At 71.9% G+C, this 52,992-nt stretch carries 65 protein-coding genes (1 of these 65 only partly in view); 44 read left to right on the top strand and 21 right to left on the bottom strand.

The window, feature by feature from the left end; genetic code table 11:
• The 9 genes from FHG71_RS13330 to FHG71_RS13290 all read left to right on the top strand — a co-directional run.
• On the top strand, window positions 1–574 hold the 3' portion of the coding sequence (locus FHG71_RS13330; RefSeq protein WP_139082184.1) for a Gfo/Idh/MocA family protein. 344 nt of this gene lie to the left of the window's left edge; 574 of the gene's 918 nt are visible here — the last part of the coding sequence; its start codon lies off the left edge, out of view; it ends in the stop codon at window positions 572–574.
• Between the two features lie 268 nt (window positions 575–842).
• Complete coding sequence (locus FHG71_RS13325; RefSeq protein WP_139082183.1) at window positions 843–1,037, top strand: hypothetical protein; 195 nt, start codon at window positions 843–845, stop codon at window positions 1,035–1,037.
• A gap of 194 nt (window positions 1,038–1,231) precedes the next feature.
• Window positions 1,232–1,627, top strand: coding sequence for a succinate dehydrogenase, cytochrome b556 subunit (gene sdhC, locus FHG71_RS13320; RefSeq protein ID WP_139082182.1), 396 nt, complete (start codon window positions 1,232–1,234; stop codon window positions 1,625–1,627).
• Window positions 1,624–2,007, top strand: coding sequence for a succinate dehydrogenase, hydrophobic membrane anchor protein (sdhD, locus tag FHG71_RS13315; protein ID WP_139082181.1), 384 nt, complete (start codon window positions 1,624–1,626; stop codon window positions 2,005–2,007). The genes sdhC and sdhD overlap by 4 nt, the downstream gene beginning before the upstream one ends.
• Window positions 2,008–2,019: 12 nt before the next feature.
• Window positions 2,020–3,825, top strand: coding sequence for a succinate dehydrogenase flavoprotein subunit (gene sdhA, locus FHG71_RS13310; protein ID WP_139082180.1), 1,806 nt, complete (start codon window positions 2,020–2,022; stop codon window positions 3,823–3,825).
• A complete protein-coding gene (locus FHG71_RS13305; RefSeq protein WP_139082179.1) occupies window positions 3,825–4,121 on the top strand; it encodes a hypothetical protein in 297 nt (98 codons plus the stop codon). The genes sdhA and FHG71_RS13305 overlap by 1 nt, the downstream gene beginning before the upstream one ends.
• A 13-nt stretch (window positions 4,122–4,134) precedes the next feature.
• Entirely contained in the window at window positions 4,135–4,425 is a 291-nt protein-coding gene (locus FHG71_RS13300; RefSeq protein WP_139082178.1) for a hypothetical protein, read from the top strand.
• 55 nt (window positions 4,426–4,480) lie between these two features.
• Window positions 4,481–5,260 carry a succinate dehydrogenase iron-sulfur subunit gene (locus FHG71_RS13295; RefSeq protein WP_139082177.1) on the top strand — a complete coding sequence of 260 codons (780 nt, stop codon included), beginning with the start codon at window positions 4,481–4,483 and terminating at the stop codon, window positions 5,258–5,260.
• Entirely contained in the window at window positions 5,158–6,090 is a 933-nt protein-coding gene (locus tag FHG71_RS13290) for a DUF429 domain-containing protein (protein WP_139082176.1), read from the top strand. Before FHG71_RS13295 ends, FHG71_RS13290 begins: the two co-directional genes overlap by 103 nt.
• A gap of 4 nt (window positions 6,091–6,094) precedes the next feature.
• Here the strand turns inward: FHG71_RS13290 and FHG71_RS13285 are convergent, their stop codons facing one another.
• Window positions 6,095–6,451 carry a hypothetical protein gene (locus FHG71_RS13285; RefSeq protein ID WP_139082175.1) on the bottom strand — a complete coding sequence of 119 codons (357 nt, stop codon included), beginning with the start codon at window positions 6,449–6,451 and terminating at the stop codon, window positions 6,095–6,097.
• Window positions 6,452–6,528: 77 nt separating this feature from the next.
• Window positions 6,529–7,233, bottom strand: a complete 705-nt coding sequence (deoD, locus tag FHG71_RS13280; RefSeq protein WP_139082174.1) for a purine-nucleoside phosphorylase — start codon at window positions 7,231–7,233, stop codon at window positions 6,529–6,531.
• A gap of 137 nt (window positions 7,234–7,370) precedes the next feature.
• Here deoD and FHG71_RS13275 point away from each other — a divergent pair, with 137 nt between their 5' ends.
• A complete protein-coding gene (locus FHG71_RS13275; protein WP_139082173.1) occupies window positions 7,371–7,892 on the top strand; it encodes a DUF4329 domain-containing protein in 522 nt (173 codons plus the stop codon).
• A gap of 16 nt (window positions 7,893–7,908) precedes the next feature.
• Here the strand turns inward: FHG71_RS13275 and FHG71_RS13270 are convergent, their stop codons facing one another.
• Window positions 7,909–8,250 (bottom strand): H-NS histone family protein, encoded by a 342-nt coding sequence (locus FHG71_RS13270; protein ID WP_139082172.1) that lies wholly within the window; start codon window positions 8,248–8,250, stop codon window positions 7,909–7,911.
• A gap of 211 nt (window positions 8,251–8,461) precedes the next feature.
• Between FHG71_RS13270 and FHG71_RS13265 the strand changes: the two genes are divergently transcribed.
• The 5 genes from FHG71_RS13265 to FHG71_RS13245 all read left to right on the top strand — a co-directional run bounded on the left by FHG71_RS13265 (window position 8,462) and on the right by FHG71_RS13245 (window position 14,434).
• On the top strand, window positions 8,462–9,820 hold the full coding sequence (locus FHG71_RS13265; protein ID WP_139082171.1) for a 1-acyl-sn-glycerol-3-phosphate acyltransferase: 1,359 nt from the start codon (window positions 8,462–8,464) through the stop codon (window positions 9,818–9,820).
• A gap of 81 nt (window positions 9,821–9,901) precedes the next feature.
• Window positions 9,902–11,230 (top strand): NAD(P)-dependent oxidoreductase, encoded by a 1,329-nt coding sequence (locus FHG71_RS13260; protein WP_139082170.1) that lies wholly within the window; start codon window positions 9,902–9,904, stop codon window positions 11,228–11,230.
• A gap of 3 nt (window positions 11,231–11,233) precedes the next feature.
• A complete protein-coding gene (gene preA, locus FHG71_RS13255; protein WP_139082169.1) occupies window positions 11,234–12,538 on the top strand; it encodes an NAD-dependent dihydropyrimidine dehydrogenase subunit PreA in 1,305 nt (434 codons plus the stop codon).
• 280 nt (window positions 12,539–12,818) lie between these two features.
• On the top strand, window positions 12,819–13,373 hold the full coding sequence (locus FHG71_RS13250; protein ID WP_139082168.1) for a hypothetical protein: 555 nt from the start codon (window positions 12,819–12,821) through the stop codon (window positions 13,371–13,373).
• A 68-nt stretch (window positions 13,374–13,441) separates the two neighbouring features.
• A complete protein-coding gene (locus tag FHG71_RS13245; RefSeq protein ID WP_139082167.1) occupies window positions 13,442–14,434 on the top strand; it encodes an LLM class flavin-dependent oxidoreductase in 993 nt (330 codons plus the stop codon).
• Here FHG71_RS13245 and cbiB read toward each other — a convergent pair.
• From cbiB to FHG71_RS13225, 4 genes are read right to left on the bottom strand one after another with little or no spacing between them, the layout of a single operon-like run.
• Window positions 14,431–15,318: an adenosylcobinamide-phosphate synthase CbiB gene (cbiB, locus tag FHG71_RS13240; RefSeq protein WP_139082166.1), complete on the bottom strand. Its 888-nt coding sequence runs from the start codon at window positions 15,316–15,318 to the stop codon at window positions 14,431–14,433. The two genes, FHG71_RS13245 and cbiB, sit on opposite strands and share 4 nt — an antisense overlap.
• On the bottom strand, window positions 15,315–16,247 hold the full coding sequence (locus FHG71_RS13235) for a threonine-phosphate decarboxylase (protein ID WP_139082165.1): 933 nt from the start codon (window positions 16,245–16,247) through the stop codon (window positions 15,315–15,317). The genes cbiB and FHG71_RS13235 overlap by 4 nt, the downstream gene beginning before the upstream one ends.
• Window positions 16,244–16,621 carry a DUF1636 family protein gene (locus tag FHG71_RS13230; protein ID WP_139082164.1) on the bottom strand — a complete coding sequence of 126 codons (378 nt, stop codon included), beginning with the start codon at window positions 16,619–16,621 and terminating at the stop codon, window positions 16,244–16,246. Before FHG71_RS13230 ends, FHG71_RS13235 begins: the two co-directional genes overlap by 4 nt.
• Window positions 16,622–16,667: 46 nt before the next feature.
• Entirely contained in the window at window positions 16,668–17,645 is a 978-nt protein-coding gene (locus FHG71_RS13225) for a glutathione S-transferase family protein (protein WP_139082163.1), read from the bottom strand.
• Window positions 17,646–17,958: 313 nt separating this feature from the next.
• On the opposite strand from FHG71_RS13225, the gene FHG71_RS13220 reads away from it, so the two are divergent.
• The 8 genes from FHG71_RS13220 (at window position 17,959) to FHG71_RS13185 (ending at window position 25,021) form a co-directional block, all read left to right on the top strand.
• A complete protein-coding gene (locus FHG71_RS13220; protein WP_139082162.1) occupies window positions 17,959–18,171 on the top strand; it encodes a DUF6732 family protein in 213 nt (70 codons plus the stop codon).
• Window positions 18,168–19,346, top strand: coding sequence for a sirohydrochlorin chelatase (locus FHG71_RS13215; RefSeq protein WP_139082161.1), 1,179 nt, complete (start codon window positions 18,168–18,170; stop codon window positions 19,344–19,346). Before FHG71_RS13220 ends, FHG71_RS13215 begins: the two co-directional genes overlap by 4 nt.
• An 89-nt stretch (window positions 19,347–19,435) precedes the next feature.
• Complete coding sequence (locus FHG71_RS13210; protein WP_139082160.1) at window positions 19,436–20,062, top strand: precorrin-8X methylmutase; 627 nt, start codon at window positions 19,436–19,438, stop codon at window positions 20,060–20,062.
• Window positions 20,059–21,252, top strand: a complete 1,194-nt coding sequence (cbiE, locus tag FHG71_RS13205) for a precorrin-6y C5,15-methyltransferase (decarboxylating) subunit CbiE (protein WP_139082159.1) — start codon at window positions 20,059–20,061, stop codon at window positions 21,250–21,252. Before FHG71_RS13210 ends, cbiE begins: the two co-directional genes overlap by 4 nt.
• 26 nt (window positions 21,253–21,278) lie before the next feature.
• Window positions 21,279–21,995 (top strand): precorrin-2 C(20)-methyltransferase, encoded by a 717-nt coding sequence (cobI, locus tag FHG71_RS13200; RefSeq protein ID WP_246045445.1) that lies wholly within the window; start codon window positions 21,279–21,281, stop codon window positions 21,993–21,995.
• Window positions 21,986–23,776 carry a precorrin-3B C(17)-methyltransferase gene (cobJ, locus tag FHG71_RS13195; RefSeq protein ID WP_139082157.1) on the top strand — a complete coding sequence of 597 codons (1,791 nt, stop codon included), beginning with the start codon at window positions 21,986–21,988 and terminating at the stop codon, window positions 23,774–23,776. The genes cobI and cobJ overlap by 10 nt, the downstream gene beginning before the upstream one ends.
• Window positions 23,773–24,573, top strand: a complete 801-nt coding sequence (cobM, locus tag FHG71_RS13190; protein WP_139082156.1) for a precorrin-4 C(11)-methyltransferase — start codon at window positions 23,773–23,775, stop codon at window positions 24,571–24,573. Before cobJ ends, cobM begins: the two co-directional genes overlap by 4 nt.
• Window positions 24,574–24,664: 91 nt before the next feature.
• Window positions 24,665–25,021, top strand: coding sequence for a hypothetical protein (locus tag FHG71_RS13185; protein WP_139082155.1), 357 nt, complete (start codon window positions 24,665–24,667; stop codon window positions 25,019–25,021).
• A gap of 4 nt (window positions 25,022–25,025) precedes the next feature.
• Here FHG71_RS13185 and FHG71_RS13180 read toward each other — a convergent pair whose 3' ends face one another.
• Window positions 25,026–25,229, bottom strand: a complete 204-nt coding sequence (locus FHG71_RS13180; RefSeq protein WP_139082154.1) for a hypothetical protein — start codon at window positions 25,227–25,229, stop codon at window positions 25,026–25,028.
• Window positions 25,226–26,395 (bottom strand): MalY/PatB family protein, encoded by a 1,170-nt coding sequence (locus tag FHG71_RS13175; RefSeq protein WP_139082153.1) that lies wholly within the window; start codon window positions 26,393–26,395, stop codon window positions 25,226–25,228. Before FHG71_RS13175 ends, FHG71_RS13180 begins: the two co-directional genes overlap by 4 nt.
• Before the next feature lie 95 nt (window positions 26,396–26,490).
• Here FHG71_RS13175 and def (FHG71_RS13170) point away from each other — a divergent pair, with 95 nt between their 5' ends.
• The 5 genes from def (FHG71_RS13170) to rarD all read left to right on the top strand — a co-directional run bounded on the left by def (FHG71_RS13170) (window position 26,491) and on the right by rarD (window position 29,871).
• Window positions 26,491–27,048, top strand: coding sequence for a peptide deformylase (gene def, locus FHG71_RS13170; protein ID WP_139082152.1), 558 nt, complete (start codon window positions 26,491–26,493; stop codon window positions 27,046–27,048).
• Entirely contained in the window at window positions 27,045–27,515 is a 471-nt protein-coding gene (def, locus tag FHG71_RS13165; protein WP_139082151.1) for a peptide deformylase, read from the top strand. The genes def (FHG71_RS13170) and def (FHG71_RS13165) overlap by 4 nt, the downstream gene beginning before the upstream one ends.
• The gene (gene def / locus FHG71_RS13160) at window positions 27,512–28,000 is read left to right on the top strand and encodes a peptide deformylase (protein WP_139082150.1); all 489 of its coding nucleotides are present in this window, start codon (window positions 27,512–27,514) and stop codon (window positions 27,998–28,000) included. The genes def (FHG71_RS13165) and def (FHG71_RS13160) overlap by 4 nt, the downstream gene beginning before the upstream one ends.
• Complete coding sequence (gene fmt, locus FHG71_RS13155) at window positions 27,997–28,896, top strand: methionyl-tRNA formyltransferase (RefSeq protein WP_139082149.1); 900 nt, start codon at window positions 27,997–27,999, stop codon at window positions 28,894–28,896. The genes def (FHG71_RS13160) and fmt overlap by 4 nt, the downstream gene beginning before the upstream one ends.
• Window positions 28,897–28,968: 72 nt before the next feature.
• Window positions 28,969–29,871, top strand: coding sequence for an EamA family transporter RarD (gene rarD / locus FHG71_RS13150; RefSeq protein ID WP_139082148.1), 903 nt, complete (start codon window positions 28,969–28,971; stop codon window positions 29,869–29,871).
• On the opposite strand, the gene rnhA is transcribed toward rarD, so the two are convergent.
• The 6 genes from rnhA to FHG71_RS13120 form a co-directional block, all read right to left on the bottom strand.
• Window positions 29,868–30,335, bottom strand: coding sequence for a ribonuclease HI (gene rnhA / locus FHG71_RS13145; RefSeq protein ID WP_139082147.1), 468 nt, complete (start codon window positions 30,333–30,335; stop codon window positions 29,868–29,870). The genes rarD and rnhA overlap by 4 nt on opposite strands.
• A gap of 63 nt (window positions 30,336–30,398) precedes the next feature.
• Window positions 30,399–30,662 (bottom strand): hypothetical protein, encoded by a 264-nt coding sequence (locus tag FHG71_RS13140; RefSeq protein WP_139082146.1) that lies wholly within the window; start codon window positions 30,660–30,662, stop codon window positions 30,399–30,401.
• A 100-nt stretch (window positions 30,663–30,762) separates the two neighbouring features.
• Window positions 30,763–31,200 (bottom strand): DUF3429 domain-containing protein, encoded by a 438-nt coding sequence (locus FHG71_RS13135; protein ID WP_139082145.1) that lies wholly within the window; start codon window positions 31,198–31,200, stop codon window positions 30,763–30,765.
• Window positions 31,197–31,661: a YdeI/OmpD-associated family protein gene (locus tag FHG71_RS13130; protein ID WP_139082144.1), complete on the bottom strand. Its 465-nt coding sequence runs from the start codon at window positions 31,659–31,661 to the stop codon at window positions 31,197–31,199. Before FHG71_RS13130 ends, FHG71_RS13135 begins: the two co-directional genes overlap by 4 nt.
• On the bottom strand, window positions 31,658–32,608 hold the full coding sequence (ispH, locus tag FHG71_RS13125; protein ID WP_139082143.1) for a 4-hydroxy-3-methylbut-2-enyl diphosphate reductase: 951 nt from the start codon (window positions 32,606–32,608) through the stop codon (window positions 31,658–31,660). Before ispH ends, FHG71_RS13130 begins: the two co-directional genes overlap by 4 nt.
• Window positions 32,605–33,222 carry a LabA-like NYN domain-containing protein gene (locus FHG71_RS13120; RefSeq protein WP_139082142.1) on the bottom strand — a complete coding sequence of 206 codons (618 nt, stop codon included), beginning with the start codon at window positions 33,220–33,222 and terminating at the stop codon, window positions 32,605–32,607. Before FHG71_RS13120 ends, ispH begins: the two co-directional genes overlap by 4 nt.
• Before the next feature lie 104 nt (window positions 33,223–33,326).
• Between FHG71_RS13120 and folK the strand changes: the two genes are divergently transcribed.
• From folK to FHG71_RS13060, 12 genes are all read left to right on the top strand, one after another.
• Window positions 33,327–33,893, top strand: coding sequence for a 2-amino-4-hydroxy-6-hydroxymethyldihydropteridine diphosphokinase (folK, locus tag FHG71_RS13115; protein ID WP_246045444.1), 567 nt, complete (start codon window positions 33,327–33,329; stop codon window positions 33,891–33,893).
• Between the two features lie 114 nt (window positions 33,894–34,007).
• Complete coding sequence (gene rpoZ, locus FHG71_RS13110; RefSeq protein WP_139082140.1) at window positions 34,008–34,361, top strand: DNA-directed RNA polymerase subunit omega; 354 nt, start codon at window positions 34,008–34,010, stop codon at window positions 34,359–34,361.
• A 38-nt stretch (window positions 34,362–34,399) separates the two neighbouring features.
• On the top strand, window positions 34,400–36,580 hold the full coding sequence (locus tag FHG71_RS13105) for a RelA/SpoT family protein (protein WP_246045443.1): 2,181 nt from the start codon (window positions 34,400–34,402) through the stop codon (window positions 36,578–36,580).
• A gap of 1 nt (window position 36,581) precedes the next feature.
• On the top strand, window positions 36,582–37,226 hold the full coding sequence (locus FHG71_RS13100; RefSeq protein ID WP_139082138.1) for a DUF2062 domain-containing protein: 645 nt from the start codon (window positions 36,582–36,584) through the stop codon (window positions 37,224–37,226).
• A 28-nt stretch (window positions 37,227–37,254) separates the two neighbouring features.
• Window positions 37,255–38,004 (top strand): pyridoxine 5'-phosphate synthase, encoded by a 750-nt coding sequence (locus tag FHG71_RS13095; RefSeq protein WP_139082137.1) that lies wholly within the window; start codon window positions 37,255–37,257, stop codon window positions 38,002–38,004.
• Between the two features lie 60 nt (window positions 38,005–38,064).
• Window positions 38,065–38,538, top strand: a complete 474-nt coding sequence (locus tag FHG71_RS13090) for a hypothetical protein (protein ID WP_139082136.1) — start codon at window positions 38,065–38,067, stop codon at window positions 38,536–38,538.
• A gap of 172 nt (window positions 38,539–38,710) precedes the next feature.
• The gene (gene acpS, locus FHG71_RS13085) at window positions 38,711–39,118 is read left to right on the top strand and encodes a holo-ACP synthase (RefSeq protein WP_139082135.1); all 408 of its coding nucleotides are present in this window, start codon (window positions 38,711–38,713) and stop codon (window positions 39,116–39,118) included.
• Between the two features lie 85 nt (window positions 39,119–39,203).
• A complete protein-coding gene (gene lepB, locus FHG71_RS13080; protein ID WP_139082134.1) occupies window positions 39,204–40,070 on the top strand; it encodes a signal peptidase I in 867 nt (288 codons plus the stop codon).
• A 5-nt stretch (window positions 40,071–40,075) separates the two neighbouring features.
• The gene (gene lepB / locus FHG71_RS24580; RefSeq protein ID WP_139082133.1) at window positions 40,076–41,134 is read left to right on the top strand and encodes a signal peptidase I; all 1,059 of its coding nucleotides are present in this window, start codon (window positions 40,076–40,078) and stop codon (window positions 41,132–41,134) included.
• Window positions 41,131–41,805: a ribonuclease III gene (rnc, locus tag FHG71_RS13070; protein ID WP_139082132.1), complete on the top strand. Its 675-nt coding sequence runs from the start codon at window positions 41,131–41,133 to the stop codon at window positions 41,803–41,805. Before lepB (FHG71_RS24580) ends, rnc begins: the two co-directional genes overlap by 4 nt.
• Window positions 41,802–42,731, top strand: coding sequence for a GTPase Era (era, locus tag FHG71_RS13065; RefSeq protein ID WP_139082131.1), 930 nt, complete (start codon window positions 41,802–41,804; stop codon window positions 42,729–42,731). Before rnc ends, era begins: the two co-directional genes overlap by 4 nt.
• Window positions 42,721–43,059, top strand: coding sequence for a DUF1491 family protein (locus FHG71_RS13060; RefSeq protein WP_139082130.1), 339 nt, complete (start codon window positions 42,721–42,723; stop codon window positions 43,057–43,059). The genes era and FHG71_RS13060 overlap by 11 nt, the downstream gene beginning before the upstream one ends.
• A 384-nt stretch (window positions 43,060–43,443) precedes the next feature.
• Here FHG71_RS13060 and FHG71_RS13055 read toward each other — a convergent pair whose 3' ends face one another.
• The gene (locus tag FHG71_RS13055) at window positions 43,444–44,082 is read right to left on the bottom strand and encodes a Pr6Pr family membrane protein (protein WP_139082129.1); all 639 of its coding nucleotides are present in this window, start codon (window positions 44,080–44,082) and stop codon (window positions 43,444–43,446) included.
• A gap of 80 nt (window positions 44,083–44,162) precedes the next feature.
• Between FHG71_RS13055 and recO the strand changes: the two genes are divergently transcribed.
• A complete protein-coding gene (gene recO, locus FHG71_RS13050) occupies window positions 44,163–44,885 on the top strand; it encodes a DNA repair protein RecO (protein ID WP_176559417.1) in 723 nt (240 codons plus the stop codon).
• 88 nt (window positions 44,886–44,973) lie between these two features.
• Window positions 44,974–46,170, top strand: coding sequence for an MFS transporter (locus FHG71_RS13045; RefSeq protein ID WP_139082128.1), 1,197 nt, complete (start codon window positions 44,974–44,976; stop codon window positions 46,168–46,170).
• Here FHG71_RS13045 and FHG71_RS13040 read toward each other — a convergent pair.
• From FHG71_RS13040 to FHG71_RS13020, 5 genes are all read right to left on the bottom strand, one after another.
• Window positions 46,167–47,192: an NAD-dependent epimerase/dehydratase family protein gene (locus tag FHG71_RS13040; RefSeq protein ID WP_139082127.1), complete on the bottom strand. Its 1,026-nt coding sequence runs from the start codon at window positions 47,190–47,192 to the stop codon at window positions 46,167–46,169. The genes FHG71_RS13045 and FHG71_RS13040 overlap by 4 nt on opposite strands.
• A 54-nt stretch (window positions 47,193–47,246) precedes the next feature.
• Window positions 47,247–47,807, bottom strand: coding sequence for a cob(I)yrinic acid a,c-diamide adenosyltransferase (locus FHG71_RS13035; RefSeq protein ID WP_139082126.1), 561 nt, complete (start codon window positions 47,805–47,807; stop codon window positions 47,247–47,249).
• 1 nt (window position 47,808) lies between these two features.
• On the bottom strand, window positions 47,809–48,018 hold the full coding sequence (locus tag FHG71_RS13030) for a twin transmembrane helix small protein (protein WP_139082125.1): 210 nt from the start codon (window positions 48,016–48,018) through the stop codon (window positions 47,809–47,811).
• 88 nt (window positions 48,019–48,106) lie between these two features.
• Window positions 48,107–48,964, bottom strand: coding sequence for an SDR family NAD(P)-dependent oxidoreductase (locus tag FHG71_RS13025; RefSeq protein WP_139082124.1), 858 nt, complete (start codon window positions 48,962–48,964; stop codon window positions 48,107–48,109).
• A gap of 65 nt (window positions 48,965–49,029) precedes the next feature.
• Window positions 49,030–49,626 (bottom strand): SH3 domain-containing protein, encoded by a 597-nt coding sequence (locus FHG71_RS13020; RefSeq protein ID WP_139082123.1) that lies wholly within the window; start codon window positions 49,624–49,626, stop codon window positions 49,030–49,032.
• A 142-nt stretch (window positions 49,627–49,768) separates the two neighbouring features.
• Here FHG71_RS13020 and FHG71_RS13015 point away from each other — a divergent pair, with 142 nt between their 5' ends.
• A complete protein-coding gene (locus tag FHG71_RS13015; RefSeq protein ID WP_139082122.1) occupies window positions 49,769–52,117 on the top strand; it encodes a DNA topoisomerase IV subunit A in 2,349 nt (782 codons plus the stop codon).
• 141 nt (window positions 52,118–52,258) lie between these two features.
• Window positions 52,259–52,825, top strand: a complete 567-nt coding sequence (locus FHG71_RS13010) for a hypothetical protein (RefSeq protein ID WP_176559416.1) — start codon at window positions 52,259–52,261, stop codon at window positions 52,823–52,825.
• Window positions 52,826–52,992 lie beyond the last annotated feature (167 nt).

Genomic DNA, 52,992 nt, shown 5'->3' with positions numbered 1-52,992 from the left:
CACCTGGCACTCGCGCATGGGCAAGGGCGTGGCCGGGGCCAAGGCGCATCTCGCGGGCAAGGAGGTCACGGGCGGGCGCATCACCTGGAAGGAGGACGTGCGTCACTGGCATCCGGGGCAGGACTGGGTCTTCGAGCCCGGCGGGATGGGGGTCTTCGATCCGGGGATCAACGCCCTGTCGATCCTGACCGAGATCCTGCCCAAGCCGGTCCACGTGCTGCGGGCCGACCTGGACTTTCCCAACGGGCGGCAGACGCCCATCGCCGCGCGGATCGAGTTCTCGCGCGGGGTGGCGATGGAGCTCGACTGGCTCCAGACCGGGCCGCAGACCTGGGACATCGAGATCGAGACCGCCGACGGGTCCCACGTCGTGCTGCGTTCAGGCGGAAACGAGCTCTGGATCGACGGGGAGCGGAAGCCCGTCGCGGATATCGAGGAATATCCGGCGCTTTATGCTCGGATGGCCGACTTGGTGAGCGAGGGGCGGTCGGACGTGGACCTGTCGCCTCTCGTGCACGTCGCCGACGCCATGACGCTGGGCCGGCGCAACATCGTGGAGCCCTTCGCCTTCTGAGGACGTCCCGGCCCGCCGCCGCGAGTTCAAAGGCGGCGGGTCGCCCGACGTCGCGGCGCCGGTGAGGTTTCGCCCGAGAGCGCCGATCCGCCCTGCAAGGTGGTGATGCGCGCCGCAAAGGGCGGCAGGAAGGCGGATATGGATGCGGCGGCCCCAGGGACGCCGCCCGAGGCCCAGGACAAAGCTCGTGGACGACAACGGCCTCCAGCCGACGACCGTGCAGGACATCCCGCCGCAGCTCGTCGCGCTTTAGCAGACCAAGATCAACGTGCAGGAGCTGATGGTCGCGGCGCTCCTGACTGAGAACCGCGAGCACATCTACCACGCCGCCATGCTCGACTCGGATACCGGGGCGGAGCTGGACCTCGAGCAGATCTGGACGCTGGTGGACGACCTGCTGGACGCGCAGGTCGAGTTCACGCCGGACTGGGCCCGGCGCGAGGGACGGCGCCGCGCGGCGTGATCTCCCGAGTCGCCGGAGCGCGGCGAGGCGTTCAGCCGTTTTGTGATCGCAGCATCCGGGGCTGCGATCACAACTCACAAAATGTTAGCGAAACCATTCCAAGGTCGCACATTTTTCCCCGCACAGGCGCGTGACAGCCGCTGGAAAATGGGCCATGACCGCTTAGCTCCGAGCCGAAGTTACAGGGACAGGACATGCCCGATATCCCGCGCGGCAACCGGCCGCTTTCGCCGCACCTGCAGATCTACCGTCCGCAATGGACCTCGTTCACCTCGATCCTGACGCGGGTCACGGGCAACGCGCTTATCATTGCGACGCTGCTGATCGTGTGGTGGCTGATCGCCGCCGCCACGGGACCCGAGGCCTTCGCCACCGCCGACGGCGTGCTGCGGAGCTGGTTCGGCGACCTCGTGCTGCTGGGGAGCCTCTGGGCGCTGTGGTATCACACGCTCGCCGGCATCCGGCACCTCGTCTGGTCGACGGGCCGCTTCATGGAGATCCACCGCGCCGAGACCTTCGGCAAGGTCATTGTGGGTCTGAGCTTCGTTCTGACCTTCCTGACCGTCCTCATCCTGTGGGTGACCGCATGAGCCGCTCATCGAGCTACGTCACCTCCCGCAAGATGGCCGAGAACCTGGGCGCCTCGGGGGATGGCACGCACCATTTCTGGCTGATGGAGGTCACCTCCATCGCGCTCGTGATCCTGGTGCCGCTGTTCGTCTTTACCTTCGGCTCGATCCTCGGGAGGCCGTATCCCGAGGTCGTGGCAGCCCTGGCCCACCCCTTTCCGGCGCTGGTGATCGCCCTCACGCTGCTCGTGGGGCTGTTCCACTTCCGCCACGGCGTGCAGGTGGTGCTGGAGGACTACGCCCACGGCACGCCCCGCCGCATGATGATCGTCGCCGCCATCTGCGCCACCTACGCGATCCTGGCCGTGGGCCTGTTCGCCGTGGCGCGGATCGCCCTCTGAGTGGACCGTCCGATGGTTGCCTATTCTTACGAAACGCACGCCTATGACGTGGTGGTGGTCGGCGCCGGGGGCGCGGGCCTGCGCGCCACATTGGGCATGGTGGAGCGCGGGCTGAAGACCGCCTGTATCACCAAGGTCTTCCCGACCCGCAGCCACACGGTGGCCGCGCAGGGCGGCATCGCCGCGTCGCTCGGCAACATGGGCCCGGACCACTGGCAATGGCACATGTACGACACCGTGAAGGGGTCGGACTGGCTGGGCGACATGGACGCCATGGAATACCTCGCCCGCGAGGCGCCCAAGGCGGTCTACGAACTGGAGCACTACGGCGTGCCCTTCAGCCGGACGGACGAGGGCAAGATCTACCAGCGGCCCTTCGGCGGGCACACGACCGAGTTCGGCGAAGGCCCCCCGGTGCAGCGCACCTGCGCCGCCGCCGACCGCACGGGCCACGCGATCCTGCACACGCTCTACGGCCAGAGCGTGAAGCAGAAGGCCGAGTTCTACGTCGAGTACTTCGCCATCGACCTGCTGATGGGACCCGAAGGCGACTGCCGTGGCGTGGTCGCCTGGAACCTCGCCGACGGGACGTTGCATGTCTTCACCGCCAAGATGGTGGTGCTGGCGACGGGGGGCTATGGGCGGGCGTACTTCTCGGCCACCTCGGCGCACACCTGCACGGGCGACGGCAACGGCATGGTCGCGCGGCAGGGGCTGCCGCTGCAGGACATGGAGTTCGTGCAGTTCCACCCGACCGGCATCTACGGCTCGGGCTGCCTTATCACCGAGGGCGCGCGCGGGGAGGGGGGGTATCTCACCAACTCCGAGGGCGAGCGGTTCATGGAGCGTTATGCTCCGACGTACAAGGACCTCGCGTCCCGGGACGTCGTCAGCCGCTGCATGACGCTGGAGATCCGCGAGGGGCGCGGCGTCGGCAAGCGCAAGGACCATATCCACCTGCACCTGAACCATCTGCCGCCCGAGACGCTGCACGAGCGGCTGCCGGGGATCACGGAATCGGCGCGCATCTTCGCGGGCGTGGACCTGACCAAGGAGCCGGTGCCGGTCCTGCCGACGGTCCACTACAATATGGGCGGCATCCCCACGAACTACTGGGGCGAGGTGCTGAACCCGACCGAGGGCGATCCCGACCGCGTGTCGCCAGGCCTGATGGCCGTGGGCGAGGCGGGCTGCGCGAGCGTGCACGGCGCGAACCGGCTCGGGTCCAACTCGCTCATCGACCTCGTCGTCTTCGGGCGGGCGGCGGCGATCCGGGCGGCCGAGGTGGTCAAGCCCGGCACGGCCAACGCCGACATCCCCAAGGAGTCCATCGACTTCGCGCTGGGGCGCTTCGACGCGCTGAGGCACGCTAAGGGCGGCACGGGCGTGGCGGAGCTGCGCGAGGAGATGCAGCGCTCCATGCAGGAGGACGCGGCCGTTTTCCGCACGAGCGAAACCCTCGCGCAGGGCGTGCGGCGCATGACGGCGGTGGCGGCCAAGGGCGACGACCTGCGGGTCGCCGACCGGGGCCTGATCTGGAACACCGACCTCGTGGAGGCGCTGGAGCTCACGAACCTCCTGCCCAATGCGCTCGCCACCATCGTCTCGGCCGAGGCGCGCAAGGAAAGCCGCGGGGCGCATGCCCACGAGGACTTCCCCGAGCGCGACGATGTGAACTGGCGCCAGCACACGCTGTCCTATGTTGACGGGACGGCGGTGCGGCTGGCGTACCGTCCGGTTCACGTCGACCCGCTGACCCAGCCCGAGCAGGGCGGCATCGAGCCGAAGCGGGTCGCCCCCAAGGCGCGGGTGTACTGATGCGGCGACTCGTCTCCTCTCTCGGCCTCGCGGCGGTCCTTCTGGCCGGCTGCGAGACGGGGCCTGTCGATCCCGAGCGTGCCGCGCAGGTCTGCGAGCGGCGCGCCCAGGGGGCGCAGGGGCCCACGGGGGCGGTGACGCTGGGCGCGAGCTCGGACGAAGGTCCCTTCGGCGCCGTGCAGATCGGCGTCTCGGGCGACTATCTTGCGGGCCGCGACCCTCTTGCGGTCTATGAGGACTGCGTGATCCAGCGGACGGGCGCACCGCCGATCCGTCCGCCGCGCCTCCGCTCCTAGAAGGATTTACCTGATGAAGCCCATCCTGCTCCTGACGCTCGGCCTCCTGGCCTCTCCGGCCCTGGCCCAGACGGCCGAGGACGCGCAGGCCAACGCCGTCGTCCTGCCGATGATCCAGGAGATGGTTCCCGGCCGCGACGGCCAGATCGTGGCCGCCTGCATCGTGGCCACCGCCCGGCCCGAGGAGAAGGCGCAACTCGCCGCCGCGCCCGGTCCCTCGGCAGACCTTGCTCCGGTCGTGAACGCAGTGCTCGCGCGGCCGGAGCTTGCGGCCTGCGTCAGCGCCACCAAGGGGCAGCAGTAACGAACCCCGCCCGGGCGGACCGCCGCCCGGGCCCCGCCAGACCGAGGAACGACAGATGGTCCAGCTTCGCCTTCCCCGCAACAGCCGCATGAGCGTCGGCAAGACCTGGCCCAAGCCAGAGGGCGCGACGAACCTCAAGACGTTCCGCATCTATCGCTGGAACCCGGAGGACGGGGCGAACCCGCGGATCGACACCTACTTCGTCGACCTCGACACCTGCGGGCCGATGATCCTGGACGCGCTCATCAAGATCAAGAACGAGATCGACCCGACGCTGGCGTTCCGCCGCTCCTGCCGGGAAGGGATCTGTGGCTCCTGCTCGATGAACATCGACGGGGTGAATGCGCTGGCCTGCATCACCGGAATCGACGAGGTGAAGGGCGACGTGCGCATCTACCCGCTGCCGCACATGCCAGTTATCAAGGACCTCGTGCCGGACCTGAGCCACTTCTTCGGCCAGCACGCGAGCGTGCGGCCCTGGCTGGAAACCCACACCAACGCCCCCGAGAAGGAATGGAGGCAGTCCATCGACGACCGTCGCAAGCTCGACGGGCTCTACGAATGCATCCTCTGCGCCTGCTGCTCGACGGCCTGCCCCTCCTACTGGTGGAACGGCGACCGCTATCTCGGGCCGGCGGCGCTGCTGCATGCCTATCGCTGGATCGCGGACAGCCGCGACGAGGCCACGGGCGAGCGGCTGGACGACCTTGAGGACCCGTTCAAGCTTTATCGCTGCCACACGATCATGAACTGCGCCAAGGTCTGCCCGAAGGGGCTGAACCCGGCCAAGGCGATCATGGACATCCGGCGGCTGATGCTGGAGCGCGTGGTCTGACGCGCGTCTACGGCGTCGACTTCACCAGCGCGCCGTCACGACGCAAGCCGATCGCCGTGGCGGTCGGTCGGCTGGAGGGCGACCGGCTGACGTTGACGGCGCTGGAGCGGTTGCCCTCGCTGGACCTGTTCGACCGCGCTCTGCGGGTGGCGGGGCCCTGGGTTGCCGGGTTCGACCTGCCCTTCACCCAATCGCGCACCTTCCTCGACAACATCGGATGGGAGCGGGACTGGCCTGCCTTCGCCGATCGGCTGGGCCGGATGACGCGGGCGGAGTTCCGCGCGGCGCTGGAGCGCTACAAGGCCGACCGGGCTCCCGGCGACCGCGAGCATGCGCGGGGCTATGAAAAGGGCACCGGGGCGGTGAGCCCGCAGAAGCTCCATGGCGTGCCGGTGGCGCTCATGCAGTTCGAGGCGGTGCCGCGCCTGCGCCGGGCGGGGGTGCAGGTGCCGGGGCTGTGCGAGGGAGACCCGTCGCGCGTCGCGCTGGAGGCCTATCCGGGCGTCGCGGCGCGGGCGCTGATCGGGCGCGACCCCTACAAGAGCGACGAGCGCGCGAAGCAGACGCCCGATCGGGCCGAGGCGCGGCGGCGGCTGCTCGCGTGCCTGACGGGCGAGCCGGGGCGGGTCCGGTTCGGATTGCGGATCGCGGTGCCGTCCGACTGGACCGAGGACCCGAGCGGGGATGCGCTCGATGCGGCGCTCTGCGCGGTGCAGGCGGCCTGGGCCTGTCGCCTCCTGCGCGACGAGCCGGGACGGCTGCAGGGGCTCGACCTGTCCGAGGGCTGGATTGCCGACCCAGACGTTCTGCCCCGGCTGCTGTCCCGCTAGGTCGTCACTCGGCGGCGAGCGTCCGCCACGTGTCCGAGTTGGCGCAGAAGTCGGCGCTCTCGGGGAGCGATCCTTCGGCCACTGCGAGGCGGCAGCCGCCGGCCTCGGTGCAATCGACGCAGCAGAGCGCGGTGGCGATGTCGAGGGCGCGGTCCTCCTCGAGTCGGGCGGGATCGAGTCCGTTCAGTCGGGCCATCGCGTTCCTCCTGGCGATCTGGTCGGGAGACAGACGCGCCAGCCGCAGGACCTCCGACGGGCTGAGGCCGTAGTCGGCGACCTCGCCCGCAGTCAGGCCGATGGCGGTAGTCGGCTGGGCGTGGCGTCGCACGCTCCAGGGGTCACGGGCAGGGCTGAGGCGCATCGGGGGCTCCCTCGGGGATGATGGGAGTACCCTAGCGGCGGCGTGGGACCCGCCGACATGACATGGATCAAGGCGCCTCAGGTGAAGGCGGCCTCGAGCGCGATCTCGATCATCTCGCCGAAGCTCTGCTCCCGGTCCTCCGAGGGCAGGGCCTCGTGGGTCACGATGTGGTCGCTGACGGTGAGGACGGCGAGCGCCCGGACGCCATGACGGGCGGCGAGGATGTAGAGCTCGGCCGCCTCCATCTCGACGGCGAGGACGCCGTGGCGGGTGAGCTCGGCCACATGGTCGGGGCGCTCGGTGTAGAAGGTGTCCGAGGAGTGGATGTTGCCCACGTGCACCCGTGCGCTGCGGGCCGTGGCGGCGCGGTACGCGGCGGACAACAGGCCGAAGTCGGCGAGGGGCGCGAAATTCACTTCGCGGAAGATGGTGGAGGACGGCGTCGAGACCGAGGTCGCGCCTTGGGCGAGCACGATGTCCCGCAGCCGCGTGTGGGGCTGGTAGCCGCCCGCCGACCCCACGCGGATGAGCGTCCGGGCGCCGTAGTCGCGAATCAGCTCGTTCGCATAGATCGACAGCGACGGCATCCCCATGCCCGAGCCATGGATGGTGACCCGGTGGCCGCGCCAGGTGCCGGTGTAGCCCAGCATCCCCCGCACGCGGTTCACGCAGGTCGCGTCCTGGAAGAAGGTCCGTGCCGCCCATTCCGCGCGCAGCGGATCGCCCGGCATCAGCACAGTGTCCGCGATCTCGCCGGGTTGGGCTCCGATATGTATGGTCATGTGGCCTCCCGTCTGTTGCCGCGGGCGGTTCTGGACGGGCGGGCGCGGGCTGTCAAAGGGGGCGGCCGCGTTCGGCCGGGCGTTTCCGGAACGTCATTTCCGTGTTAGCCCTGTTTTAACAGATAACCGGAGGTCGGATGCGCCGGATCGTTCCCTGGGCCCTGATCGCCCTGCTATGGCCCGCCTGGGCGGCCGCGCAATCACGCGAGGAGGTCGATTTCGTCAAGAAGCTCTTCGCGGAGTTGCAGCCGCGTTCCTTTGACAAGCGGCGCGAGTATTGTGGCTTCATCGGCCGCGATGCGGCGGGCGATCTGATCGCGACCGAGCCCCAGGCCGGTAATCATGATTCCTGTGGTCTGGATTGGCCGCGCGAGATGGACGTGATCGCCAGCTATCACACCCATGGTGCCTTCGATTTCCTGTATCACAACGAGCTTCCATCCGACATGGATCTGCTGAGCGATCAGGCGCTGGGCGTGAATGGCTGGATCGCCACGCCGGGCGGGCGAATCTGGTACGTCGATTCGGCGCGGATGGTCGCCAAGCAGGTCTGCGGCGTGGGTTGCCTGCCCGTGGCGCCGAATTTCTACAAGGCCCAGGCGGGCGACGTCGCCCGGAGCTACACCTTCGATGATTTGGTGGAGCGCCTGTCCCGCTAGGCGCCCCACCTCCGGCTCAGCCGATCTCCATCTCGGACAGCGGGCGTCCGGCGGCCTCGGCCTCGTGGATCCAGCGCGGGCGGCGTCCCCGGCCCGACCAGGTCTGGTCGGGATTCTCGGGATTGCGATAGCGCGGCGCGCCGCCGGCGGTGGCGGCCTCGGTCTTGCCGCGGCGGCCGCGGACCTGGCCCATGAGCGGCACGAGCTCGGTCAGCGTAAAGCCGTGCTCGCGCGCGGCTTCTTCTGCGGCGCGCAGCGCATTGCGCTTGTCGCGGTCGCCCACGGTGGCGATCGCCTTGTCGATATTGGCGCGGAGCTGCATCAGCTCCTTGCGCGACATGTTCTCGAATTCCGTCATTCTTGTTCCCTCGTCTGAGCAGAAAACCCCGCCACTCGTACGGCACGCCCCTTCTTGGGATTGATAGCGCCTACAGCGCGCGATTCAATATCGCAATATGGGAAACGCCGTCATTGCGCGCATCCCGCCCGATCCGACGATCCCGGAATGGAGCCAAGACGCACGCGCGCGGGATTGCCGGCCGCGCGCTTCCCTGTCATGGCTCGGGATCATGACCCGCACCGTCGCCATTCCGCTTTGGCTGCTGATCCTGATCCTGCTCTTCGCAGGGGTCACGTTTGCCTCGCATTTCCTGTTCCCGTCGGTGCGCTGGTTCTTTCGCCTGCGGATGGAACGTGCGGTGGCGCGGCTCAACAGCCGGCTCCAGCGCCCCATTGAGCCGTTCAAGCTCGCGCGGAGGCACGACATGATCCAGCGGCTGATCTACGATCCGGCCGTGACCCGCGCAGTGGCCGAGGAGGCCCATGCCCAGGGCATTCCCGAAAGCGTGGCCTTCGAGCGCGCCCGCGCCTTTGCCCGCGAGATCGTGCCCGCCTTCTCGGCCACGCTTTACTTCGGCTGGGGGACGCGGCTCGCCCGGTGGCTGTCGCGCGCGCTCTACCGCATCCGGCTGTCGGAGATCGACCTGAGGGATCTCGACCGGCTGCCTGGGGACGCGGCGGTGGTCTTCGTGATGAACCATCGCTCGAACATGGACTACGTGCTGGTGACTTGGCTGGTGTCGGGCTCGGCGGCGCTGAGCTACGCGGTGGGGGAATGGGCGAGGGTCTGGCCACTGTCGGGCCTGATCCGCCTGATGGGCGCCTACTTCATCCGGCGGCGCGAGCGGGGCGCGCTCTACCGACGGGTGCTGGCGCGCTACGTCCAGATGGCGACCGCCGGGGGGGTGACGCAGGCGATCTTTCCAGAGGGACGCCTCAGCCTCGACGGACGGCCGGGGGAGCCGCGGCTGGGGCTGCTGAGCTACATCGTCGAGGGGACGCCAGAGCGCACGCGGGATGTGATCTTCGTCCCCGTGGCGCTGAACTACGACCGCGTGCTGGAGGACCGCTTCCTGATCCGCGCCCATGTGACGGGCGTGCGCCGCTTCCGCCCGCCCTTGGGCGAGGTGTTGGGGGGCGTGGGCCACCATCTGTGGCAGCGCCTGCGGGGCCGCTTCCGCGGCTTCGGCACGGCCAAGGTGGCGTTGGGGCTGCCGCTGTCGCTGCGCGCCTTCCTGGCCGAGCGGCATGGGCATCCCACGCAGGCGCTGGCGGCCGAGCTGATGGCGCGGGTGCGGCGCGCCATGCCCGTGCTGCCCGTGCCGCTGGTTGCTCGGCACCTGCAGGATGGCGCCCATCGGACACGGGCCGAGCTGGAGGTGCTCGTGCGGGACGACCTGCGCATCCTTTCCTTGCAAGGGCTGGGCCTGCCCGGACGGGGGCCGGCGAAGATCGTCGAGGACGCGCTCGGGCTGCTGGCCGAGCGGGGGGTGACGGTCGAGACGCCCGAGGGGCTGCGGGTCCGTCCCGAGGAGCTGGACCTCCTTGCCTATTATGCGGGCAGCATCGCTCATCACTTCGAGAGGTGACGGAGCCCGGAATTTTTCCGTTTGGTAAAATTCTGGCCCTGTGGCAGGCTTCGTCCCAATAAGACGAACAGGGAGCCAGCCATGAACAGCCCGCAGACCCCCGGCGTCGTCCCGCACCGCCTCGATGGCGGGCGGATCGCCGCCAACTTCGCGGACGCCCAGCAGCCCTTGGACCGGCACGAGGCAAAGGTGGCGGCGGATCGCTGCTACTTCTGCTACGACGCGCCCTGCATCCAGGCCTGCCCGACCGAGATCGACATCCCCCTCTTCATCCGGCAGATCCTCGGGGACCAGCCCGAAGTCGCGGCCAAGACGATCTGGGACTCCAACATCTTCGGCGGCGCCTGCGCCCGCGTCTGCCCGACCGAGCAGCTTTGCGAGGGGGCCTGCGTGCGCGAGGCGGCCGAGGGCAAGCCCGTGGAGATCGGACGGCTCCAGCGCTTTGCCACCGACGCCGGGATGGCGCGGAACGCCCACCCCTATGGCCGCGCGCCCTCGACGGGCTGCAGGGTCGCGGTGGTGGGCGCGGGGCCGGCGGGGCTGTCCTGCGCGCACCGGCTGGCGATGCATGGCCATGACGTCGTGGTGTTCGACAAGCGGCCCAAGGCGGGCGGGCTGAACGAATACGGGATCGCCGCCTACAAGGTGCCGCAGGACTTCGCGCAGGCCGAGGTGGACTGGATCCTGGGGATCGGCGGGATCGATCTGCGGCTGGGCGTGGAGCTGGGCCGGGACATGAGCCTTGACGACCTGCGGCGCGACTTCGACGCGGTGTTCCTCGGCGTGGGGCTGCAGGCGGTGAACGACCTGCGCGCGCCGGGCGAGGACAAGGCCGAGGTCCGCGACGCGGTGGAGTTCATCGCGGGCCTGCGGCAGGCCGGAGACAAGGGCGCGATCCCCGTGGGGCGCAGCGTCGTCGTGATCGGGGGCGGCATGACCGCCATCGACGCGGCGGTGCAGTCCAAGGCCTTGGGGGCCGAGAACGTGACCATCGTCTACCGCCGCGACCAGGGGCAGATGGGCGCCTCGGGCTACGAGCAGGACCACGCCAAGCACGTGGGCGTCCGCATCGTCCACGAGGCCGCGCCCGTCGAGGTGCGGGGCAACGGCGCCGTCCACGAGGTGCAGTTCGCCTATACCGAGACCACGCCAGAGGGGGTGCTGCGCTTGCGCGAGGACGGCTTCCGGCTGGAGGCGGACCAGGTGTTCAAGGCCATCGGCCAGAAGATCGGCGACCTGGCCGAGGGCGTGGGCGCGATCGGGGGCAAGATCGATCCGGGCAGCCTGCCGCCCGGCGTCTGGGTCGGGGGCGACTGCGCGCCCGGCGGGCAGGACCTGACGGTGACGGCGGCCGCGCAGGGGCGCGATGCCGCCGAGGCGATCCATGCGGCGCTGATGGGGAGGACCTGAGCGATGGCGAACCTTTCGACCGACTTCATCGGCATCAAGAGCCCGAACCCGTTCTGGCTCGCCTCGGCTCCGCCGACGGACAAGGAGTACAACGTCCGCCGCGCCTTCGAGGCGGGGTGGGGTGGTGTCGTGTGGAAGACGCTGGGGTCCGAGGGGCCGCCGGTCGTCAACGTCAACGGGCCGCGCTATGGCGTGGTCTACGGGGCCGACCGCCGCGTGCTGGGCATCAACAACATCGAGCTGATCACCGACCGGCCGCTGGAGGTGAACCTGCGCGAGATCAAGAGCGTGAAGCGGGACTATCCCGACCGGGCGCTGATCATCTCGCTCATGGTGCCCTGCGACGAGGACTCGTGGAAGGACATTCTCCATCGCATCGAGGACACCGGGGCGGACGGGGTGGAGCTGAACTTCGGCTGCCCGCACGGGATGGCCGAGCGGGGCATGGGCAGCGCCGTGGGGCAGGTGCCCGAATACATCGAGATGGTCACGCGCTGGGTCAAGACGCACAGCCGGATGCCCTGCATCGTGAAGCTGACGCCCAACATCAGCGACATCCGCAAGCCCGCCGAGGCGGCGAAGCGGGGCGGGGCGGACGCCGTGTCCCTCATTAACACCATCAACTCGATCACCAGCGTGAACCTCGACACGTTCAGCCCCGAGCCGATGATCGACGGCAAGGGCACGCATGGCGGCTATTGCGGGCCGGCGGTGAAGCCCATCGCGCTCAATATGGTGGCCGAGATCGCGCGAAGCCCCGAGACGCGGGGGCTGCCGATCAGCGGCATCGGCGGCGTGACGACGTGGCGCGACGCGGCGGAGTTCCTGGCGCTGGGGGCGGGCACGGTGCAGGTCTGCACGGCGGCGATGACCTATGGCTTCGGCATCATCAAGGAAATGACGGCGGGGCTGTCGGCCTACATGGACCAGAAGGGATTCACGGGCGTCGATCAACTCGTCGCCCGCGCGGTGCCGAACGTCACCGACTGGCAGTATCTGAACCTCAACTACGTCACCAAGGCGCGGATCGACCAGGACCTCTGCATCTCCTGCGGGCGCTGCTTCGCGGCCTGCGAGGACACCAGCCACCAGGCCATCGCCATGAACCCCGGCCGGGTCTTCACGGTGAAGGACGAGGAATGCGTGGCCTGCAACCTGTGCGTGGACGTCTGCCCCGTCGAGAGCTGCATCACCATGGTCGAGCTGCCGAAAGGGGCCATCGACCCGCGTACCGGCATGGTCGTGGGCGACTACGCCAATTGGACCACGCACCCCAACAACCCCACCCGCAAGATCGCGGCGGAGTGAGGGCCTGACATCGGCGCGGGGGCCGGGGCGATGCTCCGGCCCCTTGGCTTTGGGGCAAGGCGTGGGGGCCATGGTCTCTCCTGTTCGGGGCGGGTATGGGGCCCGCCAGAGCAGGATCGCAGGGAGCGGTTAACGAATCCCTGCAGCACCGAACGGTGCCCCCCGGACCCGCGCAACGGCTTGGGCGTGGCCGGGAGGCCACGCGAATCAGGCGGGGGCGCATGGCAGGACAGGACAGCGGGCGGCGCGCGACCGGCGCGGCGCGGGGGCATCGACTCCCATGAGTGGGGACATCTTGGACCTCGTGCTGCGGCTCGTCCTGACGATGCCGGGGCAGGTGGCGCTTCTGGCGGGGGCGACGCTGGCCTTCCTGCCCGCGCCCGACGTGGATCTCTGGATGCTGCGGCTGCTGCACCATCGGTCGATCCTGACGCATTCGGTGCTGCTGCCGTGCCTCGTGCTGTGGTTCCTGCCCGAGCTGGGGCCGGCGGCGGCGGCCGGGGCGGCGCTGGGCGTGGCGGTGCACATGGCGGCGGACATGCTGTCGCCCGCGCGGGGCTTTGGCCGCATCTGGCTGCCCGAGCCGTTCCAGGTGAGCCTGGGGGGCTGGAGCCACCTCTGGCTGCTCGTGAACGCGCTGGGGGCGGCCTGGATGGCGGTGGCGGTGCTGCCCTCGGGCGAGGCCTGGCGGTGGATCGCGGGCGGCGTGGGGATTTTGGCGGCGCTGGGCTATGGGCTGATGCGCGAGCGGTCGATCCTGTCGGCGCTGGTGGCGCTGGCGGTGGTCGGCGCCCCCTTCGCGGCGGACCATGGGCTGCGCGCATGGCTCCCCTGACGGGGCCGGGGTTGTCGGGGCCACGCGGAGAGGCCACCTAAAGGGGCCGATCAGCGCGAGGCCATCCCATGCAGCTTTCCGTCCTTGACCTTTGCCCCATTGTGGAAGGCGGCGACGCCGCGCAGGCGCTGCGCGAATCCGTGGCGCTCGCGCAGGAGGCCGAGCGGCTGGGCTTCCGCCGCTTCTGGCTGGCCGAGCACCACAACATGCCGGGGATCGCGTCCTCGGCGACGCCGCTGGTGATCCAGCATGTCGCGGCGGCGACGCAGGTCATCCGCGTCGGCGCGGGCGGGATCATGTTGCCCAACCATTCGCCGCTGGTGGTGGCCGAGCAGTTCGGGACGCTGGCCACGCTGTTCCCGGGGCGGATCGACCTCGGGCTCGGGCGCGCGCCGGGGACGGACGGGCTGACCATGCGGGCGCTGCGGCGGCATCTGGACACGGACGAGGACGGCTTCCCGCGCGACGTGATGGAGCTGATCGGCTATCTCGCCGAAGGCGCCGAGCATGGGCGGGTCCGGGCGGTGCCGGGGGCCGGGACCGAGGTGCCGGTGTGGATTCTCGGAAGTTCGCTCTATGGCGCGCAGCTCGCGGCCTATCTGGGGCTGCCCTACGCCTTTGCCTCGCATTTCGCGCCCACGCATCTGGAGGAGGCGCTGGAGGTCTACCGCGCGACCTTCCGGCCTTCGCAGTGGCTGGAGGCGCCCTATGCCATGGTCGCCATGGGCGTCTGCGCGGCGGCGACGGACGAGGAGGCCGAGCGGCTGCGGTCCTCGCAACTCCGGTCCTTCGCGCGGCTGCGGACGGGGGAAGCCGGAAAGCTGCCGCCGCCGGGGCCGCTGGACGACATCCCGCCCGCGGCGCTGCGCGGGGCCGAGATGGCGATGTCCTTCTCGGCGGTGGGGAGCCCCGCCACCGTGCGGCGGCGGCTGGAGGAGGTGCAGGCGCGGCTGCAACCCGACGAGATCATCGTCGCGGGGATGATCCACGACCTGGAGGCGCGGCTCGAGTCGCTGCGGATCGTGGCCGGGGCGGCCGGGGAGCTGAAGGCGGCGGCCTAGAGGGCGAGCAGCACCGCGACGGCGAGGAGGATCGCCCAGGCCTGCCAGAGGACGCGGACCGAGGCCGCGATCTCGGCCGGGCCGATGGTGCGGCGGCCCTGCGGGTGGACCCAGGGGTAGTCGCGCATTTCCCCGTGGTAGGCGCGGGGGCCGGAGAGGGCCACGTCGAGGGCACGGGCCATGGCGGCCTCGGGCCAGCCAGCGTTGGGCGAGCGGTGCAGGCGGGCCTCGGCGATGATCGGGCCCCAGGCGCTGCGCGGGTGGGTGAGCCAGATCAGGAGCGCCGACAGGCGCGCGGGCGCGAGGTTCAGGAGGTCGTCGAGGCGCGCGGCGGCCCAGCCGAACTGCTCGTGCCGGGGCGTGCGATGGCCGATCATGCTGTCGGCGGTGTTGACGACCTTGTAGATCAGGAGCCCCGGCAGGCCGCCCAGGGCGAACCAGAACGCGGGGGCCACGACGCCGTCCGAGAAGTTCTCGGCCCCCGACTCGATGGCGGCGCGGGCGATGGCGGGCGAGTCCATCGCAGCGGTGTCGCGGCCGACGATCATGGAGACGGCGTGACGCCCTTCGGGGATCGACATGCGAAGCGCGCGGGCGACGGCCTGCACATGGTCGGCGAGCGAGCGCTGGGCGAGGAGGATGGCGCCGACGATCACCTCGGCGATGGGACCCGGGAGGGCGGCGAGAAAGAGGCCCAGGAGGCCCGCGCCGGTCACGAGGATCAGCACCGCCACGACGCCCCGGAGGCGGGTGCGGTCGTTGAGGGTCCGGTCGGTCCAGGCCACGGCGCGGCCCATCAGCACCGCCGGATGCGGCCAGCGGTCCCAGAGGGCGTGCGGCTCTCCGAACAGCGCGTCGAGAAGAAGCGCAGCGACGAGGGTCACAGCGCGGCCTCCAGTTGCGCCCAGCGGTCGGGGGCGGGCAGGCCGAGGCGGAGCCAGGTGCGCGAGTAGGGGAAGACGCGGGCGAGGACATGGGCGCGCGCGAGGCGCTCGGCCCAGGCGGGGGCGTCGTCCACCTCGTAGAGACGGAAGAGCGTGGTGCCGCCCACGAGGTGCGCGCCCCGGGCCGTGAGAAGGGCGTCGAGGCGGCGGGCGTCGGCCGAGAGGCGCTGGCGCGTGGCCTCGGCCCAGACGGGGTTGCCCAGCGCCTCGGCGCCGATGGCGAGCGCGGGGCCCGAGACGGGCCAGGGGCCGAGCGCCTCGCGCATCCGGTCCGCGATGGGCCCGGGGGCCAGGATCGCGAAGCCCAGGCGCAGGCCGGCGAGGCCCCAGAACTTGCCGAAGCTTTTCAGGACCACCGTGCCGGGCCGCATGGTGCGGGCGACGTGGGTCGCCTCGGGCGTCACGTCGCAGAAGCTTTCGTCGACGATCGTCAGCGGGCGGTCGTGGTGCTCGGGGCCCCAGAGGCGGCCGTCGGGGTTGTTGGGGTGGACGAGGACGGCCGGGGCGGCGGGGTCGTCCACGAGGGGGACGCCCGCGGCCGAGAAGCTCGCGGCGTATTCGTTGTAGGTGGGGCCGGGGATGGCGATGCGGTCCACGCCGGTCGCGTGGGGCAGGCGGGCGATCAGGGCGGAGAGGCCGGGGGCGGCGATGATCTCGGCGCTGTCGGGGACGTTCCAGAACTCGCGCGCGGCGGTGATCAGCGCCTCCTGCGCCGCGCGGTCGGGCAGCGCGGTCCAGGCGTGGGCCGGGAGATGCGGCAAGGGATAGGGAACCGGGTTGATGCCGGTCGAGAGGTCGAGCCAGTCCGCGCGGGCTCCGCCGTGGGCCGCCATCGCGGCGTCGAGGCCGCCGCCGTGGTCGCGCGTCATGACTCCTCCGGGAGCGGCGGGTGGCGGGTCACGAAATGGCCCTTCACCGGCTGCGGCCAGAGCTTGTAGGGCACCTGTCCGCTCGCGCTCTCGGCGTGGAGCGCGGCCCAGGCCACGATGGCCTCGGCGGCCTCCTCCGTGGGCTCGAAGCGGCCCAGGGTGTAGCAGAGCTTGCCCCCGGCCTGCACGGCGACGTTGCAGCCGTGGTCGCAGCCCATGAGGCAGGAGGTTCGGCGGGTGCGGACGGGGGTTCCCTCCGCCGCCGCCTCGACCAGCGCGGCGAGGCGGGCGCCGGGCGGCTCGGGGGCGCCCTCGGCGGGGCCGGGCCAGTCGGCCCGCTTGCAGGTGTCGCAGATGGTGATCCAGGTGGCCATGGCCGCGGCTTGTGCCGCAGGCCCGGCCCACCGGCAAGGGGTGGGCCTAGAGGTCCTCGCGCCCGTGGGGCTCCCACAGGTCGAGGTCGGGCCCGATGGGGACGATGCGGAAAGGGTTAATCCGGTCGTGGCTGTAGTGGTAGTGCCGCGCGATGTGGTCGAGATGCACGGTCGGGGCCACGCCCGGCGTCTGGTAGAGGTCGCGCGTGAAGTCCCAGAGGTTAGGATACTCGATCAGCTTGCGCCGGTTGCACTTGAAGTGCCCGTGATAAACCGTGTCGAAGCGGATGAGCGTGGTGAAGAGCCGGATGTCGGCCTCGGTGAGGCTGTCGCCCATGAGATAGCGGCTCTCGGACAGGCGCTCCTCCAGCCAGTCCAGCGTGTCGAAGAGCGGGCGCACGGCGGCCTCGTAGGCGCCCTGCGATTCGGCGAAGCCCGACTTGTAGACGCCATTGTTGAGCGTGTCGTAGATGCGGGCGTTCACGGGCTCGATGGCGTCGCGCAGGTCCTCGGGCCAGAGGTCGAGGTCGGTGCCGGCGATCCCGTCCCAGGCCTGGGTCAGCATCCGGATGATCTCGGAGGATTCGTTGCTGACGATCTTTTCGCGCTCCTTGTCCCACAGGACGGGGACGGTGACCTTGGTCGTCGCCTCGGGGTCGCTGCGGGTGTAGATGTCGCGCAGGAAGGGCAGGCCGTGGAGCCGGTCCCCGGTGGCGCCGGGGAAGTCGGTCGCGAAGGTCCAGCCCTCCTCCAGCATGTCGGGATGGACGACCGAGACGTCGATGTGGTCCTCAAGCCCCTTGAGCGCGCGGACGATCAGGGTGCGGTGCGCCCAGGGGCAGGCGTGGCTGACATAAAGGTGGTAGCGCCCGGATTCGGCGCGGAAGCCCGCGCGGCCCGTGGGCCCGGCGCGACCGTCGTCCGTGACCCAGTTGCGGAAGGAGGAAGCGGGCCGGTCGAAGGCGCCGTCCCTGACCCGCGCCACGGGGGCCGTCACCCATCGTCCGTTCTCGAGCTGCCCCATCCCGCGTCTCCCCGTCCCATGCCTCATCGGGACCTAGCCGACCGGGCCGCCGGGGAAAGGCGCAGGGCCGGTGCGGGGGCGCACAGGGCGTGCACGGCGGCGCGGGATGTCGCAGATGGGCGGGTCCGTGCCGCTTCCCCCTTGGCGGGAGGGGGGCTTGCGCGGTAGGAGGGCCGCAGACGAAGCCCTGCGGGGCCGGACCGAAGGCGCGTGGGGGATCGACCCAGGTCGGGGATGCCCGGCGCGCGTCGTCAGCGACGGGGCGACCCCCGCGACCGGCATCCCGCTCCCAACCCCGGCCCGGGAGCCATCGATGCGCAACGCCTTCCTCCTTCTCGCCCTTCTCCTGCCGCAGGCCGCCCTGGCCCATCCTGGCCACTTGGCCGAACGCGGCGGCCATGACCACGTGATCGCGGCGGTGGCGCTTCTGGGCGCGGTGATCGGCTCGTGCTGGCTGATCTGGACCGAGCTGCGCCCGGCCAAGCCCGCGCGCCTGGCGCGCAAGGACGACGGGGCCGACGCGTGAGCCACGAGCGGATCGGCGTCCTTCTCTGTGGCCACGGCTCGCGCGATGCCGGCGCGGTGGCCGAGTTCGCCGCGCTGGCCGAGGCGCTGCCCCGGCATCTGCCGGAGGACTGGCTGGTCGAGCATGGCTACCTGGAGTTCGCCAATCCGGTGCTGCGCGACGGGCTGGAGGCGCTGAAGGCCAAGGGCGCGGACCGCATCCTGGCGGTGCCGGGGATGCTGTTCGCGGCGATGCACGCCAAGAACGACATCCCCTCGGTGCTGCAGGCCTGGTCGGCCAAGGCCGGGGTGCCCGTGGCCTACGGGCGCGAGCTGGGCGTCGATCCCAAGATGATCGCGGCGGCCGGCGCCCGCGTGCGCGAGGCCATCGCGAAGGCCGACGCCGAGAACGGGCCGGTGCCGCTGCACGAGACCTGCCTTGTGGTGATCGGGCGGGGGGCTTCGGACCCCGACGCCAACGCCAACGTGTCCAAGATCGCGCGGATGCTGTGGGAAGGGCTGGGGCTGGGCTGGTGCGAGGTCGGCTATTCCGGCGTCACCTTCCCGCTGGTGGAGCCCTGCCTGACGCACGTCGCCCGGTTGGGCTACCGGCGGGTCGTGGTCTTCCCCTACTTCCTGTTCTCGGGCGTGCTGGTGGACCGGATCTACGGCTTCACCGACCGCGTGGCCGCCGCGCAGCCGGGGATCGAGTGGGTGAAGGCCGACTATCTCGGCCTGCACCCGGAGGTCCTGCGCACCTTCGCCGAGCGCGCGACCGAGCAGGTCGACGGGGTGCCGCCGCCCAACTGCCAGCTTTGCAAGTACCGCACGCAGGTCCTGGGCTTCGAGGCCGAGGTGGGCGCGCCGCAGGAAAGCCATCACCACCATGTCGAGGGCCAGGGCGCGTCCGCGCCGGGGTCGAACGTGGCGGACTGCAAGCTGTGCGACGACTTCTGCACGGGGGTCTGCCGTCTTCAGGTCGCGGCGGTGGAGCCCCTGGGCTCGATGGCGCACATGGGGGCGGGCGGGCTGCATGACCACGGCGACGGCCAGCTCCACTGGCACGGGCCGGGCGGGCATCACCACCATGGGCACGGCCATGACCACGGGCATGGGCACCACCATCACCCGCGCTATCCTCACGAGGATCATCCGCTGGGGCCGCTGTCGGCGCTGGCCACGCTGAAGACGCGCTGAGCCCTTCCTTCGGTGCCAAGTATCCCGGGGGGAGCGAAGCGGGGGGCGGAGCCCCCCTCCGCCCTCTCCGTCCTGACGGAGACCCGACCATGCGCCCCTACCTCAAGGACCCCGCCGCCATCTACGCCGAAAGCTTCGCCACCGTGGAGCGCGAAGCGCGGTTGGGGCGCTTTCCCGAAAGCCTGCGGCCGCTGGTGACGCGGGTGATCCACGCCTGCGGCATGGTCGAGATCGCGGACCGGCTGGCCTTTTCCGATGACGCGGGCGAGGCGGGGCGCGCGGCGCTGGCGACGGGCGCCCCGGTCATCTGCGACTGCGAGATGGTCGCGGCCGGCATCACGCGGGCCAGGATGCCCGCAGCCAACGAAATTCTCGTGACGCTGAACGCGCCCGGCGTGCCGGAGCTGGCCAAGCGGCTCGGCACCACGCGCTCGGCGGCGGCGGTGGAGTTGTGGGAAGGGCGGATCGAGGGCGCGATCGTCGCCATCGGCAACGCGCCCACGGCGCTGTTCCACCTTCTCGACCGGCTGGATGCCGGCTGGCCCAAGCCTGCGCTGATCCTTGCGTTCCCGGTGGGCTTCGTCGGCGCGGCGGAGAGCAAGGCCGAGATCGCTGCGGATTCGCGGGGCGTGCCCTTCGTGGCGCTCAAGGGGCGGCGCGGCGGGTCGGCCATGGCGGCGGCGGCGGTGAACGCGCTGGGGGGCGAGCCCGCGTGACGCCTTGGCTTCATGTCGTGGGGCTTGGCGAGGAGGGGCTCGCCGGGCTGTCCCCGGCCGCGCGCGCGCTGGTGCTGGGGGCCGAGGTGCTGGTGGGGGGGGCGCGTCACCACCGGCTGACCGAGGCCGCGCCGGGCGAGAGGATTGCCTGGCCCTCGCCCTGGGACGCTCTGGAAGGGACGTTGTGGGGTCTTCGGGGCCGGCGGGTCGTCGTGCTCGTGACGGGCGATCCCCTGTGGTTCTCGGGCGGCGAGCGGATCGTGGCGGCCTTCGGGGGCGAGGTTGCTGTGCATCCGCATCCGGGGGCGTTCCAGTTGGCCGCGGCCCGCATGGGCTGGCCGATGGACGGGGTCGAATGCCTGACGGTTCATGGGCGGCCCGTAGAGCAGGTGCTGCCGCATCTGGCGCCCGGCGCGCGCTGGCTGGTGCTGGCGCATGGGCCGGAGACGGGGCGCGACATCGCGCAGCTTCTCGTGTCGCAGGGCTATGAGCCCAGCCGCATCGCCGCCCTGTCGCACATGGGTGGGCCGGAGGAGGCGCGTGTCGAGGGGCGCGCCGGGGCGTGGGACGCCGAGGTGCCGCTGCTGACCACGCTGGCCGTCGAATGCGTCGCGGGACCGGGCGCGCGGGTGCTGGGGCGCATGGGGCTACCGGACGACGCCTTCGGCTCGGACGGGACCATGACCAAGCGCGAGGTGCGCAGCGTGACGCTGGCGCGCCTCGTGCCGCTGCCGGGGCAGCTTCTGTGGGACGTGGGGCTGGGCTCGGGCTCGGTCGCCATCGAGTGGATGCGCGCGGCCAAGGGGGCGCAGGCCATCGGCGTGGAGCCGCGGCCCGACCGGCGGGCGCTGGCGGCGGCGAACGCGCTCAGCCTGGGCGTGCCGGGACTGGAGATCGTGGCGGGCGAGGCGCCGGAGGCGCTCGCGGGCCTGCCCGCGCCGGATGCGGTGTTCCTGGGGGGCGGACTGACCGAGGCGGCGTTCGCGGCAGCTTGGGAGGCGCTTCGGCCTTTGGGACGGCTCGTGGCCAATGCGGTGACGCTGGAGGCGCAGGCGGTGATGCTGGCGCTGCACCGGCGGCATGGGGGCGAGCTGGTGCGGATCGCGGTGAGCCGCGCCGAGCCGGTGGGGCGACTGACCGGATGGCGGCCGGCGATGGAGGTGATGCAGTGGAGCCTTCTCAAGCCGTGAGCCAGGTGGAACGGGAGAATGCGTATTTGGGCCAAGTTGATGAGGCGGGCCGCCTGATCGGCGTGGGCGTGGGGCCGGGGGCGCCGGACCTGCTGACGCTGCGCGCGGCGCGGGTGATCGAGGGCGCGCGGGTGCTGGCCTATCCGACTCTGGCGGGGGCGCCGTCCTTCGCGCGATCCATCGCGGCGGGGTTCATCCGCGAGGGCGTCCTGGAGATCGCCATCGACGTGCCCATGACCCCCGCCCGCGAGCCCGCGCAGGCGGCCTATGACGCGGGCGCGGCGCGGATCGCGGCGCATCTGGAGGCGGGGCGCGACGTGGTCTGCCTCTGCGAGGGGGACCCGATGTTCTACGGGTCCTTCATGTATCTTCAGGCGCGGCTTTCGCCCCGCTTCGCGACCGAGGTCGTGCCGGGCGTGACCTCGGTCTCGGCGGCGGCGGCGCGGGCGCGGCTGCCCTTGGGCGCGCGCGAGGGGCGCATCGCGGTGCTGCCCGCGACGCTGCCCGACGAGGCGCTGCGCGCAGGCCTGCTGGCGCACGAGACGGTCGCGCTGATGAAGCTGGGCCGCCACTTCCCGCGCGTGCGGGCGCTGATCGATGACCTCGGGCTCACGGCCCGCGCCACCTATGTGGAGCGCGCGACGCTGGCTGCGGAGGTCGTCCGGCCCCTGGCCGAGGCGCCCCGCGAGGCGCCCTATTTCTCTCTTCTCCTCGTGTCGAAGGACTCCGATCCATGGCTCTGACTCCGGCGGTCCTCGCCCTCACCCCGTCCCCCGTGGCGGCCCGCGTGGCCGAGGCGCTGGGCGCGGCCCTGCATGGCCGCGCGGGGCGCGTGCCGGAGGCGGAGGTCGCCTTCGATGATACGCTGGAGCACGTGCGGACCCTGTTCGCCGCCGGCGTGCCGGTGGTGGGCGTCTGCGCGGCGGGCATCCTGATCCGGGCGGTGGCGCCGCTTCTGTCCGACAAACGGGCCGAGCCGCCGGTGGTCGCGGTGGCCGAGGATGGGAGCGCGGTCGTGCCGCTCCTGGGCGGGCACCGGGGGGCGAACGCGCTCGCGCGGCGGATTGCCGAGGCGCTGGGCGTCACGGCGGCCGTGACCACGGCGGGGGACGCGGCGCTCGGGATTGCGCTGGACGAGCCGCCCGAGGGCTGGCGCCTGGCCGAGCCGGAGAAGGCGGGCGCGGTGATGGCGCGGCTGCTCGCGGGCGAGGGGGCGCAGGTCCGGGGCGAGGCGGCGGAGCGGGCCGGATGGCTGGCCGGGCTGCCCGAGGGCGAGGGTGTGCGGATCGCCTGCACCGCGGGCCCGGCGCTGGGGGCGGACCTGCGCTTCGCGCCGCAGGTCGCCGCGCTGGGCGTGGGGGCCGCGCGGGGCTGCCCGCCCGAGGAGCTGGCGCTTCTGGTGCAGGGCGTGCTGAAGGAGGCCGGAATCGCGCCCGAGGCGCTGGCAGCCATCGGGACGCTGGACCTCAAGGCCGACGAAGGGGCGGTGGTGGAGCTGGCGCGCGGCTTCGGCGTGCCGCTGCGGCTGTTCGCGGCGGCCGAGCTGGAGGCCGAGGCACCCCGGCTTGCGAACCCGTCCGAGGTCGTCTTCGCCGAGGTGGGCTGCCACGGCGTGTCCGAGGGCGCGGCGCTGGCCCTTGCCGGGACCGAGGGACGCCTTGCGGTGACCAAGCGCAAGACCAGGAACGCCACCTGCGCGCTGGCCGTGGCGCCGACGCCGATCACGCGGCTGGCGGGGCGGCCGCGGGGCAAGCTGTCGGTCGTGGGCATCGGGCCGGGACAGGCCGCCTGGCGCACGCCCGAAGTGTCGCGGCTGGTGACCGAGGCCGAGGAGCTGGTGGGCTACGGGCTTTACATCGACCTTCTGGGGCCGCTCGCCGCCGGCAAGCCGCGCGCGGATTTTCCGTTGGGAGGCGAGGAGGACCGCTGCCGCCATGCGCTGGAGCGCGCGGGCGAGGGGCGCAACGTGGCGCTGGTCTGCTCGGGCGACGCGGGCATCTACGCGATGGCGGCGCTGGTCTTCGAGCTTCTGGACCGGCGCGAGAACGGGGTGAGCGACGCCGCGCGGCGGGTCGAGGTCGAGGTGAGCCCCGGCATCTCGGCACTGCAAGCGGCGGCGGCGCGGGCGGGGGCGCCGCTCGGGCACGACTTCTGCGCGGTGTCGCTGTCGGACCTGCTGACCCCGCGCGAGGACATCCTGCGGCGGCTGCGCGCGGCGGCCGAGGGCGATTTCGTGATGGCGCTCTACAACCCCGTGTCCAGGACGCGCCGGACGCTCCTGAACGACGCGCGGGAGATCCTGCTACGTCACCGGCCCGCCGAGACGCCCGTCCTGCTGGCGTCGAACCTCGGGCGGCCGGAGGAGCGGCTCACCTACCGGCGGCTCGCGGACCTGAAGGTGGACGAGGTGGACATGCTGACGGTGGTGCTGATCGGCTCGTCCCAGAGCCGGATCGTCGAGCGGGGCGAGGGACCTCGGCTCTACACCCCGCGGGGCTATGCGAAGAAGATGGTGACGGCATGACGGTGCATTTCATCGGGGCGGGGCCGGGCGACCCGGAGCTCCTGACGCTCAAGGCGCAGCGGCTGATCGCCTCCTGCCCCGTGTGCCTTTATGCCGGGAGCCTTGTCCCGGAGGCGGTGGTCGCGGGGGCCCCGGAGGGCGCGCTCGTGCGCGACACGGCGCCGCTGACGCTGGAGGAGACCCACGCGCTGATCGTGGAGGCCCATGCCAAGGGTCAGGACGTGGCGCGGGTGCATTCGGGGGACCCGTCGCTTTATGGGGCCATCGCCGAGCAGATCCGGCTTCTGCGGCGGGACGGCATCCCCTTCGACATCACGCCGGGCGTGCCGGCCTATGCCGCCGCCGCCGCGGCGCTGGGGCAGGAGCTGACGGTGCCGCAGGTCGCGCAGAGCATCGTGCTCACGCGGATGTCGATGCAGTCGACCGCCATGCCTGCGGGCGAGACGCTGGAGAACTTCGCGGCCACCGGCGCGACCCTGGCGATCCACCTGGGCGTGCGGGCGCTGCGGGACATCGTGCGAAGGCTCAGCCCCTTCTACGGCGACGACTGCCCGGTGGTCGTGGCCATCCGCGTGGGCTGGCCGGACCAGATGATCCTGCGGGGACGGCTGTCGGACATCCACGCCAAGGTGCGCGAGGCCAAGGTCACGCGGACGGCGCTGATCCTGGTCGGGCCGGCTCTGGGCGAGTCGCAGGAGTTCCCTGACAGCGCGCTCTACGACCCCGCGCGGCCTCATGTGCTGCGCCCCAAGGCGCGGGTCGCGGACCAGGACGCCCCGGATATCGCACGCCCGTGACTCCCGGCCGCCTTTGCGGCCCGGTGTCATATAAACGCTTGATTGCGGGTGTACTTCCGTCATGCTCGGTCTCAGGGGAGGACTGACTGACATGACGGAAGACCTGCCGGAGGCCGTGCGCCAGGGCCTGGAGGCTGCGCGCACGGCGGCGCAGAGGCGATCGAACCGGCTTTGCGTGCACGAGGGCGGCAACGTCCACCGCATCCTGCGGATGTGGGAGCGGGGCTTCGCCCTGGCGGCGACGGACACGCCGCCGCTGCGGGGCTACGTGGACCTTTACGACGGGCCGCGGCACCTGTCGTCCTGCCTTATCGTGGCCTCGCCCGAGGAGGAGAACGGCGAGCGGATCTACGAGTTCAAGATCAACATGCCGGTCATGGACCGTCCGCCCGCCGACTTCGAGGAGTCCGAGATCAAGCCCTCGGCCCTGATCCCGCGGAGCTTCTAGGGCCCTAGTGGATCGTCCGGCGCTCGGCGATGACGCCAAAGGCGAGGAGCCTCCGGCATTCGTCGCGGAGCCATCCGCCGATGTGCTCGGCCAGGCCCGTGTCGTGCAGGTGCTGCCAGGCCGCGCGGATGAGGTTGCGGTCGTCGGTCTCCTCGACGCCCTCGGCGATCATCACGGCCCGGAAGTTGTCCATCCGAGGCCCGGTCATTGCACGTCCGCGAAGGCGCGGGACAGGCGCTCGACCGCCTCGGCCACCACCGCGCGGGGCGCGGCGAGGTTGACGCGGACCCAGCCCTCGCCCCCGGCGCCGAAGCTCGGGCCCGCGTTGACCGCGATGCGGGCGTCCTGCGCGATGCGGCGGGTGATCTCGTCCGGGGACATGCCGAGGCCGCGCAGGTCCACCCAGGCGAGGTAGGTGGCCTCCAGCGGCATCGAGCGCAGGCCGGGGATGGCGTTCACGCCTTCGTCGAAGAGGCGGCGGTTGCCGTCGAGGTAGAGGTTGAGGGCCTCCACCCATTCCGCGCCCTCAGGCGAGCAGGCGGCGGTGGCCATCCGCATCCCGAAGGCGTTGGGCGAGATGCCGAGCGCGGCGATCCGCTGCGCGAAGGGCGCGCGGAGCGCGGCATCGGGGATGATGACGTTGCCGATATGCGCGCCCGCGATGTTGAAGGTCTTGGTGGTGGCCGTCATCATCACCAGCTGGTCCTCGACGCCGGGGATCAGGGTCATGGGCGTGTGCCGGTGGCCCGGCATGACGAGGTCGCAGTGGATCTCGTCCGAGACCAGCACGAGGTCATGGCGGCGGGCGAAGTCGGCGACCTGCTCCAGCTCGGCGCGCGTCCAGACGCGGCCGCCGGGGTTGTGGGGCGAGCAGAGGATCACCATGCGCTCGCGACCCGTCAGGCGCGACTCGTAGGCGGCGAAGTTCATGACGTAGCGGTCGCCGTCGAGCGCGAGGGGGCATTCCGTCACCGTTCGCCCGGCCGCGCGGATCACGCGGGCGAAGGCGTGGTAGACGGGGGTGAAGAGCACGACCGCGTCGCCCGGCTTTGTCCAGGCGTCCACCGCGAGGCCCACGCCGTTCACGAGGCCATGGGTGCTGAGGATCGCCTCGGGCGCGGGGTCCCAGCCGTGGCGCGTCCGCATCCACCAGCGGATGGCGTCGAGGTAGCGGCGGTCGTCGCCGAAATAGCCGTAGACGCCGTGGGCGAGCATCGCCTCCAGCTCGCGCTGGATCGGGGGCGCGGCGCGGAACTCCATGTCCGCGACCCACATGGCAAGGCCGTCCTCGGGGGAGACGCCGTAGAACGGCTCCATCATGTCCCATTTGACGCAATGGGTGCCGCGGCGGTCGATGGGGTCGTCGAAGGTCATGGGAGCTCTCCCGGTCATGCGGGTGCAGGGGTGCCAGCCGGGAGCGCCGAGGGCAAGCGGTTGCGCGGACGCGGGCGCTGGCCTACATCCGCGTCATGAGCCTCCGTCCGATCCTCCTGCACCCCGACCCCCGCCTCAAGGCCGTGGCCAAGCCCGTGACCGTCTTCGACGACGCCCTGCGCCGCCTGGCCCACGACATGCTGGACACCATGTACGACGCGCCGGGGATCGGGCTCGCGGCGCCGCAGGTGGGCGTGCTGAGCCGGATGATCGTCATGGACTGCGTCAAGGAGGAGGGCGAGACGCCCCGGCCCATGGTGCTGGTCAATCCCGAGGTCGTCTGGACCTCGGAGGAGAAGGCGCCCTATGAGGAGGGCTGCCTATCCATCCCCGAGCACTTCGCCGAGGTGACGCGGCCCAGGGAGGTCGAGGTCGTCTGGACGGACCTGGACGGTCAGGCGCACCAGGGTCGGTTCGACGGGCTCTGGGCGGTCTGCGTGCAGCACGAGATCGACCACTTGGACGGCACCCTGTTCATCGACTACCTGGGGCCCATCAAGCGCGGGGTCATCACCCGCAAGATGGAGAAGCTGAAGCGCGACCTCGCCCGCGAGAAGCCCGCCCCCAAGGGGCGTGAGGCCGAGCGGCTGTGATCCGGCCCATCGTCCAGGTGCCCGACCCCGTCCTGCGTGAGGTCTGCGCGCCCGTGCAGGCCTTTGACGCCGCGCTGCGCGAGCTGGTCTCCGACATGCTGGCCACGATGTACGAGGCGCCGGGGCGGGGCCTCGCCGCGCCGCAGGTGGGATTGCCGGTCCGGCTCTTCGTCATGGACGTGGCCTGGAAGGACGGGACGCCCGAGCCGCATGTGTTCGTGAACCCCGAGATCGTGGAGGCCTCCGAGGAGCGGGTGACGCGCGAGGAGGGATGCCTGTCGATCCCCGGCCGGGTGTCGCGCGTGGCGCGGCCCGCCGCAGTCGCCCTGCGCTGGCGGGACCTGGACGGCGCGGCGCAGGAGGGCCGGTTCGCAGGTCTGGCGGCGACCTGCGTGCAGCACGAGATGGACCACCTCGACGGCGTGCTCTGCACGGACCGCGAGGAGCCTGAGGAGGCGGTGGCGTGACCCGCGCCGTCCTGCCCTGGCCGCATCCGGTCCTGCGCCGCCCCGCCTCTCTGGTGGAGGAGGTGACCGACGAGATCCGCGCCCTTTGGGGCGAGATGATCGAGGTCATGGAGGCGATGCCGGGCGTGGGCCTTGCCGCACCGCAGATCGGTGTGCCGCTCCGGCTGGCCGTCGTGGACGCCTCGGAGGCGCGCGGACAGGCGGTGCGGATGGCCAATCCCGAGATCCTGCACGCGAGCGTGCAGTTGCGCGAGCACGAGGAAGCTTCGCCCAACTTGCCCGGCGTCTCGGCGGTGATCGCGCGGCCCCGCGCCGTGACGGTGCGCTACCTCGACGAGCGGGGCGAGGTCGTGGAGCGGGACTTCGTGGCCCTTTGGGCGACATCCGTGCAGCACCAGATCGACCATCTGGACGGCAGGATGTACTTCGACCGGCTCTCGCGGACAAAACGCGACATGCTGATCCGCAAGGCCCGCAAGGCATGAGGCTCGCGTTCCTGGGCACGCCCGAGTTCTCGGTCCCGCCCCTGCGTGCGCTGATCGCGGCGGGGCACGAGATCGCCTGCGTCTACTGCCAGCCGCCGCGCCCCGCCGGACGCGGGCAGAAGGAGCGCCCCTCGCCCGTGCAGGCCGAGGCGGAAAAGCGGGGGCTGATGGTGCGCCACCCCCGAAGCCTGCGGACCTCCGAGGCGCAGGCGGAGTTCGCGGCGCTGGGCGTCGAGGCGGCGGTGGTCGTGGCCTATGGGCTGATCCTGCCGCAGGCCGTTCTGGACGCGCCCGCGCGAGGGTGCCTGAACATCCACGCCTCGCTGCTGCCGCGCTGGCGGGGGGCGGCGCCGATCCACCGGGCGATCATGGCCGGGGATGCCGAGACCGGCGTCTGCATCATGCGGATGGAGGCGGGGCTCGACACCGGGCCGGTGCTGCTGCGCGAGGCGCTGCCCCTCGGGCCCACGGACACGACCGGGGACCTGCACGACCGGCTGAGCGGCTTGGGCGCGCGGATGATCGTGGAGGCGCTGGCGCGGCTGGCGGACCTGACCCCCGTGCCGCAGCCCGAGGCGGGCGTAACTTACGCCCACAAGATCGACAAGGCCGAGGCACGGATCGACTGGAGCAAGCCGGCCGCCGAGGTGGACCGGCTGATCCGGGGGCTGGCTCCGTTTCCCGGCGCCTGGTGCGAGGCGCGGGGCGAGCGGATCAAGCTCCTGCGCGCGCGGCTGGTCGAGAGGCGGGGGAGCCCCGGCGAGGTGCTGGAAGGCCTGACGGTCGCCTGCGGCGAGGGCGCGGTCGAGGTGCTGGAGGTGCAGCGCGCAGGGGCCAAGGCCCTGCCTGTGGCCGAAGCCCTGCGGGGCTGGGACCCCGGCGCGCGGCTCGGCTGACCTCGCGCCGGGGGTGGCGGTCGCCGCCCGGACGCGTTAGCCCCTTCGGGCCCGATCCCGGAGGTGCCCCCGATGACCCGCAACGAGGACAGCCTCAAGGGCTTTGTCCTGGCGACGAGCGTCTATGTCCTGTGGGGCTTCCTGCCCCTCTACATGAAGGCGCTGGCCCATGTGCCGCCGGCCGAGGTCATCGTTCACCGGATCATCTGGGCCATCCCCATTGCCGGGGTGGTGGTCTGGAGCACGGGACGCACGGCCGATCTGGCCCGCGCGCTGCGGACCCCCCGGATGCTGGTCATGGCGGCGGTGACGGCGGCGCTCATCTCGGTCAACTGGGGCATCTATGTCTGGTCCATCGGCGCGGGGCACGCACTCGACGCGGCGCTGGGTTACTACATCAACCCGCTCTTCAGCGTGCTTCTGGGGGCGATCCTGCTGCGCGAGCGGCTGAGCCCGCTGCAATGGGCGGCCATCGCGCTGGCGGCCGCAGCCGTCGCGGTCCTGACCTGGGAGACGGGGCGGCTGCCGCTGGTGGCGCTGGGGCTCACGCTCACCTGGGGGGCCTACGCCTTCCTCAAGAAGGCGCTGCCCATCGGGCCGAACCAGGGTTTCCTGCTGGAAGTGCTGATCCTGCTCGCCCCGGCGCTGGGCTACCTGGGCTGGCTGAGCGCCAATGGGCAGAGCCACTTCGCGGCGGGGGACGCAGCCACGACCTGGCTCCTGCTGGGCTGCGGGCCGGTGACGGCGGTGCCGCTGATCCTCTACGCCAACGGGGCCAAGCTCCTGCGGCTGTCCACCATCGGCATCCTGCAATACATCGCGCCGACGATGATCGTGCTCGTGGCGGTGTTCCTGTTCGGCGAGGAGTTCGGTCGGGCGCGGATGATCGCCTTTCCGATGATCTGGGCGGCGTTGGCCCTCTACACCGCCTCGATGCTGCAGCAGTCGCGCCGGGCTCGCGCCGCCGACGCCTAGGAGGCGCGTCGCTTGGGCTTGAACGGGGCCATTCCGGCGCGGGCCAGCGCGTCGGCGCGCTCGTTCTCGGCGTGGCCCGCGTGGCCCTTGATCCAGCGCCAAGTGACGGTGTGGCGCGACGCGGCCTCCTCCAGCCGGCGCCAGAGGTCCTCGTTCTTGACGGGCTCGTTGGACGCCGTGCGCCAGCCGCGCCTCTTCCAGTTGACGAGCCAGCTCGTGATGCCGCCCTTCACATAGGCCGAGTCGGTGACGACGGTGAGGACGGAAGGCCGCTCCAGCACCTCCAGCGCGTGGATGGCCGCCAGAAGCTCCATGCGGTTGTTGGTGGTCATGGGCTCGCCGCCCATGAGTTCCTTTTCGCGGACGACCTGGTCGCCCTCCTTGGCCAGCAGGAGGGCGCCCCAGCCGCCCGGCCCCGGGTTCCCGGAGCAGGCGCCGTCGGTGTAGGCGAAAAGGACGGGCATGGCGGACACCTCGAATAGCGGAGCCCGTGGCCTAGCCCGCCCGCCGCGGTGGTGCAACCGGTGTCAGGCCGGGTAGTCGGCGGGCGCGATCCCGGCGGCCTCGAGCGCCTTGCGGACCTGCGCGACCTCGTCCTTGGACAGGCCGTGGTTGCCGCCGTGCAGGCTGATGTGCTGGCCCGCCAGCGTTGCCGTGAAGCGGCCGTGGCCGGAATGGCCGACCTCGGCCCCGAGATCCCGCAGGACGGCCTCCACGTCGGAGAGGTGGATGTTCGAGGGGATCGGGTGGGCAAAGAGGCTGTGCAGGACCTTGCGGTGGCTGTGGTTCATCTGGGGTCTCCCGTATTGGATGACCCCAGTCCCGCACAGGGCGGACGCCGCGACCTTGACCTGCATCAAGCGAGCCGTCGGGGCTGACCCTGTCGTGGCGTCAGGGCCAGCCGGCCAGGAGGCAGGGCACCACGAGCGCGGTCAGCAGCAGCCGGAGGCGCAGCCACCAAGCCGGCGCGAGACCCGCGCGCTGCGCATGGAGATCGAGCGCGAGCAGCGCGACGAAGCCCAGCGCCAGCGCTAGCGCCGAAAAGCCGAGGAACAGCGCCCAAAGCGAGGGCAGCGTGGAGAGAGCGTAAAGGACGGCGGCATGACGCCCTTCGGCGCGGGTGGCGAAACCCCAGATCACGCCGGACATGAAGCTGAGGATCACCATCCCGTAGAGGAGGAGGAGCGTCCGGCCCGTGAGGCGGGCGCCGAGGAGATCAAGGCTCCAGTCGCCGACGGAGGGGATCAGGATCGTGAGCGCCCCCCAGGCGAAGGGCAGGACGCCCGATAGGCCGAGGAGCAGCGGGGCGACCGGGATCCGCCGCGTCATAGCGCCTCTCCAAGGTCCGCCACCACGGAGGCGATGCGTTTGGCGCGCGTGGGCGCGGTTTTGGCCGAGTCGATGCGGTGCAGGAGGCCGCGCCGCTTTCCGGGGGTCAGCGCCTCCCAGGCCGCACCCGCCCCGGCCTGCCGGAGCGCCAGGGCCAGGTCGTCCGGCGTGTCCACCTCGTCCGACGGGGCCGGGCGCAGGCGGACCTCCAGCGGCTCGCCCGGCGTGACGCCCAGGCGGTCGAGGAGGCTGCGGCCGGTCCAGAGGAACAGGCCCTCGACCACGGGCGCGCGGGAAAGTGCGAGGTTCACGGGATGGTCGTTGATCTCGCCCTCCACGCGTCGGGCGCCCTGGGACAGCAGGGTAGCGGCCACCTCGGGGGGAAGGCGAAGGACGGTGTAGGTGGCCCGGCCCCATTCGACGGGCTCGACGCGCCCCTCGAAGCCGAGCCAGCCGCTCACGCGGGCTCCCGCAGGATGCGGGGGACCTTGAACTCCACGTTCTCCTCGGCGGTGACGACCGGCCTCACCGTGACGTCGTAACGGGCTCGGACGGCGTCGATCACCCCGTTCACCAGCGCCTCGGGGGCGGAGGCCCCGGCGGTGAGGCCGATGGAGCGCACGCCTTCCAGCGCGCGCCAGTCGATCTCGGCGGCGGTCTGGATGAGCTGGGCGTAGGGGCAGCCGGCCTTGCGCGCGACCTCCACCAAACGGCGCGAGTTCGAGGAGTTGGGCGCACCCACCACGAGGATCGCCTCGCAGGAGGGAGCCATCGCCTTGACCGCCATCTGGCGGTTGGTCGTGGCGTAGCAGATGTCCTCGCGCGCGGGGCCGTGGATGGCCGGGAAGCGGGCCTGGAGTGCGGCCACGATGTCGGCCGTGTCGTCCACCGAAAGCGTGGTCTGGGTCACGAAGGCGAGCCGGTCGGGGTCGCGGACCTCCAGCCGGTCCACGTCCTCCACCGTCTCCACCAGCAGCACCTCGCCGGGCGGGAGCTGGCCCATGGTGCCGACGGTCTCGGGGTGGCCGGCATGGCCGATCATCACGAGCTGGAGCCCATTCTCGTGGTGGCGCGCGGCCTCGATGTGGACCTTGGTCACGAGCGGGCAGGTGGCGTCCACCTGGATCATGTCGCGCGCGGCGGCCTCGGCCGGCACGGACTTGGCCACGCCATGGGCCGAGAACACGATGGGCCGGTCGGCGGGGGCCTCGTGGACCTCCTCGACGAAGACGGCGCCCTTGGCGCGCAGGGCATCTACCACCGTGCGGTTGTGGACGATCTCGTGCCGGACATAGACCGGGGCGCCCCATTTCTCGATCGCGAGCTCGACGATGCGGATGGCGCGGTCCACGCCCGCGCAGAAGCCGCGCGGCGCCGCGAGATGGAGCGTGAGGGGGGCCTTGGTCATTCCTCGGCCGCCACCGGGGCGGCGGGCTCGGTGGCGGGCACGGACTCGCGCGGCCAGCGGCGCTCGGCGCCCTCGGGGCGCGGCTCGCGCGGCGGACGGCCCACGACTTCCTTGAGGTCCTCAAGGTCGATGAAGTTGTCGGCCTGCCGGCGCAGGTCGTCCGAGATCATCGGCGGCTGCGAGCGGATGGTCGAGCAGACCGAGACGCGCACGCCCTTGCGCTGCAGCGCCTCGACGAGCGGCTTGAAGTCGCCGTCGCCCGAGAAGATCACGGCATGGTCGATATGACCGGCCAGTTCGAGCGCGTCGACGCAGAGCTCCACGTCCATGTTGCCCTTGACCTTCCGCCGGCCGAGCGAGTCGGTGTATTCCTTGGCGGGCTTCGTCCGCATGGTGAAGCCGTTGTAGTTCAGCCAGTCGACGAGCGGGCGGATGGGCGAGTATTCGTCGTTCTCCAGAAGGGCGGTGTAGTAGAAGGCGCGGACCAGCTTGCCCCGGCGCGCGAATTCGGCCCGAAGGAGCTTGTAGTCGATGTCGAAGCCCAGGGCCTTGGCGGCGGCGTAAAGGTTGGAGCCGTCGATGAAGAGCGCCAGCCGGTCGTCGCGATAGAACATGAATGGCCTTTCATTATGCCTTAAAGCGCGGCCCGAAACGGAGCGGGCCGCTTGAATGGCTCCAAGATAAGTACGCGCGCGCGGCGCGCAAGAGAGAGGGACCCGTGACATTTGGCCATGCCCTGATCGCCCTGGGATCGAACCTCGGCTCGGCGCGCGGCGGCCCGGCCGCCACGGTCGCCGCCGCGATGGACGCGCTGGCCGGGCTGGGCCCCGGCCTAACCTGCAGTCGGCTTTGGCAAAGTCCCGCCTGGCCGCCCGGCGGGCCGGACTACGTCAACGCCGCCGCCGCGCTGGTGACGGATCTCGGTCCCGAGGCGCTGCTCGACCGGCTCCACGCCATCGAGGCGACGTTCGGTCGCATGCGAGAGACGCGCTGGGGCGCGCGGACGCTGGATCTCGACCTGATCGCCTGGGGGGCGGAGGTGCGGCCCGACGCCGCGGCGCAGACGGCCTGGCGCGAGCTTTCGCCCGAGCGGCAGGCGCGGGAGGCCCCGCCGGACCTGATCCTGCCGCATCCCCGGATGCAGGAGCGCGGATTCGTGCTGGCCCCCTTGGCCGAGATCGCCCCGGACTGGTGCCACCCCTTGATCGGCCGCACGGTGCGCGAGATGCTGGCGGCGCTGCCCCCGCTGATGCGGGAGGGAGTCGAGCCGCTGGCAGCGGGGTAGGAAGGAATCGGCCCTTGTCAACGGTCAGCCGGGAGAATAGCTAGGGGTCTTCCGAGGTCGGGTGGCCGGACGATTCCGCGCGCCCGGCCCCATCGCTATTCCGGGAGTGTGCCCATGGCCCGCGTGACCGTCGAGGACTGCGTCGACAAGGTTCCCAACCGCTTCGAGCTCGTCATGCTCGCCGCCCACCGCGCGCGCGAACTGGCTTCGGGCGCGCCGCTGACGCTGACCCGCGACAACGACAAGAACCCGGTCGTGGCGCTACGCGAGATCGCGGAAGAGACCCAGCAGGCCGAGGACCTGCGGGAGCGGATGATCGCCGCGAACCAGACGCAGATCGAGGTCGACGAGCCCGAGGAGGACGCCATGGCGCTCCTCATGGGTGCCGAGATGGACCGCCCGGCCCAGGACGACATGAGCGAGGAGCGGATGCTGCGTGCCCTCATGGAGGCGCAGGGGCAGCGCTGAGGCGAGGTCCGCCTGCCGGACCGCGACGGGGGGACGACATGCAGGACCAGGCCATGGCGACGATCCCGGGCGCGGCGCTCGCCGCCACGCCCGACGACCTCGTGGCGCTCGTGCGCGGCTACAACCCCCGTTCGAACGAGGCGCTGATCCGCAAGGCCTGGGCCTTTGGCGATCGGATGCACGATGGGCAGCTCCGCAAGAGCGGGGAGCCCTACTTCACCCATCCGGTCGCCGTGGCGCGCATCCTGGCCGACCAGCGGATGGACGACGCGACCATCGTCACGGCGCTGCTGCACGACACGCTGGAGGACACCAAGGCCTCCTACGCGCAGCTCGAGCGCGAGTTCGGCCCCGAGATCGCCGAGCTGGTCGAGGGCGTCACGAACCTGACCAAGATGCAGATCCGGTCGGACGAGACCCGGCAGGCCGAGAACTTCCGCAAGCTCTTCATGGCGACCTCGCGCGACCTGCGGGTGACGCTCGTCAAGCTCGCGGACCGGCTGCACAACATGCGCACGATCCGGTCCATGAAATCCGAGAAGCAGGCCCAGAAGGCCCGCGAGACCATGGACATTTACGCCCCCCTGGCCGGACGCATGGGGATGCAGTGGATGCGCGAGGAGCTGGAGGACCTGAGCTTCAAGGTCCTGATGCCCGAGGCGCGGCAGTCGGTGATCCGCCGCTTCCTGACCCTTCAGGACGAAACCGACACCGTCATCAAGAAGATCGTGGAGGACATCCGCGAGGTCCTGCGGCGCGAGGGGATCGAGGCCGAGGTCACGGGGCGCGCCAAGAAGCCCTATTCGATCTGGCGCAAGCTCCAGACCAAGGACCAGGCCTTTTCGCGGCTGTCGGACATCTACGGATTCCGCATCATCTGCGGCGCGGCCCCCGATTGCTACCGCATCCTGGGCGTCGTCCACCAGCGCTGGCGCGCGGTGCCGGGGCGCTTCAAGGACTACATCAGCCAGCCCAAGTCGAACGGCTACCGCTCCATCCACACGACGGTGTCGGGGCGAGACGGCAAGCAGGTCGAGATCCAGGTCCGCACCCAGGAGATGCACGAGGTGGCCGAGTCGGGCGTGGCGGCCCACTGGTCATACAAGGACGGCGTGAGGAGCGAGAACCGCTTCGCCGTCGACCCCGTGCGCTGGATCGCGCAGATGACTGAGCGCTTCGAGGGCGGCGAGGATCACGACGAGTTCCTCGAGGCCGTGAAGCTCGAGATGTACCAGGACCAGGTCTTCTGCTTCACGCCGAAGGGGCACGTCATCCCGCTGCCGCGGGGCGCCACGCCGATCGACTTCGCCTATGCCATCCACACCCGGATCGGCCACGCCTGCGTGGGCGCCAAGGTCGACGGGGTGCGGGTGCCGCTCTATTCGCGGCTCAAGAACGGGCAGATGGTCGAGATCATCACCGCCGAGGGCCAGACGCCGCAGGCCACCTGGATCGGCATCGCCGTCACGGGCCGCGCCAAGAGCGCCATCCGCCGCGCGCTGCGCGAGGAGGACCGCGAGCGGTTCATCAAGCTCGGGGCCGAGCTGGCGCGCGTGGCCTTCGAGAACGTGGGCAAGAAGGCGACCGACAAGGCGCTGCGCACCGCCGCCAAGGCGCTGGGGCTCGACGGCGAGGAGGACCTCCTCGCACGGCTCGGCAGCGCGGAGCTGACCGCGCGGGAGGTGGTGCGGGTGCTCTATCCCGACCTCGCGCAGCGCGCGGGCGAGGAGGTGGACGAGCGGAAGGCCGTCGTGGGCGTGGCGCCCGGGCAGGCCTACCGCCGGGCGCTGTGCTGCCAGCCCGTGCCGGGCGAGCGGATCGTGGGCATCACCCATCGCGGGCAGGGCGTGGTGGTCCATGCGATCGACTGCCCGGCGCTGGTGGACTACGAGGAGCAGCCCGACCGCTGGCTCGACCTTCACTGGCAGGAGGGCAACCACCGCCCCGTCAACACGGTGACCCTGGAGCTGACCATCTCCAACGGGCCGGGCGTGCTGGGGCGCATCTGCACCCTGATCGGCGAGCAGTCGGCCAACATCTCGGACCTCCAGTTCACCGACCGCAAGCCCGACTACTACCGTCTGCTGGTCGACGTGGACCTGCGCAACGCCGAGCACCTGCACCGGGTCATGACCGCGCTCGACGCCGAGAGCAGCGTCTCCTCGGTGGCCCGTCACCGCGATCCCCGGCGGGCGACGGTGACGCCCCCGCGCGGGTGAGATGGTCTTCCGGCGGCGCGACCGGCGCACCCCGTGGCGCATGGCGGCCGAGGCGGTCTACCCGCGCGGCGGCTACGCGCGCGCCATCGAATACATCAAGCACCGCCTGCGCCGCCTGCCCGACAGCCCCGAGAAGATCGGGCGGGGCGTGGCGGCGGGCGTGCTCATCAGCTTCACGCCGCTTTACGGATTCCACATCCTGGGGGGGCTGCTCATCGCCCGGGTGATCCGGGGCAACTACCTGGCCTCGGTGATCGGCACCTTCGTCAACAACTTCCTCACGCTCGTGCCCATCAGCGTCGCGGCCGTCTGGCTGGGCTACTGGGTGCTGGGGATGCAGCCCGACGAGGGGCTGCTGCGCGAGCTGGGCCACCTGTTCAGCGAGGCGGGGTGGGACCTGTGGCACAACGTCCGGGCCGTGTTCACCCGCGACACCATGGACTGGGCGGGGCTGCGGGTCTTCTTCCGGGACGTCTTCGTGCCCTACTGGGTGGGCGGGCTTCTCACCGGCCTTCCGGCGTCGCTGGTCTCCTACTGGCTCACCGTGCCGCTCGTGCGGGCCTACCAGGCGGCGCGGCGCAAGGCGCTGGAGGAGAAGCTCGCGCAGCTTCGCAAGCCCTCTGGCGCCGGGCCCGCGGATCGGTAGGGTGCCGCCCGTCAGGACGGAGGGGGACATGGCGGAGCGGCTGAGGCTCGGGGTCAACATCGACCATGTGGCGACGGTGCGGAACGCGCGGGGGACGGCCTTTCCCGACCCGGTGCGCGCGGCCCTGATCGCGGAAGCCGCCGGCGCCGACGGCATCACCGCCCACCTGCGCGAGGACCGGCGCCACATCTCGGACCGCGACATCGAGCGGCTGGTGGAGGCGCTGACGAAGCCCCTGAACTTCGAGATGGCCATGACCGAGGAGATGCAGGCCATCGCGCTGCGTCACGGGCCGCACGCCATCTGCGTGGTCCCCGAGCGGCGCGAGGAGCGCACGACCGAAGGGGGCCTCGACGTGGCGCGGGACGAGGCGCGGGTGGCCGCGTTCATCGCTCCCCTGCGCGAAAGGGGCTCGCGCGTGTCGCTCTTCATCGGGGCCGATCCCCGGCAGGTCGAGGCCGCCGCCCGCGTGGGCGCCGCCGTGATCGAGATCCATACGGGCGCCTACTGCGACGCCCATCACGAGGGACGCCCCGAGGAACGCGACGCGGAACTGGCCCGCGTCCGGGACGCGGCGGCGCTGGCCCACGCACTGGGACTCGAGGTCCATGCCGGGCACGGGCTCACCTACGAGACGGTGGCGCCCGTCGCGGCCATCCCGGTGATCCGGGAGCTGAACATCGGGCATTTCCTGATCGGCGAGGCGATCATGCAGGGCCTGGCCCCCGCCATCGCCGAGATGCGCCGCCGGATGGACGCCGCGCGCGAGACGCCCTGAGGCGGAACGCCGCCCCGCGCCGGCCGTTTCCCCGATGGACGGTCTGGGGGAGGGCGGCTCATGGCGGCATCGCGTCGGACGGGACTGCTGGGCCTCGCTCTGCTGGCCGGACCCGCCCTGGCCCAGGAGGTGGCGGACTGCGGCGAGACGCCGCCCGTGACCGCGCTCGTGGAGCCCTGGGAGGAGACCAGCGCGTCGCTGGGCGCGGGGGCGATCCGGCTGGCGCTGCTCCACGCCGAAGGCGAGGAGGGGGTGCGGCTTTTGGTGCTGACGCTGCCGCCCCCCGATCCCGAGGAAGCGCGGCCCGAGCCTCCGGTCCCGCGCTGCCGGATCGTGACGGAAGGGGGGCTGGGCTTCGCCGGGCTCGACCTCGCGGGGCTGGAGGTGGAGGAGAACCCGGAAACCGCCACGCTCACGGTCACCATCCCCTCGCTGGGCTTCATCCCCGAGTCGACGGCCCTTGAGGAGCGGGCGCTCTCGCTCACCTTCGGGGTGCGGGACGACGCGCTGGCGGCGGCGCTGGAGGCGCCCTAGCCGGGTGGCCCGTCGCCCGCGGGCTTCCCGGGCCCGGCGGCCCATCCCCGCCCGGCCGGGCGGGTTCGACGCCGACCCGTCCGCCCCTCGTCAGACGGGGGGCGATGCGCTAGGAACGAGGCATGACCCTTCATCCGTCCGCCCCGCCCGAGGCCTGCCCGCCGGGGATCGCATGATCCTCGGCATCGGCACCGACCTGTGCAACATCGACCGGATCGCCGGCACGCTCGCCCGCTTCGGTGACCGCTTCCGCGACCGCGTCTTCACCGAGACCGAACTGGGCAAGGCCCGTTCGCGCCCGCACGAAGCGGCGACGCTGGCCAAGCGCTGGGCGGCCAAGGAGGCCTGCTCCAAGGCGCTGGGCACGGGGCTGCGGATGGGCATCGCATGGCGCGACATGGCGGTGTCGAACCTGCCGACCGGGCAGCCGGTGATGCGCCTGACGGGCTGGGCGGCCCAGCGGCTGGCGGAGATGACGCCTCCCGGCCACGAGGCGGTGGTCCATGTCACGCTGACCGACGACCACCCCTGGGCGCAGGCCTTCGTGGTGATCGAGGCGCGTCCGCTGGCGCCCTCGTGATGGGGCCGCGGGATCCTGCGGCGATGCGCGGGTTGACTTGAGGGGGCCGGGGCGTCAGGACACCCACGGCTTGCGGGAGACGCAGATGGCATTCGGACGGGACCGCCGGGAGACGGCGGAGGAAGACCGCGGCTTCGCGGCGAGCGTGTGGGAGACCGTCAAGACGGTCTTCTGGGCCCTGCTGATCGCGGGGGTGTTCCGCAGCCTGTTCTTCCAGCCCTTCTGGATCCCCTCGGGGTCGATGAAGGACACCCTGCTGATTGGCGACTTCCTGTTCGTCAACAAGATGGCCTATGGCTATTCCTACGCGTCCTGTCCCTCGATCCCGCTGGGGGTCATCGGGCTCGACGTGGGCGCCGACGACATCTGCGGCTGGATGGACGGCGACAACACGCGCATCTGGGGCGAGATGCCCGAGCGGGGCGACGTGGTGGTGTTCCGCCATCCGGTGACGGGGCAGGACTTCATCAAACGGCTGATCGGCCTGCCGGGCGACCAGGTCCAGATGAAGGACGGCCTTCTCCACCTCAACGGCGAGCCGGTGCAGGTGGAGCCCGCGGGCGAGTTCGTCGAGGCCTACGAGCCGCAGGGCCCGCAGGGGCAGTATCCGTCCTGCCGGGACGGCGCGCAGCCCGAGGGCGGCGACTGCGTGTCCGAGCGCTACCGCGAGACGCTGCCGGGCGGGGTGAGCCACAGCATCCTCAACATCGCCGACCTGCCGCAGGACGACACGGGCGTCTTCACCGTGCCCGAGGGGCATTTCTTCTTCATGGGCGACAACCGCGACAACTCGACGGATTCACGCTTTCCGCAATCGGCGCGGGGCGTGGGCTTCGTGCCCTTCGAGAACCTCGTGGGCCGGGCCGACCGGGTGATGTTCTCGTCCGCCGGGCGGTCGATGCTGGCCTTCTGGACCTGGCGGCCCGACCGCTTCTTCGTCGGCATCGACTGAGGGCCATGGCCGGTCGGCCCCTGATCCAGCCGCTTTCGCCCTCCCGTTTCCTTCGCGACGGCCTCGACTGGACGGGGCGCACCGGGGGGCCGGCCTTCGCGGCCCTCCTGCTGGTCCTCGGCGGGCTCTGGGCGCTCTGGCGGCTGGGGCCCCTGCGGTTCGAGGGCTGGACGCGGTGGCACGAGGCCATGGCGGCGCTGCCGCTCGTGGTCTTCGCGGTGCCCGCGATGGGGCACGTGCTGCGGCGGCTCAACGACATGGGATGGCGTGGCTGGTGGGCTTGGGGCCTGGCGCTGCCCTGGGCGCGCTGGGCGCTGCTCGCGGTGCTGGTCGCGATGCCCTCGTCGCAGCGGCGGCGGCGCACCGACAGCCAGTGGCGGCTGCTCGGGATGGGGGTCGCGGGGATGCTCGCGCTGGTGCTGGCCGGAAGCCTGGTCTGGACGGCCGCGCCGGTGCGGACCCAGGCGATGAAGCCCGCGCTGCTGCCGGGGGATCTGGTGCTGGTGCGGCGGGGGCCGCTGGCGGTGGCGCGGGGCGATGTGGTGGCCTTCCGGGTCGGGGAGGAGACCGCGCCCCGCTTCGGCCGGGTGATCGCGCTGGGGGGCGAGCGGGTGGCCGTCGAGGGCGGGCTGCCGGTGATCGGCGGGGTGGCCGCGACCCGCGCCGACGCGGGCTTCCTGTCCGAGACCTTCGGTCGGCAGGGTCCCGAAGGCGTCATGCCGATCTGCGGCAACGGCGCCGTGGGCCTGGGGGCCGCCTGCCTGACGCGGCGCTTGCGGGAGGTGCTGCCCGACGGCACGGCCTATGACGTGCTGGACGCCGGGGCGCGGCCCCTGGACCGGGCGGAGGAGGTCGCGGTCCCTGAGGGCTTCCTGTATGTGCTGGGCGACCACCGCGACGCGGGCGGCGACAGCCGGCTGGCGGTGACGGTGGGGGGAACGGGATTCGTGGCGGTGGAACGGGTGATCGGACGGGTGGACATGGTGCTGGCGTCGTCCGAGGCGCGCTGGCCCTGGGACCCGCGGGGATGGCGGCCGGGCCGCCTGGGCGAGGTGGTGCGGTGAAGGTGTCGGGCACGGTGCGGACTTTGGCGGAGCGGCTGGGGCACGAGTTCCGCGATCCTTCGCTGCTGCTGCGGGCGCTCACGCACGGCTCGCGCGGGGGCGGGGGCGACAACCAGCGGCTGGAGTTCCTGGGCGACCGGGTGCTGGGCCTCGTGATGGCCGAGGCGCTGCTGGAGGCGGACCCTGAGGCGGACGAGGGCCGCATCGCGCCGCGCTTCAACGCGCTGGTGCGGCGCGAGACCTGCGCCGAGGTGGCGCGCGAGGTGGACCTGGGGGCCGGCCTCAAGCTCGGGCGGTCGGAGATGATCGGGGGCGGGCGCAAGAAGGAGGCGCTGCTGGCGGACGCCATGGAGGCGGTCATCGCGGCGGTCTACCTGGACGGGGGCCTGGAGGCCGCGCGGGCGATGATCCTGCGGCTCTGGGGCGGGCGGATCGCGGCGGCGCCCCAGGACGCGCGCGACGCCAAGAGCGCGCTGCAGGAATGGGCGCAGGGTCGCGGGATGGAGCCGCCGGACTATGTCCTGATCGGGCGCGAGGGGCCGGACCACCAGCCGCGCTTCGTGATCGAGGCGCGGCTCGCAACCGGCGAGACGGAGCGGGCCGAGGGCGCGACCAAGCGCGCGGCGGAACATGCGGCGGCGGCGGCGCTGCTCGGACGATTGGAAGGATGACGGACGTGGAAGACGAGCAAGGGCCGACGCGGGCAGGCTTCGTGGCGCTGATCGGCGAGCCCAACGCGGGCAAGTCGACGCTGCTGAACCGGATGGTCGGCGCCAAGGTGTCCATCGTCACCCACAAGGTGCAGACGACGCGGGCGCGCATCCGGGGCGTGGCGATGGAGGGGCAGAGCCAGATCGTCTTCGTCGACACGCCGGGGCTGTTCCGGCCGCGGCGGCGGCTGGATCGCGCCATGGTCGCGGCGGCCTGGGGCGGGGCGGCGGACGCGGATGTCGTGGTGCTGCTGATCGAGGCGCACCGGGGGATGACCGAGGGCGTGAAGGCAATCCTTGCGACCCTGCGGGACCGGGTCGGCAAGCGGCCCGTGGCGCTGGCCATCAACAAGATCGACCGGGTCAAGGCCGAGAGCCTGCTCGCGCTGAGCGGGGAGATGAACGAGGCCTTTCCCTTCGAGCGGACCTTCATGATCTCGGCCGAGCGGGGCTATGGGACCGAGGACCTGAAGCGGTGGCTGGGGTCGATGCTGCCCGAGGGGCCGTGGCTGTATCCCGAGGACCAGCTCGCCGACCTGCCGATGCGGATGATCGCGGCCGAGATGACGCGCGAGAAGCTGACGCTGCGGCTGCATCAGGAGCTGCCCTATGAGCTGACCGTCGAGACGGAGGCCTGGGAGGAGCGCAAGGACGGCAGCGCGCGGGTGGACCAGATCGTCTATGTCGCCCGCGAGGGGCACCGGGGCATCGTGCTGGGCAAGGGCGGCGAGACCATCAAGGCCGTGGGCCAGGCGGCGCGGGCCGAGATGGAGGAGTTCATGGGCCGCAAGGTCCACCTGTTCCTGACCGTCAAGGTCAAGGAGAACTGGCTGGAGGACCCGGAGCGCTACGGCGAGATGGGGCTCGACTTCCGCGATGGCGCCTGAGGCGCGGCTGAAGGCGGGGGTCTGGGTCGCGGCCTACCTCGCGCGGCTCCGGGTCGAGGACATCCCGGCCTTCGTGGTGCGGCGCGGCGACGAGACGGCGGGCGCGGTGCTGGTGAAATGCGCGACGCTGGACGGGCGGGCGACCGTGTTCCAGCGGAGCTTCGATCCCATGACCGGCGCGCGGACCTGGATGGTTCTGGCCGAGGGCGCGGAGCCCGAGGTGGACGAGGCCATCGCGCGGCAGAGGAAATACGACCCGGACCTGTGGGTGATCGAGGTCGAGGACCGGCAGGGGCGGCACCTTCTGGGCGAGGAGGGGCTGGAGTAGAGGCCGCAAGGGGGCTCTGCCCCCCGGCTTCGCCTCGCCCCGGGATATCTGGGGCCGAGGAAGGGGGCGGGTCGGAGCGTTTCCCGCCATCTGGGGGCATGGGGGACAGTCCTCCGGGGCTGCCCGGCGGACGCCACTCCGGGCGGGCAGGGGGCACGTGTTCGACGCGCGGCGGCTGGGGGGTGGGTTCCCCAGATGGTCCGGCGGCACGCGGGCCGGGTCCCTGCAAAGAGCGGGCCACGAAGATGTCGTCCGAGAGCGGGAGAGTTGTGTCCCGCAGGCGGTCCCGTGGCGATGCGTGCGGGATCAGGGTGCGGGACAAAGGTTAACGGTTTCTGACAGCACCGAACGGTCCTCCCCCGGCGCACGCAACACCTTGGGCGCTCAGGGACGGCTGGCGGCGGAGGCAGGGGCCCGGCGCGAGTGCGACAGGCTGACGAGTGCGAGGCCCATGAGCAGGAAGGCGAGGCCCAGGGCGACGACGGTGCCCAGCAGGCCGGACACGCCCGCGACATGGGGGTCGAGAAACGGGTAGGGATAGCTCCCCGTCAGGGCGCCACGCGCGAGGGTGAGCAGCAGATAGGCCAGCGGCCAGAGGAGCCACAGGAGCGCGTGCCGGACGGTCAGCGCAGGCCTCGGCGTGGCGAGCCACTGGGCGGCCATGAGCGCGGGCAGGGCCAGGTGCAGCGCGTGGTCGGCCCAGAGGCTCGGGCCCTGGGGCGTCCAGAGGCCGGACAGCAGGGCGTGGTAGGCGACCCCGGCCATCAGGCTCCAGACCGTGAGGCCGCCGCTCCAGCCCGGCGGGGCGGCGCGGCCGGTCAGCGCCTCGGCGCCGGTCGTGGCCGCCACGAGGAGCGCGGTCAGGATCGTGAAGTAGGACGAAAGGTGCCACAGGAGCGGCCAGCCGGCGCGTCCCAGGAACTCGGCGGAGCCCAGGGCCTGCGCCGCGAGGCCGCCCCCGGCGACGGCCGCCACGAGAAGCGACAGGAGCCGGGCGGCGGGCGTGAGTCGGGGACAGGGCATGGCGGCGCAGTTGCGGCACGCGGGGGGCCGGACGCAAGGGCTTGCCGGAGGGGGCGGGGCGCTTCACTGTCGGGGTCATGATCGAATGGCGCGACGAGGGCATCCTTCTGGCCGTGCGGCCGCATGGCGAGACCTCGGCCATCGTCGAGGCCTTCTGCCGGGACCATGGGCGGCACGCGGGCGTGGTGCGGGGCGGCGTGTCGCGGCGGATGCGGCCCTTCCTCCAGCCCGGCGTGCTGGTGCAGATGGCCTGGGCCGCGCGGCTCGACGAGCATCTGGGGCATTTCACGGCGGAGCCGGTCCGCAACCGCGCGGCGCTGGCGCTGGGGGACCGGATGGCGCTGGCGGGGATCGGAGCGGTGGCGGCGCTGCTGGGGGCGGTGCTGCCCGAGCGGGCGCCGCATCCCGGGCTCTACGACCGGACCAACGCGCTTCTGGACCTGCTGGGCGAGCGGGAGGTCTGGCCGCTGGCCTACCTTCAGTGGGAGGTGGCGCTTCTGGAGGAGATGGGCTTCGGGCTGGACCTGTCGGCCTGCGCGGTGACAGGCGCGCGGGAGGACCTGGCCTTTGTCTCGCCGCGCACGGGGCGGGCGGTGAGCTGGGCGGGGGCAGGCGAGTATGCGCCGCGCCTGCTGCCGCTGCCGCCCGTCCTGCGGGGCGAGGGGGAGGCGGACGCCGAGGCGATCCGCGCGGCGCTGGGCGTCACGGGGCATTTCCTGACGGAGCGGCTGCTGCCCGAGGGCAAGGGCCTGCCCGCGTCGCGGGAGCGGTTGGTCGAGGCGATCGCGCGCGGCGAGGGCTGACGGAAAGCGGCATTCCGTGTCGCGGGCGGTGATGACCGGGCCGCCGGGGCAGAGCTAGCTGGAGGCGTCCAGCGGATCGTTTTCCCCCATGACCAGCCTTTCCGTCAGCGTCCCTGCCGCCGTGCGCCCGCGCGCGCAGGACTTCGCGCTTCTCTTCGGGCTCGAATCGGCGGTGCGGGGGGTGCTGCTGTCGGCGGTGCCGCTGGTGATGTACCGGCTCTGGGGCGAAGGGACGGTGGTCTCGGCCTTCTTCCTCCTCGTGGGGCTGGGGTCGCTGGCGGCGGGGCTGCTGGTGCCCTGGGCCACGCGGGTCGTGGGGCGCGCGCGGATGATGGTGGGGGCGGGCGGGCTCTATCTGCTGGGCGCGGGGCTTCTGCTGACGGCGGACCCGTGGCTCACGGCGCTGGCCATGCTGGTCAACGCGGTGGCGACGGTGACCTTCTGGATCTGCCTGTCGGCCTATGTGCTGGACCACGTGGCGCGGGAGGACCTAGCGCGGAACGAGACGCTGCGGCTGGTCTACAGCGCGACGGCCTGGACGGTCGGGCCCTTCGCGGGGGTGCTGCTGCTGGACTGGTGGCGGCCGGCGCCCTTCCTGCTGGCGGCGGGATTCGCGGTCGTGACCACGGGGGCCTTCCTGCGGCTCGATCTGGGGGACGGCAAGGCGGTGGGCGCGGCCGGGACAGGACGGCCGCTGGCCTATCTGCGCCGCTTCGTGCGGCGGCCCCGGCTGGTGGCGGGCTGGGCCTTTGCCGTGATCCGGTCCTGCGGCTGGTGGGTGTACATCGTCTACCTGCCGCTCTTCTGCCTGGAGTCGGGGATCGACGAGCGGGTGGGCGGCGCGGCGGTGTCGGTGTCGAACGGGATGCTGTTCGCCACGCCGCTGATGCTGCGGCTGGTCGGGCGCTGGGGCGTGCGGGGGGCGGTGCGGGCGACCTTCGGCTGGTGCGCGGCGCTGTTCATGCTGGCGGCGCTGGTGGCGGGGGGCGCGCCCTGGGCGGCGGTGGGGGCCCTCGTGCTGGCGTCGAGCGGGCTCGTGATGCTGGACGTCTGCGGGTCGCTGCCGTTCCTGATGGCGGTGAAGCCGTCCGAGCGGACGGAGATGGCGGCGGTCTATTCGAGCTTCCGCGACGTGTCGGGCATCCTGAGCCCGGCGGTGGGGGGCCTCGTGCTGGTGGTGGCGCCCGTGGCGGCCACCTTCGCGGTCACGGGGGCGGCGATGGCGGCGGCCTGGGGGCTGGCCGCGACCGTGCATCCCCGGCTGGGGGCGCGGCGCGGGCCCTAGGCGAGGCCCTGCTCGATCAGGCTGCGCGCGGAGGCGAGGAGCGCCTCCTCGGGCGGGATGAAGTCCATGCCGAAGAGGCGGCGGGCCTTGGCGTTCGACACGAGGTCGCGCCCGCCCAGGAAGCTCGCGGCGGTGCGCATGTCGGGCAGGGCGAGGGCCAGCGCGCGGATGAGCCAGTCGGGCGCCTCGCGCGTGGGGATGCGGCGGTCGGGGTAGGCCCGCTTCAGGATGCGCGCCATCTCGGGCATGGGCAGGAGGCCCGCGGAGGCGATGACGCGCTCGCCCTCGGTCGCGGGAAGCGCGAGGGCGCGGACGTGCATCGCGGCCACGTCGCGCACGTCCACGGCGGCGAAGTTCAGGCGCGGGACCAGGGGGTCCCTGGCCCGCAGGAGCCGCTGGACGAGGGCGACGGAGGTGCCGGACTGGCGGTCGAGCAGCGGGCCGAGGACCACGCTGGGGTTGATGGCGGTGAGCCGGAGGCCTCGGTCGCGGGCGAGGTCCCAGGCGGCGCGCTCGGCCAGCGCCTTGGAGGCGTAGTAGGGCGTTACGCCAGGGGCCTCGAGGTCTAGCCAGGTGGATTCGTCCCGCATCTCGCGCGAGCCGGGATTGACGATGGCGGCGACGGAGGAGGTCAGGACCACGCGGCGGACGCCCGCGTCCGCGGCGGCCGTGAGCGCGCGGCGGGTGCCCTCGACGGCGGGGCGGATCAGCACCTCGGGGTCGCGGGGCTGGTTCAGCGGGAAGGGCGAGGCGGTGTGGAGGAGGGCCTGCGCGCCCTCCATCGCCTGCGCCCAGCCCGCGTCCGCCGTGAGGTCTGCGGTGGCGAAGGTCAGGCGGCCTTCGGCCTCGGGGGGCAGGCCGGGGAGGACGGCGGCGCGCACCTCGGCCTCGCGCGAGGGCGAGCGGAGGGTGGCGCGGACCGCGTGACCGTCTTCGAGGAGGCGGCGGGCTATGTGCTTGGCGATGAAGCCGCTAGCGCCCGTGAGGACGACGAGCGCGCCGGGCGGGACGGGTTCTGGCATCGGGGCCTCCGGTCCGGGGATCGGAGGCAGCCTAGCAAGCGAGGCGACCCGCGCCTAGCGGTTCGCGCCGGGCACCCAGAGCACGTCCGAGCGGCCGCCGTCGTTGGCCATGCGGGCCGCGACGAAGAACCAGTCCGACAGGCGGTTGAGGTAGCGGATCGCGGCCGGGTTCACGGCGTGCTGCTCGGAGAGCGCGACGACCAGCCGCTCGGCCCGGCGGGCGACCGTGCGGCAGAGGTGCAGATGCGCCGAGAGCGCCGTGCCGCCGGGCAGGACGAAGGAGCGCAGGGGCTCCAGCCGGGATGTCATGGCGTCGATCTGCGCTTCGAGCCGGTCCACCTGCCCGTCGCTGACGCGGAGCGCGGTGCCCTCGCCGCCTTCGGGGCGGCAGAGGTCGGCGCCGAGGTCGAAGAGATCGTTCTGGATGGCGGCGAGGTCGGCGTCCACGGGGGTTCCCTGCGCCTGGAGCCGCGCGAGGCCGAGGGTGGAGTTCAGCTCGTCCACGGTGCCGTAGGATTCGACGCGCAGCGCGTGCTTGCGCACGCGGGTGCCGTCGCCCAGCGCCGTGTCGCCCGCGTCGCCGGTGCGGGTGTAGATCTTGCTCAGCACGAACATGTCAGGTCCCCCGTCCGCGCAGGAACACATAGAGAAGAATGAGCGCGATGGCGGCCGCCTGCGCATAGATGCGCCATCGCATGATCTTGTTGGCGTTGCGGCGGTTGAAGTCGCCGCCCCGTCCGAAGCTTCCCACCCCGAAGAGCAGGATGCCGAGCACCAGAAGCACCGCCGCCACGACGAGGTAGAAGAGAGGATCGCTGAAATCCATGAGCCGCTCCCGCTTGGGTCAGGCAGGGTTTAGCGGAGCGCGCGGCGAAGGGAAGGGCGCCTTTGGGCAGTGTCTCTTCCTTGCGGCCTCAGGCCCGGCCGACCACCCATTCGACCGCGCGGCCGGGCAGGAGGCGGCGCATCCAGCCCACGGCGTGGGTGGGGGCGGTCACGTAGTAGCGCGCGGCGGGCCGAGGCGATTCGAGGATCTGGAGCAGCCGCTCGGTCACGGCGGCCGGGGGCAGCTCCCAACGGTCGGGGCCCCGGGATTCGTAGAGGCGGTGGAGGATCTGGCTGTATTCGTCGGCGCGGGGCGAGGCGCGCCAATCGATCCAGCGCTCGAAATGCGGGATCGAGTTCTGGCGCAGCTTGGAGGTGACCGGGCCGGGCTCGATCAGCGCGACCTGGATGTTGGCGGAGGCCATCTCCAGCCGGAGGACCTCGGTCAGGCCCTCGATCGCGAACTTGGTGGCCGTGTAGGCGCCGCGCCACTTGGCGCCGACGAGGCCCAGCACCGAGGAGCAGTTGACGATGTGCCCGTGGCCCTGTCGGCGCATGACGGGGATCGCGCGGCGGGTGAGCTCGTGCCAGCCGAAGAGGTTGGTCTCGAAGATGGCGCGCAGGCCGTCGGTGGGCAGGTCCTCGACGGCGCCGGGCAGCGCGATGGCGCCGTTGTTGAAGAGCGCGTCGAGCGTGCCGCCCGTGGCCTCCAGCACCTCGGCCAGGGCCGCCTCGATGGAGGCGGGGTCGGTGTAGTCGAGCCGGGGGCTGTGGAAGCCCTCCATGCGCAGGCGCTGGCAGTCCTCCTCCTTGCGGCAGGCGGCGAAGACCTGCCAGCCGCGCCCGCGCAGCGTCAGGGCGGCGTGGGCGCCGATGCCCGACGAGCAGCCGGTGATGAGGATGCTGCGCGGGCGCGCGGCGGGGGCGGGGGCGTGGTCAGCGGGCATGGCGGCTCCGAAAGTGGAGGGTTGCGGTTCCCTTAGCCCGGCGCGGGGGCGCCCGGAAGGAGGGCCTAGCCCTCGGGGCCTGCAAGAAAGCGTGCGGACATCCAGCCCTCGGTCCCGTCGGGCGTGCGGATGCGGACCCAGCCGCCGTCCTGGCCCAGGACTTCGGCGGTGTCGCCTTCGCCCACCTGCGCGACGACGCCGTTCCCGGTGCCGGGGCCGGAGCGGACGTTGACGCGGGTGCCGGTGACGCGGCGCAGGTCGGCGCCCGCGTTGGCCGAGGCGGCGGCGACGGTGACGCCTTCGGGGGCCGCGCGCGGCGCGTCGGGGGCGAGGAGCGCCAGTACGTCGGCGGCGAGGATGGGCTGCTCGGGCAGGGGCTCGGGGGCGTCGTCCACCAGCGCCTCGGTCGTGTCGGCCGGGACCGGGGCGGGCTCGGGATCGACGGCGGCGGGGACCTCGGGCGGGTCGGCGGCCGGATCGGTGGCGGCGGTGGGGGCCACGGCGCTCACCTCGTCAAGGAGGCGGGCGGGCTCGGGCGCGGCGGGGGCGACGGGCTCGGGGGCCTCGGCGCGCTGGCGGGGCTCGAAGTCCGAGCCGCCCGAAAGCGCCCAGTAGGCCCAGGCCAGGGCCACGAAGGCGAGGGGGAGGAACAGAAGTCTCACGAGCGTCTCCTTGGGGGCAACGTCGGAAAGGGGCCGCCGGAGAGTGTAGGGCGCGGGGGGCGTCCCGGGGAGGGCAAATTCTTTCCGTTCGTGCTTTGTTCTGATGCTTGTGCCGTGAGGCGCCGGGCTTTAGATCAGGAACATGACCGATGAGCCCCCCATCCCCGAGGGCGCCGACGACGGCGCCGAGGCCACGCTCCTGGTGACGGAGCCGCTGCGCCGCGCGATCGGCGAGCGCTACCTCACCTATGCGCTGTCCACCATCATGCACCGGGCGCTGCCGGACGCGCGCGACGGGCTCAAGCCCGTGCACCGGCGCATCCTGTTCGCCATGCGCGAGCTGCGGCTGACGCCCACGTCGGGGTTCCGCAAATCGGCCAAGATCTCGGGCGACGTGATGGGGAACTACCACCCCCACGGCGACGCCGCGATCTACGACGCGATGGCGCGGCTCGCGCAGGACTTCAACGTCCGCTACCCGCTGGTCGAGGGGCAGGGCAACTTCGGCAACATCGACGGGGACAACCCGGCGGCCGCCCGCTACACCGAGGCGCGGCTCACGCCCTTGGGCGAGGCCCTGATGGAAGGGCTGGACGAGGACGCGGTGGATCTGCGGCCGAACTACGACGGGACGCTCCTGGAGCCCGTCGTGCTGCCCGCGCCGGTGCCGCACCTGCTGGCCAACGGGTCGTCGGGCATCGCCGTGGGGATGGCGACGAGCATCCCGCCGCACAATCTCGACGAGCTGCTGGGCGCCTGCCTGGAGATGATCAAGAAGCCGGACCTCGGGGACGAGAAGCTCCTGGAGCTGATCCCCGGGCCCGACTTCCCGACCGGGGGCGTGCTGGTCGAGCCCCCCGAGGGGATCGCGCAGGCCTACCGCACGGGGCGCGGGGCCTTCCGGCTGCGGGCGCGCTGGATGGTGGAGGAGCAGGGGCGCGGCGTGCGGCAGATCGTCGTGACCGAGATTCCCTATCAGGTCCAGAAATCCAAGCTGATCGAGAAGCTCGCGGAGATCGTCCAGACCAAGAAGATCCCGGCCCTGGCCGACGTGCGCGACGAGAGCGCGGACGACGTGCGGATCGTGCTGGAGCCGAAGTCGCGCAGCGTCGATCCCGAGATGCTGATGGGCATGCTGTTCCGGCAGTCGGACCTGGAAGTCCGCGTGCCGCTCAACATGAACGTGCTGATCGACGGGCTGACGCCCAAGGTGTGTTCCCTGCGCGAGGTGCTGCGGGCCTTCCTCGACCACCGGCGGGACGTGCTGCTGCGGCGGTCGCAGCACCGGCTGGAGAAGATCGACCGGCGGCTGGAGGTGCTGGGGGGCCTCCTCATCGCCTACCTCAACCTCGACCGGGTGATCGACATCATCCGCTACGACGAGGACCCCAAGGCCGCGCTGCAGGCCGAGGACTGGGACAAGCCCCGCGCCAGGGCGCGGTCGGAGGCCGACTACGTGTCGCCGCTGCCCGCCAAGGGCGAGGTGGTGATCCCACCGGGCGTGGGCATGACCGAGGTGCAGGCCGAGGCGATCCTCAACATGCGGCTGCGCAGCTTGCGGCGGCTGGAGGAGATGCAGCTCATCGCCGAGCGCGACGCGCTTCTGGCCGAGCGGGGGACGCTGCTCGCGCTGCTGGAGGACGAGGGCCTCCAGTGGAAGGCGATCTCGGCGGACCTCAAGGAAAGCCGCAAGCGGTTCGGGGCCAAGGCCCCCGGGGGTGCGCGGCGCACGACGTTGGCGGTGGCGGCCGAGACGGCCGACATCGCACCCGAGTCGATGATCGAGCGCGAGCCGGTGACGGTGGTCCTGTCCGAGATGGGCTGGGTCCGCGCCATGAAGGGCCATGTCGAGGGCGAGGGCCTGCGGTACAAGGACGGCGACAAGGCGCGCTTCCTGCTGCGGGCCGAGACCACGGACAAGCTTCTGGTGCTGGGCGCCAACGGGCGGATGTTCACGGTGCCGGTGGCCTCGCTGCCGGGCGGGCGCGGCATGGGCGAGCCCCTGCGGCTGATGATCGACCTCGACGCGCCGGTGGTGGGGGTGCGGCTGCACCGGCCGGGCGGGCGGCTGATCGTGGCCTCGGACGCGGGCGACGGCTTCATCCTGTCCGAGGACGAGGCGCTGGCGCAGACGCGCGCGGGCCGCGTGGTGCTGAACCTCCCCGAAGGAGCGAAGGCCGGGCACATGGTCCCCGTGGCGGGCGACCACGTCGCCTGCATCGGGCAGAACCGCAAGATGCTGGTGTTCCCCGTGGCCGAGTTGCCCGAGATGGGGCGCGGCAAGGGCGTGCGGCTGCAGGCCTTCAAGGATGGCGGGCTGTCGGACCTGGTGACGCTAAACCTGGCCGAGGGGCTGACCTGGAGTTTGGAGGGCGGCAAGACGCGGCGCGAGCCGGACCTGTCCGAGTGGCTGGGCAAGCGCGGGCAGGCGGGGCGCATGGCGCCGCGCGGCTTCCCGCGCGACAACCGCTTCGCGCTGCCGGTGGGGTAAGGACAGGACCGGCCGGGGCCTGTTCCCTCCGCGTCGCGGGGGGCGCATCCTCGGCCGGCCAGCGCCGGTCCGAATTCCGGGACATGGTCGGGCGCTCCGTGCTATGTCGGGAACAGGCTCACCCACGGAGGCGCGGCGATCATGGGTCGGACGGGGCGCGGACAGGGCATCTCCTGGCGGAGGCTGGGCTGGGGCGGGGCAGTGGCGCTCCTGCTGCTGCCGCTGGTGGCCATGCAGGTGACCGGAGAGGTCGACTGGACCTTGTCCGATTTCGTGGCCGCGGGTGTCCTGCTGGGCGGCGCGGGCCTTCTTCTCGAACTCGCGCTCCGGCGCACGAGCGGCCCCGCCGAACGCGCCGCCACCGGGCTTGCGCTCGCGACCGGGCTGTTGCTGGCCTGGGTCAACGGGGCCGTCGGCCTGATCGGGAGCGAGGGGAACCCCGCCAACCTCCTTTATGGCGGCGTGCTGGCGGTCGGCCTTCTCGGGGCCCTGGCCGCGCGGCTGCGGCCCCGGGGCATGGCGCGGGCCATGGTGGCCACGGCGCTGGCGCAGGTGCTGGTGCCCCTGGTCGCGCTGGGCGGCGGGCTGGGCGTGACCGGGCCGGTTTCGGTGGGGGACGTGCTGATGGGGACGGGTCTCTTCGCCGGGCTCTGGCTTCTCTCGGCCTGGCTGTTCGGCGCGGCGGCGCGGCCCGGGGCCGCGGCCTGACCCCGGGCCGGCGGGCCCCCTTGCGCTCGCCCCCACGATTCCATAAACGGCGCGCGGACGCGCGGACCCGTTCGGGGCTCCGCCCAAACAGGATGGCATCATGGCGAAGGCGAAGTTCGAGCGGAACAAACCGCACGTGAACATTGGGACCATTGGTCACGTGGACC

Origin of the sequence: Rubellimicrobium roseum, assembly GCF_006152145.1 — a bacterium.
GTDB classification, from domain to species: domain Bacteria; phylum Pseudomonadota; class Alphaproteobacteria; order Rhodobacterales; family Rhodobacteraceae; genus Rubellimicrobium; species Rubellimicrobium roseum.
Note: the sequence above shows the minus strand (reverse complement) of the source record. Positions and strands in the feature narration are given on the sequence as shown.

Excerpts from the sequence above, each read along its gene's own strand:
- FHG71_RS13095 (WP_139082137.1), top strand. The coding sequence starts at position 37,255 with ATGGCGGAGCGGCTGAGGCTCGGGGTCAACATCGACCATGTGGCGACG.
- FHG71_RS13100 (WP_139082138.1), top strand. The coding sequence starts at position 36,582 with ATGGTCTTCCGGCGGCGCGACCGGCGCACCCCGTGGCGCATGGCGGCC.
- rpoZ (WP_139082140.1), top strand. The coding sequence starts at position 34,008 with ATGGCCCGCGTGACCGTCGAGGACTGCGTCGACAAGGTTCCCAACCGC.
- preA (WP_139082169.1), top strand. The coding sequence starts at position 11,234 with ATGGCGAACCTTTCGACCGACTTCATCGGCATCAAGAGCCCGAACCCG.
- FHG71_RS13265 (WP_139082171.1), top strand. The coding sequence starts at position 8,462 with ATGACCCGCACCGTCGCCATTCCGCTTTGGCTGCTGATCCTGATCCTG.
- cobJ (WP_139082157.1), top strand. The coding sequence starts at position 21,986 with ATGGCTCTGACTCCGGCGGTCCTCGCCCTCACCCCGTCCCCCGTGGCG.
- FHG71_RS13060 (WP_139082130.1), top strand. The coding sequence starts at position 42,721 with ATGGCGCCTGAGGCGCGGCTGAAGGCGGGGGTCTGGGTCGCGGCCTAC.
- deoD (WP_139082174.1), bottom strand. The coding sequence starts at position 7,233 with ATGACCATACATATCGGAGCCCAACCCGGCGAGATCGCGGACACTGTG.
- FHG71_RS13245 (WP_139082167.1), top strand. The coding sequence starts at position 13,442 with ATGCAGCTTTCCGTCCTTGACCTTTGCCCCATTGTGGAAGGCGGCGAC.
- rnhA (WP_139082147.1), bottom strand. The coding sequence starts at position 30,335 with ATGCCCGTCCTTTTCGCCTACACCGACGGCGCCTGCTCCGGGAACCCG.
- fmt (WP_139082149.1), top strand. The coding sequence starts at position 27,997 with ATGAGGCTCGCGTTCCTGGGCACGCCCGAGTTCTCGGTCCCGCCCCTG.
- FHG71_RS13090 (WP_139082136.1), top strand. The coding sequence starts at position 38,065 with ATGGCGGCATCGCGTCGGACGGGACTGCTGGGCCTCGCTCTGCTGGCC.
- def (WP_139082152.1), top strand. The coding sequence starts at position 26,491 with ATGAGCCTCCGTCCGATCCTCCTGCACCCCGACCCCCGCCTCAAGGCC.
- FHG71_RS13250 (WP_139082168.1), top strand. The coding sequence starts at position 12,819 with ATGAGTGGGGACATCTTGGACCTCGTGCTGCGGCTCGTCCTGACGATG.
- FHG71_RS13285 (WP_139082175.1), bottom strand. The coding sequence starts at position 6,451 with ATGCGCCTCAGCCCTGCCCGTGACCCCTGGAGCGTGCGACGCCACGCC.
- rarD (WP_139082148.1), top strand. The coding sequence starts at position 28,969 with ATGACCCGCAACGAGGACAGCCTCAAGGGCTTTGTCCTGGCGACGAGC.
- FHG71_RS13180 (WP_139082154.1), bottom strand. The coding sequence starts at position 25,229 with ATGACCGGGCCTCGGATGGACAACTTCCGGGCCGTGATGATCGCCGAG.
- FHG71_RS13175 (WP_139082153.1), bottom strand. The coding sequence starts at position 26,395 with ATGACCTTCGACGACCCCATCGACCGCCGCGGCACCCATTGCGTCAAA.
- FHG71_RS13225 (WP_139082163.1), bottom strand. The coding sequence starts at position 17,645 with ATGGGGCAGCTCGAGAACGGACGATGGGTGACGGCCCCCGTGGCGCGG.
- FHG71_RS13300 (WP_139082178.1), top strand. The coding sequence starts at position 4,135 with ATGAAGCCCATCCTGCTCCTGACGCTCGGCCTCCTGGCCTCTCCGGCC.
- cobM (WP_139082156.1), top strand. The coding sequence starts at position 23,773 with ATGACGGTGCATTTCATCGGGGCGGGGCCGGGCGACCCGGAGCTCCTG.
- FHG71_RS13015 (WP_139082122.1), top strand. The coding sequence starts at position 49,769 with ATGACCGATGAGCCCCCCATCCCCGAGGGCGCCGACGACGGCGCCGAG.
- FHG71_RS13140 (WP_139082146.1), bottom strand. The coding sequence starts at position 30,662 with ATGAACCACAGCCACCGCAAGGTCCTGCACAGCCTCTTTGCCCACCCG.
- FHG71_RS13260 (WP_139082170.1), top strand. The coding sequence starts at position 9,902 with ATGAACAGCCCGCAGACCCCCGGCGTCGTCCCGCACCGCCTCGATGGC.
- FHG71_RS13035 (WP_139082126.1), bottom strand. The coding sequence starts at position 47,807 with ATGTTCGTGCTGAGCAAGATCTACACCCGCACCGGCGACGCGGGCGAC.
- FHG71_RS13305 (WP_139082179.1), top strand. The coding sequence starts at position 3,825 with ATGCGGCGACTCGTCTCCTCTCTCGGCCTCGCGGCGGTCCTTCTGGCC.
- sdhC (WP_139082182.1), top strand. The coding sequence starts at position 1,232 with ATGCCCGATATCCCGCGCGGCAACCGGCCGCTTTCGCCGCACCTGCAG.
- FHG71_RS13010 (WP_176559416.1), top strand. The coding sequence starts at position 52,259 with ATGGGTCGGACGGGGCGCGGACAGGGCATCTCCTGGCGGAGGCTGGGC.
- ispH (WP_139082143.1), bottom strand. The coding sequence starts at position 32,608 with ATGACCAAGGCCCCCCTCACGCTCCATCTCGCGGCGCCGCGCGGCTTC.
- FHG71_RS13105 (WP_246045443.1), top strand. The coding sequence starts at position 34,400 with ATGCAGGACCAGGCCATGGCGACGATCCCGGGCGCGGCGCTCGCCGCC.
- acpS (WP_139082135.1), top strand. The coding sequence starts at position 38,711 with ATGATCCTCGGCATCGGCACCGACCTGTGCAACATCGACCGGATCGCC.
- FHG71_RS13220 (WP_139082162.1), top strand. The coding sequence starts at position 17,959 with ATGCGCAACGCCTTCCTCCTTCTCGCCCTTCTCCTGCCGCAGGCCGCC.
- FHG71_RS13235 (WP_139082165.1), bottom strand. The coding sequence starts at position 16,247 with ATGACGCGCGACCACGGCGGCGGCCTCGACGCCGCGATGGCGGCCCAC.
- sdhA (WP_139082180.1), top strand. The coding sequence starts at position 2,020 with ATGGTTGCCTATTCTTACGAAACGCACGCCTATGACGTGGTGGTGGTC.
- FHG71_RS13210 (WP_139082160.1), top strand. The coding sequence starts at position 19,436 with ATGCGCCCCTACCTCAAGGACCCCGCCGCCATCTACGCCGAAAGCTTC.
- FHG71_RS13275 (WP_139082173.1), top strand. The coding sequence starts at position 7,371 with ATGCGCCGGATCGTTCCCTGGGCCCTGATCGCCCTGCTATGGCCCGCC.
- FHG71_RS13055 (WP_139082129.1), bottom strand. The coding sequence starts at position 44,082 with ATGCCCTGTCCCCGACTCACGCCCGCCGCCCGGCTCCTGTCGCTTCTC.
- sdhD (WP_139082181.1), top strand. The coding sequence starts at position 1,624 with ATGAGCCGCTCATCGAGCTACGTCACCTCCCGCAAGATGGCCGAGAAC.
- FHG71_RS13185 (WP_139082155.1), top strand. The coding sequence starts at position 24,665 with ATGACGGAAGACCTGCCGGAGGCCGTGCGCCAGGGCCTGGAGGCTGCG.
- FHG71_RS13230 (WP_139082164.1), bottom strand. The coding sequence starts at position 16,621 with ATGGCCACCTGGATCACCATCTGCGACACCTGCAAGCGGGCCGACTGG.
- FHG71_RS13045 (WP_139082128.1), top strand. The coding sequence starts at position 44,974 with ATGACCAGCCTTTCCGTCAGCGTCCCTGCCGCCGTGCGCCCGCGCGCG.
- era (WP_139082131.1), top strand. The coding sequence starts at position 41,802 with ATGACGGACGTGGAAGACGAGCAAGGGCCGACGCGGGCAGGCTTCGTG.
- lepB (WP_139082134.1), top strand. The coding sequence starts at position 39,204 with ATGGCATTCGGACGGGACCGCCGGGAGACGGCGGAGGAAGACCGCGGC.
- FHG71_RS13040 (WP_139082127.1), bottom strand. The coding sequence starts at position 47,192 with ATGCCAGAACCCGTCCCGCCCGGCGCGCTCGTCGTCCTCACGGGCGCT.
- lepB (WP_139082133.1), top strand. The coding sequence starts at position 40,076 with ATGGCCGGTCGGCCCCTGATCCAGCCGCTTTCGCCCTCCCGTTTCCTT.
- FHG71_RS13295 (WP_139082177.1), top strand. The coding sequence starts at position 4,481 with ATGGTCCAGCTTCGCCTTCCCCGCAACAGCCGCATGAGCGTCGGCAAG.
- FHG71_RS13135 (WP_139082145.1), bottom strand. The coding sequence starts at position 31,200 with ATGACGCGGCGGATCCCGGTCGCCCCGCTGCTCCTCGGCCTATCGGGC.
- FHG71_RS13270 (WP_139082172.1), bottom strand. The coding sequence starts at position 8,250 with ATGACGGAATTCGAGAACATGTCGCGCAAGGAGCTGATGCAGCTCCGC.
- FHG71_RS13025 (WP_139082124.1), bottom strand. The coding sequence starts at position 48,964 with ATGCCCGCTGACCACGCCCCCGCCCCCGCCGCGCGCCCGCGCAGCATC.
- FHG71_RS13030 (WP_139082125.1), bottom strand. The coding sequence starts at position 48,018 with ATGGATTTCAGCGATCCTCTCTTCTACCTCGTCGTGGCGGCGGTGCTT.
- FHG71_RS13120 (WP_139082142.1), bottom strand. The coding sequence starts at position 33,222 with ATGTTCTATCGCGACGACCGGCTGGCGCTCTTCATCGACGGCTCCAAC.